Origin of the sequence: Paenibacillus sp. BR1-192 (genome assembly GCF_029542445.1) — a bacterium.
GTDB lineage: Bacteria > Bacillota > Bacilli > Paenibacillales > Paenibacillaceae > Paenibacillus_AQ > Paenibacillus_AQ lautus_A.
The window spans coordinates 2,190,686-2,248,356 of record NZ_CP120718.1; the positions used below are offsets into that span (position 1 = coordinate 2,190,686).

The window sequence follows — 57,671 nt, forward strand, 5'->3', positions numbered from 1 at the left end:
GGGAGACCTGACCGCCGAGGAATGCCTGCGCGAAGCGGAAGCGACCGTGGATCGGCTGGCGCCCATGCTGCAGGGTGAAATCCTGCTCAGCTCCAAGCGGTACGGCTATATTTCGCGAAAGCTTAAAAACATCGTGGGCAGAGCGTCGGTCATATTGGGAGAGCAGGCGAGGCGCGGCAAATTCGAGCCGATCGGCCTTGAGCTTGATTTCGGTCCCGGAAAGCCGCTGCCACCCCTGGCGTTTGAATTGCCGAACGGGACCAAGATGGAGATTGTCGGGCGCATAGACCGGGTCGACATGGCTCGAGGGGAGCATGGCATCATGCTTCGAGTCATCGATTATAAATCGAGCCAGAAGGATCTGCGGCTGCATGAGGTCTATTACGGCCTATCCCTGCAGATGCTGACCTATCTGGACGTGCTGCTGACGTTTGCGGAGGAATGGCTGGGCGAGCAGGCCCTGCCTGCGGGAACCTTGTACTTCCACGTGCATGATCCGGTATTGCAGTCCGCCAACGGCATGACGCCGGAGCAGGCGGCGGAGGAGCTGCTCAAGCGCTACAAAATGAAAGGCCTGCTCCTGGCAGACCGCGAAGCGGTGTCCCTCATGGATTCGTTCCTTGAAAAGGGGCACTCTGCCATCCTGCCCGTCGCCGTCAAAACGGACGGCAGCTTCTACAGCAGCGCGGCCGTGGCAACGCCTGACCAGTGGGAGACCTTGTTGTCCGCCGTGCGGGAGAACATGCTGAACATCGGCTCCCGCATCACAGGCGGCGATGTCGCGATTAAACCGTACCGTATACAGCAGGAGACCGCCTGCACGTTCTGTTCTTTCCGGCCCGTATGTCAGTTCGACGATGCGATTGAGGGCAGCGAATACCAGCTGCTGGGCAAACCGGGCAAAGATCAGGTGTGGGATATGCTTGGACATCCGAAGGGAGGAGAGAGCCGGTGAGAGAGATGATAGCAAAACCCGAGGGAAGCATGTGGAGCGACGACCAGTGGAAAGCCATTGCGCTGTCGGGCGACGATATGCTGGTTGCAGCTGCGGCAGGTTCGGGGAAAACCGCCGTGCTGGTTGAACGGATCATTCGCAAAATCCTGGACGATGCCGCAGGGTTCAGCGTAGATCGGCTGCTTGTGGCTACCTTTACGAAAGCCGCCGCTGCCGAAATGCGGGGACGGATCCGGGAAGCGCTGGACCGTGAGCTGGACCGGGATCCGGACAATGAGCATATCCGGCGTCAGCTCGCTTTGCTTGGCAGAGCGTCGATTACAACGCTGCACTCCTTCTGCATGGAAGTCATTCGGCGATATTATCAGTTAATACCGCTGGATCCGGGATTCCGCATCCTGAACGAACATGAGGCGGATTTAATGCGGCAGGATATGCTGGAGGAGTTGTTCGAAGAGAAATACGGAGAGGCGGAGGGGGACCGGGAAAGCCGGTTTCTGCGCTTGGCGGACTGGTTCAGCGGCGAGCGAACGGACGATGCGCTGTACCGTCTCGTGCAGCGTCTATACGATTTCTCCCGCAGCCATTCATGGCCGTCACACTGGCTTAGGGAGACAGCCGCCGGCTTTCAGGTGGCCGATACGGAAGCCCTTGGTAACACGCCATGGGTCCAGAGCATCTTGGCGGATGCACGCCTGGCTCTGAACGGAGCGGCAGGGCTGCTGCAGCAAGCCAAGGCCATTGCCATGCAGCCGGGAGGGCCAACACCGTATACGGACAATCTCGATGAGGACTTGCGGCTGGTGGCTTCCCTGCTGGAGGCCATCGATACTTCGCCGTGGGAATCGTTGTACGGCATTTTCCGCGAGGCGTCTTTCGGCAAACTCAAATCCGTTCGTAAGGATGAGGTGCTGCCGGAGCTGCAGGAGCAGGTCAAGGAACTGCGCGACAACGTGAAGAAAATCGTAAATGAGCTGAAAAATGCATTGTTCGGCCGTCCGGCATCGGAGTTTTTGCGGGAGCTTCACACGGCAGCGCCGCTGATGATGGAGCTGGCCGAGACGGTGATCGCGTTTGGTGAGCGATACCGGGAGGCCAAGGCGGCCAAAGGCATGGTCGACTTTAACGACCTTGAGCATTACTGCCTCCATATACTTCGCCATCCCGATTCCGTGCCGGGACATATGATGCCTTCCGATGCGGCGATGGAATACCGCGAGCAGTTTGATGAAGTGCTGCTGGACGAATATCAAGATACGAACAGCGTGCAGGAAGACATCGTACGATTGATTTCCCGGGAGATGCCGGGCAACCGGTTTATGGTCGGCGACGTGAAGCAGAGTATTTATCGGTTCCGTCTGGCGGAACCGGGACTGTTTCTCGATAAGTACAAGACGTTTTCTTCCGAGACAGGCACGTCCCAAACGGGCATCCGTATTGATCTGGCCCGTAATTTCCGCAGCCGGATGGAAGTGGTGGACGCCGTCAATTTGCTGTTCCGGCAGATCATGAACGAATCGGTAGCCGAGATTGCCTATGATGAACGGGCCGAGCTTGTATGCGGAGCTTCCTTTCCGGAACAGGAAACGAACGGAGGCGCGAATCCCTACATGCCCGAAATGCTGCTGATCGACCGTGCCGGAAAAGGTCCGGAGGAGCAGTCCGATGAATCGGCTTCCGAAGAGGACGGGATTCAGCTTGAGGCTGAGGCGCTCGAAATGGAAACCGCCCAGCTGGAAGCCCGCGCCATCGCACGCAAAATCCGCGAAATGACAGGCGAAAGCGGAAAGCCGCTCATGGTTTACGATAAAGGGTTGAAAACGATGCGGCCCGCAGGGTATGGAGACATGGTCATTTTGCTGCGCTCCGCCATGGTTTGGGCACCGTTAATTATTGAGGAGTTAAGGCAGGAGGGAATACCGGCATTCGGCGAGCAGAACAAGGGATACTTTCAGGCTACGGAAGTGGAGATCATCTTATCGCTGCTGCAGGTGATCGATAATCCGCGGCAGGACATTCCTTTGGCTTCGGTATTGCGCTCGCCCATTCTTGGATTATCCGAGGAAGAGATGGCACAGGTTCGCCTGTGCGCGAAAGGGACTTATTACGATGCGCTGAAGGCGGCGGTCTCGTTAAGCGTCGCGCCGCCGGTCATGGATCCGGCACGCCCTATGGGCTTCGTCGACGGAAAATGGACGCCGGGCGCAGGACTGGAAGGCCTGGCCGAAGCCGCCGCCGGTCATGAGCTCGTAGCAGGCAGCCATCTTTCGGATGCCCCGCTAACGGCGGAGGGCCATGCTATCGAAATATCGGCGGAGCTTGGCGCCAAACTTGGATTGTTTATGGATCGGCTGCAGCGCTGGCGGCAGGAAGCGCGTCAGGGAAGCCTGAGCGATCTGATCTGGGGGATTTACAGCGAAACCGGATATTTGGATTGGGTTGGCGGCTTGCCCGGCGGCAAGCAGCGTCAGGGCAATCTGACCGCCCTATATGACCGGGCCGTGAAGTATGAACAGGACACAGCCTCGAGAGGGCTCTTCCGTTTTCTGACCTTTATCTCGCGTCTCCGCGAGCGCGGCGGGGATCTTGGCACGGCCGGAGGCACGGAAAGCCAGGGCAACGCGGTGCGCCTGATGACCATTCACAAGAGCAAGGGCCTGGAGTTTCCGGTCGTGTTCGTGGCGGGATTGTCCAAAAATTTCAACCAGCAGGATTTGAACGCCCCCTTCCTGATGCATAAGGAGCTTGGCTTCGGACCGAAGTTCGTGGATGAAGGCATGCGCGTAAGCTACCCGACGCTGCCAAACCTGGCGATTCGGCGCAGATCGCAGCTGGAGCTGCTGGCCGAGGAGATGCGGGTGCTCTACGTTGCGCTTACAAGGCCGAAAGAGAAGATGATCCTGGTCGGCACGGTGAAGGATTTGCCGAAAAAGGTGTCCGCTTGGGCACAGGCCGATTTTAACCCGGAGCAGCTTCTGCCGGATTACGTCCTTGCCCGGGGACGGAGCTACCTGGATTGGATCGGTCCGGCCGTGATACGGCATCCGTCTGCGGGTCCGCTCCGCGGACAGGCGGGATTGCCGGAAGAGACGAGCTCGCGCGCGTTAGCGGCAGACCGATCGCAATGGATATTCTCGATTGAAACGCCGGAATCCCTGGCGCAGGGCATGACCGGCATGAGCGATGACGTTCAGGCGGACAGCGAAAATCGGATGACGAAGCTGAATGCCCTGCGCAGGCTCGAGCCTGTCCCGGAATCTGCGATTGCCGAAGCGGAAAAAGGGGGGACGGATGTTCAGCGGGCTTCCATCGATCAGCGGTTGTCGTGGAATTATCGTTATGAAGCGGTCAGTCAAATATCGGCCAAAACGTCCGTAACGGAGATGAAAAAGCTGCTTGCCCTACAGGACAGCCCCTCCTTGGATTTGCTGGAGGAACGGGCCGTGAAACGCCAGAGCAGGGAACGTATAGACGCAAGCACTTCCTTCACGCTGAGCCTGCGGCGGCCGAAATTTATGGAGTCCACGAAGCTGACGCCCGCCGAGCGGGGAACCGTCTATCATACCATCATGCAGCATCTGCCGCTTCAACGGCTAGAACCGACAGCGGAGATCGAAGAAACCATCCGTTACCTGGTGGAAAAGGAGATCATCACCGGTGAGCAGGCTTCCGCGGTGGAAGCAACGGAGATCAGCAGCCTTTTTGCTTGCGACCTTGGAAAGCGGGTGCTGTCAGCAGAGGATGTCTGGCGCGAGATGCCGTTTTCCTATGCGCTCCCAGCGGCAGAAGCTTATCAGGGTCTGGCTTTTCTGGACCCGATTTCGGAACACACGGCTCAGGGCTTGCCCGCGATGGAGCTGCTTCGGGACGAAACGGTGCTGATCCAAGGGGTTGTGGACTGCATGTTCAGGCATAACGGCCATCTTGTGCTGCTTGATTATAAGACCGACCGGGTGCTGGAGCATCGCGGCGGCCTGGCGGCCTTGGCTGACCAGTATCGTTTTCAGCTGGACCTGTATGCAAAGGCTTTGGAGGATATTTTAGGCGAGCCTGTGCATGAGAAATGGCTGTACTTTTTTGATGGGGGACATGCCGTACAGGTATAACCTTTCGGTAAGTTATGTTTTGTTAGACGTTTGAAGCGGGAGAGGAGATTATCGATGCGTATTTTGCATACCGGGGACTGGCATCTGGGGCGCACGCTCGAAGGCCGAAGCCGGCTGGCCGAGCAGGAGCGCTTTCTGGATGAGCTGGTTAAGCTGGCGGACGATCAGCAGGCGGACCTGATCCTCATGGCGGGGGATGTTTATGATTCCGTCAATCCGCCTGCGTCAGCCGAGCAGTTGTTCTACGAAGCGGCCGCCAGACTTACGGAGGGAGGCCGCCCCATGGTGGTCATTGCAGGCAACCATGATCAGCCGGAACGGGTTGCATCGGTTACGCCGCTTGTTGCAGCCAGAGGCATCACGCTGATAGGGACACCTATCGCCGATGCGGTAACGGTTGCCGCAGCCCGTACCGGAGAAACGGCCAAGATCGCAGCTCTGCCCTACCCGTCAGAGGCCAGGCTCAACGAGCTGTTATCGGTCGACGGGGATGAGGATCAGCTTCGCCGCGCCTACAGCGAGAGAGTCGGAAAACTGATGAGGATGATGGCAAGGGAATTTTCTCCGCAGACGGTCAATCTGGCGATGAGCCATATCTATGTTCTTGGCGGCGTCGAGAGCGATTCCGAGCGTCCGATTCAAGTCGGGGGAGCGTACACGGTTGATCCGTCGGCACTCGCTGTCGGCGCTGCCTATACGGCGCTGGGTCACCTGCATCGTTCCCAGGCTGTGAAAGGGGAGGGGATGATCCGCTACAGCGGATCCCCGCTGGCCTACAGCTTCTCGGAAGCGGGACAGGCGAAATCGGTGACCATGGTTGACGTATCGCCGGGAGGAGCTCCCGTGATTGAGGAGCTGTTTCTCAGCAGCGGCCGCCCGCTTGTCCGATGGAAGGCCAAAGGCGGCTTGGATGAAGTCTACCGCTGGCTGGATGAGGGGCGCGATCCCGAGGCTTTCATTGATCTGGAGGTATCCTTAACGGAGGCCATGGGGCTTGCCGATATTCAGCGGCTGCGCAAGAGCAGGGACGGCATCGTCCACATTCGTCCGGTATACCCGGAGATGGAAGCGTTGGAGCTGGAGAGCGAGCGCTCAAGGCTGCCGCTGCCGGACCTGTTCCGAAAGTTCTACCAACGGCAAACCGGGGGAGCTGAGCCTGAGGATCACCTGGTCGATTTGTTTCTGGAGCTGGTTGAGGAAGAGGAGTCTGAGTCTGACGGCACGGAGGTGAAGTCTTAGAATGAAGCCGATTTTGTTGAAGTTATCCGGACTGCAGAGCTACCGAAGCACGCAGGAGATTGATTTCGAAACGTTGTGCGAAACCGGGCTCTTCGGTATTTTCGGACCGACGGGCAGCGGGAAATCCACGCTGCTGGATGCGATTACCTTAGCCATGTACGGAAAAGTGGAGCGCGCGGTTAACGGAACCCAGGGCATCATGAACCACTCGGAGGACGGTCTGTCCGTCTCCTTTACGTTTGAGTTGTCTTCCGCGGCCGGGCTGGAGCGATACCGGGTAGAGCGCAGGTTCAAACGGGTAAACGAGCTTTCCATCAGCAATACGGTGAGCCGTTTCATTCGCGTTACCCCCGAAGGGGATCAGGTGGTGGCGGATAAATTGGCCGAGGTCACCCGCTGCGTCGAAGAGAAAATCGGGCTCAAAATGGACGATTTTACCCGGGCGGTCGTGCTTCCACAGGGAAAGTTCGCCGAATTCCTTTCCCTGAAGGGGAGCGAACGCCGGCAGATGCTGCAGCGGCTGTTCCATTTGGAACGGTACGGGGATCAGCTTGCGATCAAGCTCAGCCGCCGTGTTAAGGATACGGAGGGTTCTCTGAAATCGGTCGAAGCGGAACAGCAGGGTCTTGGAAGTGCAGGCAAGGATGCTTTGGCGGAAGCGACTGCGGTGCTGGAACATGCCAAGAAACACGCGGCGTTATCCCGCAATCAACTCCAAGCCGCCATGGAAGCCCATGAAGCTATGGGAAAAATTCGCGAGCTGGATATGGAAAAGCGGCGGCTGCAGGGGAAGCTGGACGAGCTTGCCCCGCATGAGGAAGAGATGCAGCGGTTGGAACGCCGCCTTGAGCTGACAGGGGCTGCGGCCGCCGTTCTCCCCGCGCTCGAGGCATGGCGCGAATCCGGCAAGGCATGGGATCAGCGGCGGCGGATTGCCGAAGGGCTCCTGGCGCAAGCCGCGTCCGCCCAGCAGGCGGCCGAGCAGGCGGTGAAGGCGGATGAAGCCGCCCAGGATGCGCTTCGGGCCGAGGAACCGAAGCTGGTGCTTCGGGAGCAGCAGCTGGAGCAGGCCGTTATATTGCAGCGGGAACGCGATGCATTACGGGAAGAACTGGCCAAGCTGGATGCGCAGCGAACGAAAGCGCGCCAAGAGCGCGAAGGGGTAACGGCACTGCTGCATAAGGAGCAGGAGCTGCTCGAACGAGGCCGCAGGCGGCAGGAGGAGCTGCAGGGCAAGCTGAAAGGGCTGGAGACCCGCTCAGGGGAGCGCCAGGCGCTTCATTTGGCGATGCAGAAGGTTCAAGCGCTTGAGGCTGTCCGAAGGCAGAAGCACAAGTCCGAGCTCGAACTGAAATCGCAGGAGGGCAAGCTGAAGGAGCTCGAGGCCAGATTGGGTACCATGCAGAAGCAGGAGCAGGAGCTGCAGCGCGACTACATACAGCTCTCCATGCAGGCTGACAGCTTGCAGCGTGACGCAGCCGAAGCATCGGCAATTGCCGATCGGATCGCCGCCGCCGCAGTCGAGGTAAGCCAGGCGATGAGCCGATCGCTTCGGGACAGACAGCTTCATGCGCTGTCCCTTTCGCTGGCCGCCGAGCTCCGGGCAGGCGAGCCATGTCCCGTGTGCGGAAGTCAGCATCATCCGCAACCGGCCGTTTCGGCAGGACAGCCTGAAGAGACTTTGGATGAGGGCATGGACCGGCTGACGCGGATCACGCATCAAATCCAGGAAGCCAGACTGACCCTGCGGGGGCAGCATAACGGAGCGGAGTCGCTGGCGAGTCAATCGCGTTCGCAGATCGGCACTTTCGCAGACGGCGAATTGATTGACGCGATTTCCTTCAGGCAGAGCGGATCGATGGAAGCCGCGGTATCCGCCATGCCTGTCGCTGAAGGACCGTACGACGCGGAAAAGCTTGCTTCGGATACAGCCTGGCTCATAGAAGCGGCTGATGCTCAAGCTGCTGCCATCGGACAATGCCGAGCGGAAGTTTCCAAGGTGCAGCAGAGTCTCCTGGCATGTCGGCAGGAGCTGATGAAACAGAGCGCCGCGCTGGAGAATGGACAAGCGGCAGAGCACCAGATGCGGGATCAGTTAGCCGGGTTGGAAACCGAAGCTGCGGACATTTTGGCTTCCTGGCAGGAAAGCAAGCCGGAATTTCCTTTGGAAGAGGCAGCTGCCCGTTTTCAGCTCATGCAGGAGAAGGACGCGGAATCCGAATCGATTAAGGAAGGGCTCGAGCGCAGCGTTCCATTCATCGAAGAGAAAAAGGAGGCCGTCCTCCGCTTGGAGCAGCAGCTGCTTGAGCTCGAAAAGCTGCAGATTCAATGGGATGCGCAACGGGAAGGAAAGGCGGATGGCCTGAAGGATAAAGAAGAGCGGCTTCAGGCTTGGATCGGAGACCGGTCGGCCGAGGAAATGCTGGGCGAGTGCAGGACCAGGATGAAGCTGCTGAAGGAGTCCGCGGAACAAGCCAGGAGTGAATGCAGGAAGGCAGAGGAGGCGGCTCGGCATGCAGCCAAGGAAGCGGCGCTTGCGGAACAGGCGGAAAGAGCCGCGCAGGAGCAGCACGTGGCTGCCAAGCTTGCCTGGGAGAACCAGCTGGCCGCCTCTCCGTTCGCTACGGAGCATGCCGTCATGGAAGCCTGCTTGACCCCGGAAGAAAGCGAACGATGTGCCCAGCTCGTAAAAGCGCATCGGGACGGGCAGCGGGAATGGACGCTGAGGCTTCGCGACGTCGAGCTGAAGCTTGGCACCCGCCCGTTCCAAGAAGAGGACTGGGAACGGTGTACAGCCGAGCTTCAGGCGGCCCGTGCAACCGACGAGGAAGCGCTGCAGGCGAGAGCCCGGGCGGAGCGGGATTTGGAAGACCTGAACCAGCGTCACGTCCGGTTCATGGAATTGGAAGAGCGGCGCCTAAACCTCCAGCGAGAGAGCGAACGCTTGTCCAAATTGCAGTCCTGCTTGCGCGGCAACGCGTTTGTTGAATATATTGCGGAAGAACAGCTGATGCAGGTGAGCCAGTCGGCCTCCCAGCGTCTTCGCTATTTGACCAAGCAGCGCTACTCGCTTGAGGTGGATTCCGGCGGAGGCTTTGTCATTCGTGACGATGCCAACGGCGGCGTCCGGCGTCCGGTATCCACTTTATCCGGCGGCGAGACGTTCCTCACCTCATTGGCCTTGGCTTTGGCGCTCTCCGCCCAAATCCAGCTGCGCGGGCAATATCCGCTGCAATTCTTTTTCCTCGACGAAGGGTTCGGCACGCTGGATCCGGAGCTGCTGGAGACGGTCATCACCGCGCTTGAGCGCCTCCATACCGATAAGCTAACCGTCGGCATCATCAGCCATGTGCCCGAGCTTCGGGCCCGCCTGCCGCGCAAGCTGGTGGTGCAGCCGGCGGAACAGGCGGGAGCGGGATCCCGGATTGCAATCGAATCGATGTAGCCGCAAAACATAAGGCGGTGTGATTTAAATCACGGAAACAGCAACAAGGCGCTGTTATAGTACAGATAAGCCGACATATAGAAGAAGCACCGGGCTGGCGCTTGATCATGAGAGATTCCTTTCTTTTCCCTTGCTCTCGTGATGAAGCGCCTCCTTACTGGACAGCTGCGTTCCAGGGGTGCTTCTCTTTTTTTTATATGGATCATCTTCCATTGATTGGACGCACTGCCCGTTTTCTTATATGATAAAAGCATGTAAACGTATGAAAGGGGTAACCGCGAATGGATTGTGTTTTTTGTAAAATCGTAGAAGGTGAGCTTCCTTCCACGAAGATACTCGAGAATGATAAGGTGCTCGTATTTCAAAACATCAACCCGGAAGCGCCGGTTCATGTCTTGATCATTCCGAAGAAGCATATCGCTTCCATGAACGATATTGGGGATGAGGACCTGCTGTTGATTGGCGAGATGCACAAAGCGGCTAAAGAGGCCGCGGCCAAGCTGGGCATTGCGGAGAGCGGTTATCGGTTAATCAACAACTGTGGTCGCGATGGGGAACAAACGGTGTTCCACGTGCACTATCACCTGATGGGCGGCCGCCGCTTAGGCGCATTAACCGGCATTTCCCCGGCTCATACATAATTTCTTGCATAGGAAGAAATATATCAGCCTCGCAGCGCATGGCCGCCGCGGGGGTGTTTCCATTGCACGGACTATCGTAAATTAAACGCCCAAGGTTGACACCCTATTTCGGTTTGCCCTATAATGAAGTTTGATGAACCGTGTTAATGCTCTTGGACGGTCTGGTCGGAGGGAGGGAAAACTGGTGTCTGAAACTAAAGTTCGCAAAAACGAGACAATTGATGCTGCACTTCGTCGCTTCAAGCGTTCCATTGCTAAAGATGGCGTATTGGCTGAAGTGAAGAAACGCAAGCATTATGAAAAGCCAAGCGTAAAGCGCAAGAAAAAGTCCGAGGCTGCTCGTAAGAGAAAGTTTTAGGAGGATCTGAACTAGCATGAATCTTAGCGAACGATTGAACGAAGATATGAAGCAAGCGATGAAGAGTAAGGACAAGTTCAAACTCTCAACGATTCGAATGGTTCGTTCGACGATAAAAAATCTTGAAATAGATTTGAAACGAAGTTTGGATGACAACGAAGTGCTTGATATTTTTAGTCGTGAAATCAAACAGCGCAAAGATGCCCTCCAAGAATTTGAAAAAGCGGGACGCGACGATCTTGCCGCCGATGCAAAAGCAGAAATTGAGCTCCTTAGCGCCTACCTCCCGGAACAGCTTACTGAAGAAGAAATTAAAGTCATTGTACAGCAGACCATCCAGGAAACCGGTGCTTCTTCAAAAGCCGAGATGGGTAAAGTAATGAGCGCTCTCATGCCGAAAGTTAAAGGGCGTGCAGACGGAAAGCTTGTCAATCAAGTTGTTCAACAATTTCTGTAACAACATAAGTGAAACACCCCTTGTTTTCTCAAGGGGTGTTTTTTCTTTGTCGTGAAGGAGCAGGGCTTGGAGAAGCCGAGCGCCTTGATCGATGGTTTTTTCCATGGATGGGCATACTTTTTGAAACGAAATCGTTTCTGATTCGTAATAACTACCATATGGGTGCAAGTAGATACATATGCTTATGCAAGAGGCAGGCCGCTGAACCTGTTTTGTCGAAATGAAGGTAGAGGTGGCCGAATTAAGTCGAAAAGGAGGGGAAAAGATGAGTAGAAAGTTGTGGATGCGCAGATTCCTGACATTAACGGCAGCGGTCGTGATGATGCTGATATCGATCGGAATGTATGCAGCACCTATGAAATCGGCGATGGCGGCTAACATCGGGTCGGTGTACGTCATTCCGGTGAAGCAGCCGATCGAACGCGGCTTAACCAGCTTTATGGAACGCGGATTCAAGGAAGCCAAAGAGATGGCGGCAGGACTGATCGTCCTGGAAATCGATACGCCGGGCGGTCTTGTCGACCAAGCGGGTGAAATTGCTACCTTGATGAAGGACAGCGAGATTCCGATCGTGGCTTACATTACGGGCGATGCGGCATCGGCCGGCAGTTACATCGCACTCAATGCAGACAAGATTGCCATGTCCGAGGGCAGCATGATCGGCGCGGCTTATATGGTGGATGCCAGAGGCAATCGGATCGAAGATGCCAAGCTGGTTTCCTGGTGGAAGAGCAAGATGGCAGGAGCTGCCGAGGCGGGTGGTCGAAACAAAGAAATCGCGATGGGCATGGCAGATATCAATCTGAAGGTCGATATGCCTGAAATCGGTTTGACAAAGCAGCCCGGAGAGATTATATCCTTGACGCATGATGAAGCGCTGAAGACAGGTTACGCAGACACGATTGCGAACAGCACCGAAGAGGTCATCACATGGATGGACTACTCCACGCAGGACGTATTCCGGATGGAGCCGACGTTCTCGGAGAAGCTGGCTACATTTCTTACGCATCCCGGGGTTATGACACTGCTGTTGTTCATCGGTATCGCCGGTGTGATTATCGAAGTCATCGTTCCAGGCTTTGGCGTGCCGGGGATTCTTGGCGTGGTTGCATTCGTGCTCTATTTCTTCGGCAACCAGGTGGCCGGATTTGCCGGTTGGGAGACCTGGCTGCTGTTTGTGATCGGTATCGTGATGCTGGCGATGGAGCTGTTTGTGCCAAGCTTCGGGATACTGGGCATCATAGGCTCAGCCAGCTTGATTGCCGGCGTCGTCATGGCGGCCTATAGCACCTCTCATGTTGCTCTGTCCCTTGGGGTTGCAGCGGCATCGGCCCTGGTGGCCATCATTGTGGTTGCCCTCGTATTCAAGGAACGGGGAGTATGGCGAAAGTTCATACTCAGCGACAGCTTATCGAAGGAACAAGGGTATATTCCGAATGAAGACCGGGATGTACTGATCGGCCTGGTCGGAACTTCGATTACGCCGCTTCGGCCGGCTGGAACGATGGAACTTGAGGGACGGCGCCTTGATGTGGTTACCCTTGGCGGATTCATCGATTCCGGCCGACCGGTCCGCGTCATCAAGACGGACGGTACCCGAATTGTGGTAGAGGAAGAAAAAGGGTGAACCTCTGCGCGGAATTGTGTAGTATTAAAAGAGCCCGTGTTTAAACGTTCTGCGTGATGAAGGCAAATATTCAATATTGGAGGGTAAACGAATAATGGAATTGGATGGTTCTTTGGTACCGATTCTTCTAATCGGGGTTGTCGCGATTATCCTGCTTAGCGTGTTTTTCAGTTTCTTCCCGTTAATGCTCTGGATCTCGGCGCTCGCTTCCGGCGTGCGCATCGGGATTATTACATTGGTGGCCATGCGCCTGCGGCGCGTAACGCCAAGCCGGATCGTGAATCCGCTCATCAAGGCCACAAAGGCAGGACTTGGTCTTAATATCAACCAGCTGGAGAGTCACTATCTCGCCGGAGGTAACGTAGACCGGGTGGTCAACGCCTTGATTGCAGCCCAGCGCGCGAACATACCGCTTGAGTTTGAAAGAGCTGCGGCGATTGATCTTGCCGGGCGCGATGTTCTGCAGGCGGTTCAAATGAGCGTTAACCCGCGCGTGATCGAGACGCCGGTCGTGGCAGCCGTGGCGAGAGACGGTATTGAAGTGAAGGTTAAAGCCCGCGTGACCGTGCGCGCCAACATCGACCGTTTGGTCGGGGGCGCAGGGGAAGAAACGATCATCGCCCGTGTCGGCGAAGGTATCGTAACCACGGTCGGTTCAAGTAATTCCCATAAAGACGTGCTGGAGAATCCGGATTCGATCTCAAGAACCGTGCTTTCCAAAGGTTTGGATGCTGGGACTGCGTTTGAAATCCTGTCCATCGATATCGCGGACGTCGACGTAGGCAAAAACATCGGTGCTTACCTGCAGACCGAACAGGCGGAAGCCGACAAGCGCATTGCCCAAGCGAAGGCGGAAGAGCGCCGTGCCATGGCGGTAGCGCAAGAGCAGGAGATGAAGGCCCGCGTCGTGGAAATGAGAGCGCGCGTGGTGGAATCGGAATCCCAAGTTCCGCTGGCGATGGCCGAAGCGCTTCGCAGCGGCCAGCTGGGCGTGATGGATTATATGAACCTGAAGAATATCGAAGCCGATACGCAAATGAGAGGTTCCTTCGGTAAGATGGGTGAGAACAATGACAACTCCGGAGACAACAAAACCAAGTAACCACGATGAGGTGAGCCTATAGTGAGCTGGTTAATCGAAAATTTTTACATTGTAGCTGTTATAGGCTTCTTCATCATCTCCGCCCTCGGAAAGCGCGGCAAGAACGCTGAGGACGGGAAAAACCCCCGTATGCCATCCTTCGGCGGCGAAGGGGACCGTCCTGCAAGACCGGGACAGCAGCGGCCACAGCGGCCTGAAGCAAGACGGGTACAGACCGCTCCGCAAGTCTCCCGTCCGGCACCTGTTCAGGAAAGCCCCCGGATCGACAGGATCGATGAGGAAGAAGCGGATACCGGAAACGGATATTCTCTTGAGCATCAAGAGATTGACCGAATGAAACGAAGGCTTGAAATGAGTTCGAGCCACGACAGTATGGATCATCGAATCGAGATGATGCAGAGGGATCTGGACCGGATCCACTCCCATCTGAATCGGATGACACTCGATATACCGGAAACCGTTGTCGAAATTCACGACGAGGATCAGGAACAGGGCAAGAATGGCCGATCGGTTCTTGCTGAACAGGCTCGAAACGGCATTGTGTGGGCTGAGATATTGGGTCCCCCGCGCGCCAAACGCTCCATGAATCCTCGTCGGTAAACGGCGGCGCGTCTGAGGTGTTCAGTGCCATAGGTTAGGGTAAGTTTTAAGAAATTAGCTGCGATTCATAGATTCTTAGATTCATAGAAGCGGGAGACCGCCTCGTCAGATTTTTGACGGGGCGGTCTTTTTACTTTTCATCTCATAAAACGGCTACCTGGGGCATAAGGTGTACAGTACAGGAAGGGGGAAAGTCTCCATATGTCCCGCATCAGCCGCAAGCTGCAGAAATGGACCCAAGAAATGCTTGATTTGCCACAGGACCTGTTATTTGATTTACCGCGGTTGACCCTGATTGGCAATAAAGAGCTGCATATCGAAAACCATCGCGGAGTCCGGCATTTTTCCGAGGAACGACTTGTGTTGTCATTAACGCAGGGTTCTTTGGAGATTTCCGGGACCGGGCTTGCGATTCAGGCCATTCAAAGCCATGAAGTGACCATCATTGGCACCATTCATAATATTCAATACATAGGATTGGGGGAGAAACCGTGAAGATTCCGACGATGATCCATCTTCGAGGATATTTGAAGCTCGCCGTTCGCGGTGAGCATGTGGAAGCATTCATCAATTCATTGGCGGAGGCCGGGACCCCGGTTTGGGATGTAACACCGACAGGGGCGCATTCAGCAGAGTTTAAGCTGCTGCTGAAAGATTTCAAAGGGCTCCGTCCGCTGTTAAAACGGACAGGCTGCCGTACGCGCATCAAGGAGCGTTTTGGTTATCCTTTTCAAGCACGACGTTTGTTGAAACGCAAAGCGTTTGTTATCGGCGTCGTTGCGTTTTTTATGATCCTGCTGACGCTTTCGTCCATGGTATGGAACGTGGAGGTCGAGGGGAATGAAACGATTGCGTCGGAAGATGTGCTGGATGCGGCCAAACAGGAGGGCATTTATCCGTTTCAATGGATATTTAAGCTGCAATCGATGGACAAGCTGTCCGGGAATTTGACCGTCCGTCTTCCGGGAACCTCTTGGGTAGGGGTGGAACGCAACGGGACGCGCATACGCATTCAGATCGTCGAGGCAGCCGTGCCGGAGAAACCGCCGCTCCAGAGCCCAAGGCATCTGATCAGTACCCAGGACGCGGTAATTACTCACATGTACGCAGAGAAGGGGGTTCCTAAAGTAGGGATCAACAGCCGGGTGAAGAAGGGCGACATTCTGATCTCCGGGGTTCTTGGGGATGAGGAGAACTCGGAAAGAGTCGTAGCCAAGGGGGAAGTGAGAGGCCTGGTATGGCATGAATACGATATCGAAATTCCGTTGGTAAAAACGCATAAGGTCTATACGGGCGAAGGAAAGAAGCGCTCCTATATCGTGTTCGGGGATCGTGCCGTTCAGTTGTGGGGCTACGGGGAAATCCCGTATTCGCAGCAGGAGACCCTGACCTTCTATGATCCGCTGACTTGGAGGACGCGCGTGCTGCCGCTCGGCTGGATGACGGAAAAAATCATGGAGGTCACCGAGGTCCAGCGGACCATTACCGAGGATGAAGCCAAAAAAGAGGGAATCGAGGGGGCACGCCGCGATATTTTGGCGAAATATGGGACCGATTCAAGATTCGTAAGCCAAAAAATTTTGCATGATAAGAAAGAGAATGGTAAAGTTTATATGAAAGTGCTTTTTGAGGTGGAAGAGACCATCGCGAAAGAACTTCCCATAGTATACGATCAAGGAGAATGAGGCTATTTGTCACAGCAAACGACCAGCATTCAAATTTTACTTCAAAGCGCGTCAGAAGGTCTGTCCTTATTCGGACCACAAGATACATTTCTAAAATTAATCGAAAAAGAGATTCCTGCAACGATCGATTCACGGGAAGCCGTCATCACGATTCGGGGACAACATCGAAATGTGGAGAGTCTTCAGCAGCTGTTTGAAGTGCTGCTCCAGCTTGTGCGCAACGGCTACATTTTGACCGAGCGTGATATTCTTTATGCTGTAGAACTTGCCAAGGATCTGAGAGCCGATCAGCTGCTGGATCTGTACAAGGGCGAGATTACGACAACTTTCAAAGGTAAGCCTATTCGAGTAAAAACCATCGGTCAGAAGCACTATGTGACCACCATCAAGAAGCGGGACATCGTATTCGGCATCGGTCCTGCCGGAACAGGGAAGACCTATTTGGCCGTCGTTCTTGCCGTAGCCGCGCTCAAGGAAGGATCCGTCAAAAGAATCATTCTGACAAGGCCCGCGGTGGAGGCCGGAGAGAGCCTGGGCTTCCTGCCCGGAGACCTGCAAGAGAAGGTTGACCCTTATCTGAGACCTTTGTACGATGCCTTATACGACGTCATGGGCCCGGATCAAACGGCCAAGGCGCTGGAGCGCGGGTTGATCGAAATCGCGCCGCTCGCGTACATGCGCGGACGGACGCTGGACGACTCGTTTATTATTTTGGATGAAGCACAGAACACCACGCCGGAACAGATGAAGATGTTTCTGACACGGCTCGGATTCGGTTCGAAGATGGTCATTACAGGGGACGTGACCCAGATTGACCTGCCGCGGGGGAAAAAATCAGGACTTATCGAAGCTAAAACGATATTAAGCGGAATTGAGGAAGTCGGATTCGTCTATTTCGCCGAACAGGATGTTGTACGTCATTCCTTAGTACAAAAAATCATCGTCGCTTATGATAAAGCAGCAGAAAACCAAGATTAAAGGGGATTGTCGCAATGGCCTCCAAAGAACCATCGACGGACAAGTCCATATGGAGTAAAAACAGCGGATGGAAATATAGCGTGGCAACACGCTATATTCTGTTTCTGCTGCTTGCTTTGCTCTTTTATATCAGTCTAGCATCCAAGCTTTTGCCGGAACGCTATGACATCCAGGTCAATACGAAAAGCGAAAAGAATATCGTGGCGCCCGTTCAAATCGAGGACAGCAAGGCGACGCTGAAAGCACAGGAGGCGGCGGCGGAGAATGTCCAGCCGATTTACCCTCTCGTCCCGCTGCGGAACGACGTTCTGGTTACGCAGATCCTTGACCGTATTGAACGTTTGAACCAGGACGTGGATATCAGCTCCGCCGAAAAGGTGGAGATTTATCGCAAAGAAATTCCGCGGATGGCCAGAGAATTCGTGCAAAATTTCGTGTCGGCCAACAGCACGAATGAAGCCTACTCCAAAGAGCTGCTTCAGGAAATGCAGCGGGTCATTGAAGAACAAACCTATCGGATTCCCGAGGAAACGTTCATTAAGATACCGCGGTTGAATTCGGAAGATATTATTCAGATGAAGCCCGTAGCCCGCGAGATCGTCTCCAGGCTGATGCTGAACGAGATCGTGGATGCCGACACGGCCCGCACCCGCGTGGCGGAACGAGTGAACACCAGCTCGTTGAATGATCGGACCGCCAGGGAAGTCGTTCAGGAACTGGCGAGTTTAACGATTACGGCCAACAAGTTCTATGACGAGGTCGCCACAAAGAATGCGAAGGTTGAAGCTCGCGAGAATACCCCGCCCGTCTTTATCAAACAAGGGGACATCCTTGTGGCAAAGGGTCAGCTCATCACGCCGGAGCTGTACGAGCTGCTCGGCAAGAACGGGCTGCTGAAGGACGACATCAACTATTGGCCGGAGCTTGGCGTTTTGCTCCTGTCCGTTTTGCTGTCCCTCGGCATACTGATGTTCATCCGGCAGTCGGAGCCGGGCAAATTCAAATACAACAACTCGCAGCTGCTGATGTTGGTCCTGGTGTACGTCATTACGCTGATCACCATGCATTTGACCGCATTTCTGCAGAGCGATTCCCAGATGTACGTGGGGTATTTGGCGCCTGTCGCGATCGGCGCGATTCTGGTTACCCTGCTGCTGGAGACCTCGCTTGCCTATTTCAGCGTCATTATCTTCAGCATCATGGCAAGCGTCATATTGAACGTTCAAGGGGAACTGTTCGACTTCAAGTTCGGGTTATTCGCAGCCGTGACTTCCTGCGTGGCGATCTTCTCGATCCACCGCGCGAGCCAGCGGTCGACGATGCTGAAGGGCGGCATCATGGCTTCTCTCTTCGGCGCCTTGATCGTGTTCATTATGCTGCTGCTCAATAACGACACGTGGACTACGACGGAAACGCTGTATTCGATCGGCTTTGCCATCGCGGGCGGACTGTTAACGGCGATCCTGGTTATCGGGCTCATGCCGTTCTTTGAAGTCACCTTCGGCATCCTCTCGGCGCTGAAGCTGGTTGAATTGTCGAATCCGAACCATCCGCTGCTTCGCAAACTGCTGACAGAGACGCCGGGCACATACCATCACAGCGTCATGGTCGGTAACTTATCCGAGGCAGCTGCGGAAGCGATTGGCGCCAACGGACTGCTGTGCCGCGTCGGTTCTTATTATCACGATATCGGAAAAACCAAGCGCCCGATCTATTTCATCGAGAATCAGAACAATATGGAGAATCCGCATGATTCCATAGAACCGAAGCTGAGCAAATCCATTATCGTAGCGCATGCAAGGGATGGCGTGGAGATGCTCAAGGAGTACAAGCTGCCCAAGCCGATAAGGGATATTGCGGAGCAGCATCATGGCACCACGTTTTTACACTATTTCTATCATAAGGCGGTTCGCCAGGCGGAAGAGCAGGGCGTCGAGCCGGATTTCACGGAGGATGATTTCCGCTATCCGGGGCCGAAGGCCCAATCCAAGGAGTCTGCGATTGTCGGCATCGCCGACAGCGTGGAAGCGGCCGTCCGATCATTGCGTAAACCAACGGTCGAACAGGTCGAATCGATGATCGAGAAGATTATCAAGGGGCGTCTGGATGACCATCAGTTTAATGATTGCGATTTAACGATGAAGGAACTGGACATCATCGCCAAGACGTTAAAGGAGACGGTGATGGGGATTTTCCATTCCCGGATCGAATATCCGGAGGATGTGAAGCGTCCCAAACTGTCCGCGCCGAACGGCGAAGCCTCGACCGCATCGGAGACGTCCGCAACGAGTGAGGAACAGAGAAGGAGCGTATAAGAATGAGCCTGCAGCTGGCATGGAATAATGAACAAGAGGATTTTCAGATTGGCGAGGAATTGATCGCCCTGCTTGAAGCGATTCTGCAGAAGGCCGGAGAGGCTGAAGGCGTAACCGATGGCGAGGTTGATCTGACCTTTGTCGATGATGAAGGGATCCATGAATTGAACCGGGAGTACCGGGGAATCGATCGCCCGACCGACGTGCTCTCCTTTGCAATGAATGAAATAACGAACGATGAGCTCGAGATCATTTATGAGCTGGAAGAGGGAGAAGAGCTGGAGAGCGTGCCGGATGTACTGGGCGATATCATTATTTCGGTCCCCCGTGCGAAGCTGCAAAGCGAAGAATACGGTCACTCCCTGGAGCGTGAGCTGGGTTTTCTGTTTGTTCACGGATTTCTTCACTTGCTCGGATATGACCATCAGGATGAGGCAAGCGAAGCCGAAATGATGGGCAAACAGGAAGCCGTACTTGCCGAAGTAGGATTGACAAGATAGTGAAGCCGCACAGACAATCGTTATACCGGGCTTTTAGGTGCGCTATACGAGGCATCTTGACGGCTGTACAAACGGAACGCAATATGAAAATCCACATTGCTGCTGCCTTGATCGTGTTCATCGCAGCAGCTTTGCTGCAATTGGATCGAATCCGCTGGTTATTTTTGCTATTGGCGGTTTCCGTTGTATTCATCGCGGAGCTGGTCAATACTGCGGTGGAGGCCATCATCGATTTGATCTCGCCAGATGAACATGAGTTAGCCCGGGTGGCTAAGGATACGGCAGCCGGTGCAGCGTTCGTTGCAGCGGCGTTTGCCGTCGTGATCGGCATTCTGGTCTTCTATGAACCGGTATGGGAATGGATACATTCTTTAACAAACTGAACGATATAGGAGGAACTAGATATGGATGCAGGTTTGTTGATGCAAGAAGCGATTAAAGCGCGAACGCGGGCGTACATACCTTATTCGAAATTCGGCGTGGGAGCGGCCCTGCTGGATTCTCGCGGACAGGTGCATTTGGGCTGCAACGTGGAGAATGCCGCCTACGGACCGACCAACTGCGCGGAGCGCACGGCATTGTTCCGGGCGATTGCCGACGGTCATGAAGCGGGGAGCTTCCAAGCGATCGCCATCGTTGCGGATACGGACGGCCCGTGCACGCCGTGCGGCGTATGCCGGCAAGTGCTGGTGGAGCTGTGCAAGCCGGATATGAAGGTCATTATGGGTAACATGAAGGGCGACATCAAGGAGACGACCGTCAGCGAACTGCTGCCGGGGGCGTTCGGTCCATGGGATTTAAACAAGCAGTAAGACTCCAAATCATATAGTATGGAATCAATGAAGTACACAACACGTAGATACGGAACCGTAACGGAGGCAGGGTATGCAAAAAAAACAATTTAAATCCGGTTTTGTGGCAATTATCGGCAGACCGAACGTAGGCAAATCGACGCTAATGAACCAAGTGATCGGCCAGAAAATCGCCATCATGTCGGACAAGCCGCAAACGACAAGAAACAAAATCCATGGCGTTTATACGACCAACGAATCCCAAGTGGTTTTTTTGGATACGCCGGGCATTCATAAGCGTCAGTCCAAGCTCGGAGATTATATGAACCAGACCGCTTTGAGCACGCTGGGTGAGGTTGAAGCGGCATTGTTCCTGGTTGACGCGTCCGAGGGCATCGGCGGGGGAGACCGGTATATCGCCGAGCAGCTGCAGAAGATCAAGACGCCGATCATCCTGGTGATGAACAAAATCGACAAGATTGAGCCGCCCGCTCTGCTGCCTCTGATCGAGCAATATCGGAAGCTGCATGATTTTGCAGAGATCGTCCCGATTTCCGCGAAGCTCGGCAGCAATGTGAACACGCTTCTCGAGCAAATCCAGAAGTATTTGCCGCCTGGCCCGCAGTACTATCCTGAGGACCAAGTGACGGACCATCCGGAGCAATTCGTATGCGCCGAGCTGATTCGCGAGAAAATTTTGCACATGACCAGGGAGGAAGTGCCTCATTCCATCGCAGTCACCATCGAGGACATGCGGGTAGAAGAGAACGGAACCGTCTATATTTCCGCCGTTATTTTCGTAGAGCGCGATTCCCAGAAGGGCATCATTATCGGCAAGCAGGGGGCGCTGCTTAAAGAAGTGGGCAGACAGGCCCGCCAGGATATTCAAAGGCTGCTGGGGTCCAAGATTTTCTTGGAGCTCTGGGTTAAAGTAAAAAAAGATTGGCGCAATCAAGAACGCGTTCTTCGCGATCTCGGATTTCACCGCGGGGAATAATGAAGCCGGCTCAAATTCGAGGGAAATCATACGCGGCTGCCGCCTGCCAACAATTGCATTTCATAAATCTGCTCTAGAGGCACATCCTAATTTTCGTAGATGATGCAGACGTCATTTCCGAAGAGAGGATGAATACGAATGCGAGATTTTTCGTGGAAGTATTTTGCGATGACTGGAGATGTCGATGCGTATTTGCTGTATAAGGAAGCCGAGGGTGAATCGGTCCTTGCAGCTGCATCCGTTGAAGACGAGGCGGCCCCGAATGAAGAAGACGAGTAATCATTGGTTGTTCCAGGAATGGTTGGGGGAAAGCGCATGCTATATCGGGCGGAAGGGATTGTCATCCGCAGCATGGACTACGGTGAAGGGAACAAAATCATTACACTTTGCACCAAAGAATCGGGCAAGGTAGGCGTGCTGGTCAGAGGAGCAAAGAAGGTGAAAAGCCGTCATGCTGCTCTGACGCAGCTGTTTACTTATGGAGAATATGTGTTCTTCCGAAATGGTACCGGGCTTGGCAACTTGAACGCCGGCGAGATTATGGAATCTCACCACGGGCTCAGGGAGGACCTTGTAAAAGCCGCCTATGCTTCTTATGCCTGCGAGCTCTTGGATCGGGTGCTGCAGGATGAGGAGACGGGCGCTTTTTGGTTTCATCAGCTCAAGGCCTGCCTGGAAGCCCTTCAGGAGGATAAGGATCCCCAAATTATCATCAATCTGTATGAGATGAAAATTTTGCAGGCGGCAGGGTACGGGCCGGAGCTGGATGTTTGCATTTCATGCAATCAATCGAGAAAAGACGAAGATATGCTGGTGAGCCCCCGCCTTGGCGGCGTGCTGTGCCGTTACTGCAAACATCTGGATCCGCCGGCGATGGCCATCTCGACCAGAACGCTGAAGCTGCTGCGCCTGTTTGGACGCCTGGACCTGAGGCGGCTGGGCAATGTAGACGTAAAGGACGAAACGAAGGCCGAGCTCAAAAAAGTCATGCGAGCGTTGATGGATATGCAGCTGGGGCTGCGTTTGAAATCGCAAAACTTTTTGGACCAAATGGACAAGTACAACATTTGACGTAAGGTATGGAATGAGGTATTATATTTGTCAGTTTATTAGTTTTTTGAATACTGGCATGCATTGAACGGGAAAGTAGTGAATAATCGATCCAATGATAGCGAGCCGGGGGCGGTGGAAGCCTGGCGGGAGATATTCATGAACAGGGCACCCGGGAGCATGGTGAAACGATAAAGTGGGTTTTGCTTATCGCTGGAGATCGTCAGATCACTCGGCGGCAAAAGCAAGGCCAAGTAGGGTGGAACCGCGGGAAGCTACAGCTCTCGTCCCTATGTCTGTACAACAGGCGTAGGACGAGAGCTTTTTGTTGTACAGAGAAATGTAAGCATGATGGATTGGATTCGAAAAAGAAAACAAAGGAGCTAAAATCATGAATTTCCAGCAGATGATTTTGACGCTGCAGCAATTTTGGGCGGAACAGAATTGCATCATCGTGCAGCCGTACGACACGGAAAAAGGCGCCGGTACGATGAACCCGATGACGTATTTGCGTTCGATCGGACCTGAGCCGTGGAACGTGGCTTATGTTGAGCCTTCCCGTCGCCCGGCCGACGGCCGCTATGGGGAGAACCCGAACCGTTTGTATCAGCATCACCAATTCCAGGTCATTCTCAAACCTTCGCCTGACAATATCCAGGAGCTGTATTTGGAGAGCCTGAAGCGTCTTGGCATCAATCCGCTTGATCATGACATCCGTTTTGTCGAGGACAACTGGGAAGCGCCAACGCTCGGTGCATGGGGCTTGGGCTGGGAAGTATGGCTCGATGGTATGGAGATCACGCAGTTTACGTATTTCCAGCAGGTTGGCGGCATTGACGCCAATCCGGTGGCTGTGGAGATTACCTACGGCATGGAGCGCCTTGCATCCTACATCCAGGATAAAGAGAACGTGTTCGATCTGGAGTGGGTAGACGGCATTACCTACGGAGACGTGTTCCATCAGCCGGAATTCGAGCATTCGAAGTATACCTTTGAGGTGTCCGACGTGAAGATGCTGTTTACGCTGTTTAACATGTACGAGGAAGAAGCGAATAAAGCGATGAACCAGCATCTGGTGTTCCCCGCTTATGATTATGTGCTGAAATGCTCGCATACGTTCAACCTTCTGGATGCCAGAGGCGCGATCAGCGTAACGGAGAGAACGGGATACATCATGCGCGTGCGCAACCTGGCTCGTCAGGTAGCTGCCACGTATTTGGAGGAGCGCGAGAAGCTGGGCTTCCCGCTGATTAAGAAAGGGGGCGCAGAGCATGTCTAAGGATTTATTGTTTGAAATCGGCCTGGAAGAAGTGCCGGCGAGATTTCTGCGCGCCGCGATGGAGCAGCTTCAGGACAAGTTGGTCAAATGGCTGGATGCTTCCAGAATCGCGCATGGCGAAGTCACGGCATTTGCCACCCCGCGCCGCTTGGCGGTATGGGTTCAGAACGTTGCGGATAAGCAAGAGGACGTCAGCGAGGAAGTGAAAGGGCCTTCCCGCAAGATCGCTCTCGATGACAGCGGGCAATGGAGTAAGGCGGCTCTTGGTTTTGCCAAAAGCCAGGGCGTTGATCCCGAGAGCTTTACGTTTAAGGAGCTCGGCGGAGTCGAGTATATTTACGTGACGAAGAATAGCGTCGGCGTGGATACGAAGTCCATCCTGTCCGAAGGACTGCTTGGAATACTGACTTCGATGACATTTCCGAAAAACATGCGCTGGGGAGCGCACGAATTCAAATTCGTCCGTCCGATTAAGTGGATGGTCGCGATGCTGGGCAGCGAGACGGTAGATCTGGAAATTACGGGCGTGAAGGCCGGTAACGTAACTCGCGGGCATCGTTTCCTTGGCGGAGAAGCCGTAATTCCGGAAGCATCTGCTTACCGGGACGTGCTTCGCGAACAGCATGTTATCGTCGATGTGAATGAGCGCCAGGAGATGATCGTTTCGCAGATCCAGGCGCTGGCCCAGGAGAAGGACTGGAATATCGCGATCAAGGATGACCTGCTTGAGGAGGTATTGTTCCTGGTTGAGACTCCAACCGTGCTGTACGGATCGTTCGACTCCTCATTCCTTCATATTCCGCAGGAAGTATTGATTACGTCCATGCGTGAGCATCAGCGGTATTTCCCGGTGCTGGATAAGCAGGGACAATTGCTTCCGTATTTCGTAACGGTTCGCAGCGGGGACAGCCGCTCCCTCGACGTGATTGCGAGAGGAAACGAGAAGGTGCTGCGGGCCCGGTTATCGGACGCGAAATTCTTCTATGAGGAAGACCAGAAGCTTCAGATCAAGGATGCCCTGTCGAAGCTGGAGAGCATCGTTTTCCATGAAGAGCTGGGGACGATCGGCGATAAAGTCCGCAGAATACGCCGGATATCGGACCAACTGTCCGCGAAGCTTAACGTTTCTGCTGACGCAGCCGATTCCGTGAGCCGTGCGGCCGATATTTGCAAATTCGATCTGGTGACGCAGATGGTCTATGAGTTCCCTGAATTGCAAGGGGTCATGGGAGAGGATTACGCAAGAAAAGCCGGTGAGAAGGAGCATGTGGCCAAAGCGGTGTTCGAGCATTACCAGCCTCGCTTTGCCGGCGATTCGGTGCCTTCCACGATGGTGGGTTCCATCGTGAGCATCGCGGATAAAATCGACACCATCGTGGGATGCTTCTCCATCGGCATTATTCCGACTGGCTCCCAGGATCCTTACGCACTCCGGCGTCAGGCTGCGGGCATCGTTCAGATCATCTTGGAGCACAAACTTCCGGTGACTTTATCCGACGTGTTCGGCGTGGCGCTCGAGGTTCACGAGAACATTCGCGTATTGAAGCGATCGACTGACGAAATCCGCAAAGACCTTAAGGAGTTCTTCGGGCTTCGCGTGAAGAAGCTGTTGTCCGAAGACCAGCGTTATGATGTGGTGGATGCGGTCATTACGGCCGGATTCGATCATGTGGTGTCCGTCGTATCCCGCGGCCATGCGCTGATGAATGCCGTGGAGAGCGTCCAGGATTTCAAAACGACGGTAGAGTCCTTCAACCGGGTCAGCAATTTGGCTGCCAAGGCGGGCAAGGCCGCCGTCAACGCCGAACTGTTCACGGAATCGGAAGAAAACAAGCTTTATGAAGCTTGGAACGCGATTCGCGCAGATTACCATGCCGCGCTGCAGGCAGCGGACGGCGAACGTTCATTGTCCTTGCTGAGTGGACTGAGGGAGCCGATTACCGGGTTCTTTGATTCGGTCATGGTGATGGCTGAAGACGAAGCGGTTCGGGCCAATCGCCTTGCGCTGCTCTCCGGCATCGACGGTGACTTGAAGCGGTATGCCGATTTCACGAAATTGGTGTGGTAGTAGTGACAGCATGATTTTGCAAATGGTATAATGTATTGTTCAGTGAAAGCGACAGCCCGCGGTTCAGCGCGGGATGGCGCTTTCGCTATGAACGGACGGATTCAAGCAAGGGCAAGGTCATTGTTTATTTGGGCAGCAGGATTTTAATCGGCCAAAGACGTATATAATAATATACAGCATAATAAGGACCCAAGATTAAGATAAGAGCCGGTGATGCGTATGAACGAAAGCTCCATTTCGATCGTGGTTGACGGGGATGCTTGTCCAGTCAAGAAGGAAATCGCAGAGACTGCTCGTACATTCCGTGTGCCGGTGCTGCTTGTTTCTTCCTACGATCATCTGCTGCAAGCCGAAGAAGGGGTTACGACGATCCAGGTGGACCGGAGTGATCAAAGTGCCGACCTCTACATCGCTAACCACATATCCAGGGGGGATATCGTGGTGACGCAGGATTATGGACTGGCTGCGCTTGCGCTTGCCAAATCATGCCACGTGATCTCCTTTCGCGGCCGTATTTTCCATAATACGGATATCGATTTCATGCTGGATTCCCGTCACCATCAGGCGAAGGCGAGGAAACAAGGAAGGTATGGCAAAGGGCCCAAGAAACTGCTTGACGAAGACCGGAGGTTTTTTCAACATAAACTGACAAAACTTTTGCGTGAATTGCAGGAGAATGTCCACCCGTAGCGAATACTATTTACGTGCCAAAAGAGATGAAGGTGGTTTGGATGAGTACCGGACAAGGCAATATTCCGGATGATGTCATTGAGGAAGTACTGGCCAAAAGCGATATTGTGGATACGGTCAGCAAATACGTGCATCTTACCAAACAGGGGAAATACCTGAAGGGCTTGTGCCCATTTCACTCAGAGAAGACTCCTTCCTTTACGGTTACACCGGAACGCCAAATCTTTTACTGCTATGGCTGCGGTAAGGGCGGAAACGCCATTAAGTTTAGAATGGAAATCGAAGGATTTTCTTTTCCCGAAGCCGTCAAGACAATGGCAGAAGAGAATGATATCTCGTTGCCGGAAGGTCAAGGAGTTCCCGTAATTCCTCGTAATCCGGAAAAAGAACGTTTGATTGAAGCGTATGAGCTTAGCGCCAAGCTGTACCATTTCCTGCTGAAGAATACGGAACATGGTACGGAAGCCATGAAGTATTTAAGAGCCCGCGGAATGAACGACAAGATGATTGATCAGTTTCAAATCGGTTATGCGCCGGATCGTTGGGACACGCTGGTTCAGTTCCTGACCAAACGCTCCTTTGACTTGAAAGAGATGGAAAGAGGCGGTTTATTATCCGCAAGACATGAACAAGAAGGCTATCTCGACCGTTTTCGCGGACGAATCATGTTTCCGATACATGACCGCAGCGGCAAGGTCATCGCGTTTGCTGGCAGAATACTGGGGGACGGTCAACCAAAGTACCTGAATTCCCCGGAGACACTTCTATTTAATAAGAGCCGCACATTGTACAACCTGCACCAGGCCAAAACATCCATACGCAAATTGCGTCAAATTCTGTTATTCGAAGGATACGGCGATGTCATTTCGTCATGGGAAGCAGGACTGCACAACGGTGTGGCAACGATGGGAACCTCTCTAACGGAAAACCAAGTGGCAATCATGAAATCGGTGGCTGAAGAAGTTGTTGTTGTCTATGATGGCGATAAAGCCGGCATGGCCGCCGCGTCAAAAGTCATTCCAATGCTGGAAGGCGTTGGTCTCAAGGTACGAATCGCTTTGGTGAACGAAGGAATGGACCCGGATGATTATATCCGCAAGTTCGGTCCCGAGCGTTTCAGGCATGTGGTAGAAACAGCCGTTTCAACAACAAAATTTAAACTTATATATCTGAAGAAAAACCATATACTGCTAGAAGAAGATGGTAAAATTGCGTACGCCAAAGAGGCACTGCCCATTATCGCCGTACTGGATTCCTCAACCGAACGGGAGGTTTATTTGAGGGAATTATCCTCCGAGCTTCATCTTTCCTACGAAAGTCTTAAGCAGGATTGCAATCTGCTTCGGCAATCGATGCAAAAAAAGATGGGCGATGGGGATAATAAGGAAAAAAGGTGGAATAATGGTAGGCATAAAAAAGGGCGCCAGCCCGCCCCGGCACTTCTGCCTGCTTACCATGCTGCAGAACGGCGGCTGCTGTCGCTGATGCTGCAGGATGCGGAGGCCGCGCGATACGTTGGCGATCGCCTGGGAGAAGCGTTTAATATTGAAGATCATGCGGCAATCGCTGCTTATCTATATGCTTTTTACGCACAGGGCAAATCCCCGGATATCAGCCGTTTCATGTCATCGCTCCAAGACGATCGTTTGGAAATGACGGTCAGCTCGATCATGATGATGGAAGCACCCGCCGAGTGGAACGTTCAAGTGCTCGATGATTGCATACGCGAGGTGCTGAAATTTCCGCAGCAGAGAGAGATCGACCAGAAAAAAGAAGAAATGATAAAAGCGGAGCGCTCAGGTGATTTTTTGCGAGCCGCGCAAATTGCAAGTGAGATTATCGCCCTAGAAAGACAATGAAGCCCCGCGCATTGCTGTTTCTAGGGAGGAGGGAGTCGAATGATGGCGAATGATCAGCATACTGAACTAGAAACGGAATTTACGCTGGATCAAGTCAAGGATCAGTTGATTGAACAGGGTAAAAAGAGATCCGTATTAAGCTATAAAGATATTATGGAGAAATTGTCGCCATTTGATCAGGACACGGAGCAGATGGAAGAGTTCTATGAGCAGCTGGCCGACCTGGGCATCGATGTGGTAAATGAAAATGACGAAGAGGGCCCTCACCGGCAATCGGGAGATTCCGAATCCCATGATAATGAGGATTTTGGATTTGACGACGATCTTTCACTGCCTCCGGGGATCAAGATTAACGACCCGGTTCGGATGTACCTGAAGGAAATTGGACGGGTTCCGCTGTTGTCCGCGGATGATGAGATCGAGCTTGCCAACCGGATTGAACAGGGAGATGAAGAAGCCAAGCGCCGTCTGGCCGAAGCCAACCTGCGTCTCGTCGTAAGTATTGCGAAGCGTTATGTGGGTCGTGGAATGCTGTTCCTGGATTTGATTCAGGAGGGCAACATGGGTTTGATCAAAGCCGTGGAGAAATTCGATTACAAAAAAGGCTTCAAATTCAGTACGTATGCGACTTGGTGGATTCGCCAAGCGATCACGCGCGCGATCGCGGACCAGGCCCGTACCATCCGTATTCCCGTGCATATGGTAGAGACCATCAACAAGCTGATTCGTGTATCCAGACAGCTTCTGCAGGAGCTTGGACGTGAGCCTTCGCCGGAGGAAATTGCTGCAGAGATGGAACTCAGCGTTGAGAAAGTCCGGGAGATCATGAAGATTGCCCAAGAACCGGTTTCGCTGGAAACGCCGATCGGCGAAGAGGACGATTCCCATCTTGGGGATTTCATCGAGGATCAGGAAGCACTCGCTCCTGCTGACGCGGCTGCGTACGAGCTTCTGAAGGAACAGCTCGAGGATGTGCTGGATACGCTGACAGAGCGCGAGGAGAATGTCCTTCGCCTTCGTTTCGGACTCGATGACGGCCGCACAAGAACGCTGGAAGAGGTCGGCAAAGTATTCGGCGTTACGCGTGAACGGATACGGCAGATCGAAGCCAAAGCGCTCCGTAAGCTTCGTCACCCGAGCCGCAGCAAACGGTTAAAGGATTTTCTCGAATAGCTTAATCCACGGACCTTCTGCAGTAACGCAGCAGGTCCTTTTTTTCGAATGTAAGCAGAGTGAATGAGGTTTCTTGGTTCTGGAATTTCTTCCTGCATTTGTTGTATTGGTCTTTATTTTAGCTCTTTTCCAGACCCATTGCAAATGACTTGGCACCCGGTTGGTTTGCCGGATTTGCGGGTTTGCAGTTTGGTATCGTGTCTGTTAGGGTAATGAATAGATCGTGGATTGAACGAAAATATGGAATGTAAGGGTGTCAGCATTGAAATTATCAAGAAGATTAACGAAAATTCTGGAGAAGATTCCTCGCGGCAGCAAACTTGCAGATATCGGTTCGGATCATGCCTTGCTGCCCGTGGCTGCCGTGGAGTGCGGAGCTGCGGTTCAAGCTGTCGCCGGTGAGGTAAACCCAGGCCCATACGATGCTGCCGTCAAGCAGGTCATCGAATCAGGGATGACCGATGTCATCAGCGTGCGAAAAGGGGACGGATTGAATGTGCTCTCGGCCGGTGAGGCGGACGTGATTACCATTGCCGGCATGGGCGGCAGCCTGATTGCAGCGATTCTGGATCGCGGGATCGAGAAGCTGGCCGGCGTTCGCAGGCTTGTTTTACAGCCGAACGTGGGAGAGGACATTTTGCGCAGATGGTTGCATTCCCATGGCTGGGTGCTGATCGAGGAATGGATCCTGGAGGAAGACGGAAAAATTTACGAGGTGCTGGTCGCCGAGCCTTCGGATACAACCGACCTGACGAATGAACAGGTATACAAGGAAAGGACGATCGGAGACGGTGTCCGGCTTTCTGCGGACTGGCTGTTCCGTATGGGGCCTTGGTTGACGCAATCCCCGAATCCGGTTTTCCACGATAAATGGACGTCGGAGATGGAGAAGATGGGGTATATACTTCAGTCGCTATCGCGTTCGGATCTGCCCACGGCAGCCGATAAGGCGAGCGAGATTCGATCGGATATCGAGTTTATTCAGGAGGTGCTGGCATGCTTGCCAAAGGACAAACCGTAATTCAATTCATGGAACAACTGGCCCCGAAGCACGTGGCCGAACCCGAGGACCGGATCGGGCTCCAGCTCGGAACTTTGCAAAAGGACATCCGCACGGTGCTGATTGCACTGGACGTGAATGACGAAGTGGTGGATGAAGCCATAGAGCTTGGGGCTGACCTGATTATCGCGCATCATGCGATTATCTACCGTCCGCTGAAGCAGCTGCAGACGGATACGCCGATGGGCAAGGTATACGAGAAGCTGATCAAACACGACATCGCGGTCTATGTAAGCCATACCAATCTGGACGTAACCGAGGGCGGCATGAACGATTGGATGGCGGAGGCGCTGGGCATCGAGGATACGTCGCCCATCCATGACATGCATAACGAGCAGCTGTCCAAGCTGGTGGTGTTTGTTCCGAAGAGCCACCATCAAGAGGTGCTGGATGCCGTGCTCGGAGCCGGCGCAGGCTGGATCGGAAATTACAGCCACTGCAGCTTCAATATCGAGGGCTTCGGCACCTTCGTTCCAAGAGAAGGCAGCACCCCTTTTCAAGGCAAGGAAGGAAAGATGGAACGGGCAGACGAGGTCCGGATCGAAACGATTGTTCCCCACACGATTAAGAACAAGGTCATCCAGGCTATGCTGAAGGCGCATCCTTATGAAGAGGTTGCCTACGATCTGTATAACATGGACCTGAAGGGAAGATCCCTCGGTCTTGGACGGGTCGGGAAGCTGAAGGAGCCCCTGACGCTGGCTGAGTTGGTCGACGTGGTAAAAGAGAAGCTGGAGGTCCCTCATGTTCGCGTAGTAGGAGAACTCGACCGTACCATACGCAAGGCAGCCGTTATAGGCGGCTCCGGAGGACGCTACATGATGAAGGCGCTGTTTCGGGGAGCAGACGTGCTGGTAACGGGGGATGTGGATTATCATACGGCACAGGATGCGCTGGCCGCAGGACTTACAATCATTGATCCGGGCCACAATGCCGAGAAGATCATGAAAGTCAAAGTTGCCGAGTGGATGGAGCAGAAGCTGCAGGAGCATAAGTACGAAACTCGGGTCGTGGCTTCCCGCATCAACACGGAGCCGTTTCAGTTTGTTTGATTTCGGAATGGGAAAATAATCAGCTGTTGTTAATGTTTAATGGTTGTGTACCGCATGGAATCACGATATAATATGTAATGTTGTCCGGAAAGTTTGACAGACAATCGCTGGCGGCCTCAAAGCCGCGAGAGGAAAGTCCGGGCTCCATAGGGCAGGGTGCTGGATAACGTCCAGTCAGCGCGAGTTGAAGGATAGTGCCACAGAAATGGACCGCCGATGGCCGCCTTAGGGCGGCACAGGCAAGGATGGAACCGAGGTGTAAGAGACCCCGAGGAACGCTGGTGACTTCGTTCCTGGTAAACCCCACCTGGAGCAAGACCTAATGGGACGCAGTCTCCTTCGAGGAGACAGCCTTAGCCCGAGGCGCGTCCGGGTTGGTCGCTTGAGCCGATTAGTAATGATCGGCCTAGATAGATGATTGTCGCTTATGGTGGCAGGGTAGTTCCCGCTATGACCACGAAGAGCACAGAACCCGGCTTACGGAAAACTTTCCCAACTGCACAACGATTTTATGAATATGCTATGGTACAAACGCGTATTTTCTTTTCACTCCTTGCGGGGGTGTACAGGAAATGCGCGTTTTTTCAAGTATCAGAAAGTATAACCTTCGAAGTCCTGATATCGCAAGAAACTTCCTCTAACCGTGGTCTGTCTTCTGAGAAAGTACGTCGATAGACGTTTTTCTTCTGGATTTGTGAAAATATTGGGAGATCATGTGCCCTGTACGGATAATCGTCCATACCAAATAGCCCTTGGGATAATAAGCTATAATCATCAACGGAAAGGAGATGCAAACACATGTCTTGTCATAACGATTATCCATGTCCTCCGGTGTCCCCGATTGTGTGCGATCCGATTGTAGTCGTGAGAGACCACTATGTACCGCAAATCGTACCGGTTATTCATCCTATAAAAGTGGTGGATAAGATTCACTGCGTGCCGGTAGAAAAACATCTGTACACGTACAGCGAAGAAGAAGTCGTAACCGAAAATGGAGGCTATGGTGGCGTTACGGTATCCGGCAAGCGTTCCAAGAAAGCTACAGTGCGTACCAGCCGTACCCGCCGGAAGAAATAAACGTGACGGCATTGTCTCGGATCATGAATAAAGCAGCCAACGCGAGAGGGCGGAAGCTGCTTTATTCTTTATCTTTTATCGTTTGAGCCGTTTAGTTTGCGGAGCTCTTGCTCCAGATTGCGAAGGGTATGGCCGGGCCACATTTGAAGAGGCACTTCAGGGGCGCCAACCGACTTCAAGGACTGGAAGATGTCGATCTGACCATGACCGTAATATTTATCCCTTCCCTTGTCGCCAAGATCCACCGCTTGATTGATCATGACATCCATGACCTCTTGATTGGTCAGGTCAGGATTAAGGGAACGGATGAGCCCTGCCATGGCGGCTGCATGGGGACTGGCCATGGAGGTCCCGGACAGAGCGGCATATTGATTTCCAGGGAAGGTGCTTGCGATATTGGTCCCTGGAGCGGCCACATCGATGTAATCGCCGTAGTTGGAATATTCCGCCCGCTTCTGATTGGAATCCGTTGCGGCGACAGCCAACACCTCCGGATAGGCGGCAGGATAGCCGGGGCGCTCCGTGTTGTCGTTGCCTGATGCGGCAACAAGCACAACGTCGCGATCATAGGCGTATTTAACGGCATCATGCAGGAACTGGGAGTCGGCATAGTTGCCAAGACTCATATTGATTACCTTGGCTCCGTGATCCGTGGCCCAAATAATGCCTTCCGCGACAGCATAGGTTGTTCCCGATCCGGATCCGTCGAGCGCTTTGACCGGCATGATTTTGTTGTACCAGCTAACGCCCGCAACGCCTTCGCCGTTGTTGACCAGGGCACCGATGATCCCGGCTACGTGCGTCCCGTGCCCCACATCATCCAGCGGCTGTTTGTCTTTCTCGACAAAGTTGTATCCTTCCACCAGTTGTCCGTCCAAATCGGAATGCTGAAGATCCACCCCTGTGTCAATTACGGCGATGATGACATCTTCGCTGCCTTTGGACAGATCCCAGCCCCGGTTTGTCTCGATGACGGGCAGATTCCATTGATATTCCGAAAACAGGAGATCATTCGGAATATTGACTTGGGCATTCGCCCCATCCGGGAAATCCGAGTTAACCCGGGATTGAGGGTTGCGATCATTGGTTAAATAAATGTAGTGAGGCTCCGTGTATTTGATTTTCCACTTCTGCTGGAAATAGGAGCGAAGCTTCTGGTAATCCATATCTTTGGAACGGAAAACATAGGCATAACCCAGTCTCCTTGGCGTTTCGCATGATATTTCCTTGGAGATATCCAACAGCTGCTGCTTTGACGGTTCATTTTGAAAGGACACCACGATTTCATTTTCGTAAAAATGACTGGCCTTTTCATTATCATGGCCGGTTTTGACGGTGATGTCGGAGAGGGTATCCGCATGGATGGACTCGACCCGGAATTTTCCTTCCTTCGGATACGGAATTAAGCGGAGATTCCGCTTCTGGTGATTGCTTACCTCTTGGAGCACGGCTTGATTGACCAGGGCGGCAGCGCCATATCTGCCATCCTTGGACGGTTCGGCCACAACAAAATAAGGCTGCCCCGCCGCGTTGAATTTGGGGGAATCATAAGGTTCCCCGCGTTTCAATTTCTGCTGCGCCAGTTGAAAATGGTGGGCGATCCGATTTTTGTCGGTTTTGCTCATTTTGGGAAGCTGGCCTTGAATGTCCGCCATCTTGTTTTCCTTGAGGTTATACCAGCGTACTTGCTGAAAATGCTTGTGCATCTTTTGCTCTTTCTGCGTATACGCCTTGACTTGCCCCGCGCTGCGCAAAGAATCATTGTTCAGCATTTTGCGGAGGTGTCCCCTGGCATCGAGACGGTTTAATTGATCCGTTGCCTGGATATCGCCCAGCATGGTAAAATGCTTGGCCTTGTTCTCCTGCTGGGGTTTTAAGGGCCGTGACGGTTCAGCCGTTGGAGCCGGCTGTTTCGAGCCGGGGATGAACAGCAAGATCAAAAGCGCGCCAATAACTGACGCTGCCCCTATAATGCTCCAAAAGGTACGAGATTTCACATATTTTCCTCCTCGCCGCATTTCAGGATGTAAGTAATCTTAGCGTGGGAAGAGTGCATCCTTTTTATGCGTGCAAGAAATCTTTAGTCAATAAGAGTGAATACGCCAAAAAAATGTACTAAAAATAACCTTGTAAGTGTATTCATGATAGGGATTTCGTTATCCCAAAATTTGTGTTAGGATAGTACATATTAGCATGACCGTCAGGCCGTTTTGGCCTGCAGGTCACGACCATTTAAGGGGGATCTATCGTAATGCCAGCAGACAATCTTCAGAAATTATGCTCAGAATCCAGAGAAAAGTTGAAATCTGCTATTTCGATTATGGAAACGTTTTTGAATGAACATGCTTTATCTCAATTGGTAACGGAACAGGACGAGGAAACCGTTCACTTTTACAAAGGATTCTTGTCGGATGTTCGCCATTTGCTCGTATTTTCTGAAGTTTCCTATGAGAAGCTAGGCGTTGTACAGCGTCGCCCTAATTTTGATATCGATTTTGCCGAGAAGGCTTTGTATAATTTGTATCATCGCTGCGTGAACAGCTTCTTCTATCCAAAAAATGAAAGTTATTCCGAAGATGGCCGTTACGCCTACACCGGACAGGATGCCATCCGTTTCCGGAAGAAGCCGGTACGTCCCGCACGTGACGTCATCATGAACATTACCAAGATTTATGAAGAGCTTCGCGACGATCTTGCTTATTACGAGAGCGATTATTTGACGGAGCGCCGGATGCAATCCGAGAGAAGCCACGCTTAGTATAATTATGGAAGACTCAAGAGATGCCAGCCGTTGGCATCTCTTTTTTGCGTTCCGCGCCTAAGGCACCAACTGACAATCGTTATCGTGCATACCGGCCCTAAACATAGGAAAAAATGTTGACGAGGTGATGCTAAAATGGCCAACGAAGCCAAACCATTAGTGAAGTGCAGTGTCAGCAATTGCCATTACTGGGGAGAACAAAATTTATGTCATGCCGAGATGATTATGATCGAGATTGACCGTCATGCGAATGTGAAACTTAACGAAGAGTATGGGGCAGAGCCTTACGTAGACGATCATCAGGATGTTGCTGACAAGTCTTCCGAGACCTGTTGTCTGACCTTCAAGCCGAAGGGCTGACGGGCACAAGCTCCGGATAAAGTCCGGGTGCCGGGCACTTTAGGATGATGGAAATGGAGGAAGCGAGCTATGGATAAAAAACATCGCAAAAATAAAATGAAGGTTGTTCAAGGCAAGCGAAACCGGGTAGACTTCCCGCGGAAGGATCACCGCGAGGAATATGCTGCCGAGGTGGCTCCGCCGATGGAAACCTCGGTACGGCATGCAGACGAGGATAAGACGGATCTCTCCACCGGCCGGGCGGTCGGATACGTAGGCCTGGTATTAGGGATTGCCTCCTTGTTCATGTGGTCGGTCATTCTCGGACCTATCGCGGCTGTCGTGGGTTATTACGCATACAGCAAAGGCAGCAGAACGACAGGTGCTTGGTCCATAGGACTCGGGATTCTGGCGACGCTCAGTTATTTTATCTTGATTCCTTTCAGCAGATAATGATTGATTTATTTATCATCGTTTAATATGGGCGGGTCAACCGGGAAGGGTTGGTCCGCCTATTTTTTTGTCGAATAGGTATAGCAGATTGTTCCAGTTCCGTGATAAAATAAGGACAAGTTTGAAATTTAACGGCAGAAAGTGAGTTAAACGATGCAAATAGATCCGATATCATGGAAGCAAATGACGGATGTATCACAGATGAATACGAATTCCACCGAATCGTCAGCCGGATTTGTCAATGTGCTGAGCAGCCTGCTTAACGAAGAATCCACTTCCAAACCGGTTGAACGTTCCATGACACAGCTGGCGCCCGGCGTCACCTTTAAGGACGGGCTGTTGTGGCAGCAGTTAGGCGTTGTGAATGAATCCTTTTCGTCGAGCACCTCGATAGAAGCAGAGATCAACGACACCGGGGCAACAAAGCCTACGACCTTTGAGGATTTAATCACGGCGGCAGGGGAACGCTATGGCGTGCCGGTATCGTTGATCAAAGCGGTCATCGACGCGGAATCCTCGTTTAATCCTCATGCGGTCTCGTCTGCAGGTGCCAAGGGACTGATGCAGCTCATGGACGGTACGGCGAGAGGACTCGGGGTAAGCAACCCTTTTGATCCGGCTCAGAACATCGAGGGCGGCACCAAATATTTGTCCAATCTGATCCAACGGTTTGGCGGAGAGATAGCCATGGTGCTTGCTGCCTATAATGCAGGACCGACACGCGTCGCGGGTTTGGGTGTATCCAGCGATGAAGAGCTGATGTCCGTGGCTCATGAATTGCCCAAGGAAACCCAGGCATACATTAGCAAAGTCATGAACGCCCAGTCGAAATACGCATTGTAGTCCGATCGGGGCGAATAGTAATCTGATAGAGGATCAAACGATAAGCGCCGCTTTGTCCAAGGCAAGATGGAGTGCGGCTTTACCGTTTGGTCTTTTTGTGTAAATATAAAGGTCTGGAATCATAAGCTATGCAATCTGCGATGCGTAAGATGGAAAGGGGAAATTACCTTGATATATTGGGATCACGCTGCAACGACCCCTCCTTTTGATGAAGTGGTGGACACGATGGCGGAAGTCATGAAGCTTCATTATGCCAACCCGTCAGCCCTTCACCGTTCAGGCGAAGCGGCCGCCAAATTGCAGAAAAGGGCAAGAGAGGTGTGCGCAGCCGCGCTGGACGTTAAGCCTGATGAGATCGTATTTACGTCCGGGGCAACCGAGGGCAATAACATGGCGATAAAAGGGGCTGCGATGCAGTACAGCAGCCGGGGCAAACATATCATCACGACGGGAACCGAGCATCCGTCCGTATATGAATGCTGCAGACAGCTGGAAACGCTGGGCTGGGAAGTGACGTACCTTCCCGTGGATGCCGAAGGCATGGTGGATCTGGCTGCCTTGAGCGAAGCGGTCCGTAAAGATACGGTGCTGGTCAGCATCATGCATGTGAATAATGAAACGGGGGCCGTACAGCCGCTGGCGGAAGTGGGGCGTATCGTGAAGGAGCGGAACCCACGCACGATGCTGCATGTCGATGGCGTACAGGGATTCGGCAAGCTCCCGGTCTCGCTATCCGGGTGGCAGGCCGATTTGTACAGCTTGTCCGCACATAAGTTCAACGGTCCAAGGGGAATGGGGGTGCTGTACATCAGGCAAGGCGTGCAGCTCTTTCCCCTGATATCCGGCGGATCCCAGGAGAGCGGGCATCGGGCGGGCACGGAGAATGTTGCCGGAGCGGTAGCGATGTCGAAGGCCATGCGATTGTCCAGGGAAAATCAGCCTGAGCTTTATGCCAGGATGACGGAGATCAGGGAGCTGCTGTTTCAGGGCATCCGCAAAATTCCGGGCTTGGTGTTAAACAGCAGCGAGCAGAGCGCACCGCACATCATTCATTTTTCGTATCCGGGATTAAAACCCGAGGTGATGGTCCATGCTCTGGAAGAGATGGGCATGCTCGTATCGACCAAATCGGCTTGTTCGTCCAAATTCAGCGAACCCAGCCGGGTGCTGTTGGCGATGGGAAAAGACAGGGAGGCAGCTTCCTCCGGAATTCGTATCAGTCTTGGCAAGGAGCATCAGCTAGGCGATGCAGCGCGGCTGGTCGAGGTATTGGCCAAAGTTTGCGGGAACCTGCGTCCCGTCATAGAAAGAGAGGGTAATCGGAGATGACTTACAATAAACTGCTGCTTCGCTTTGGCGAGTTTACCCTGAAAGGCAAAAACCGCAACCGGTTCGAGAGATCGGTGCTGAATCATATTCGAAGCGTGCTCAGACCGTATCCGGGCGCGAAAATCATCAAGGAATACGGCCGCCTGTACGTCGAGCTTAACGGAGAGTCTCCCGAGGCGCTGATTCAAGTGCTGAAGAAGGTATTTGGCCTGGTTTCCATCAGTCCGGTTCGCGTTTGTTCTTCGGAACCTGAACGCATTATCGAAACAGCGGTTGAATTTGTGGGACAGAAGGAACTGGAAGGCACGGTAACCTTCAAGGTCAATGCCAGAAGAGTATGGAAGCAATTCCCTCATTCCTCGCAAGAGATGAATCATTTGGTCGGATCGCCATTGCTGCGGACCTATCCCCAGCTTAAAGTGAAAGTGAAGCAGCCCGATATGGAGCTGCGCGTGGAAATTCGGGAGAACGAGACGTATTTGTACTATGAAGTGATTCCCGGCGCCGGCGGTTACCCCCTTGGTACGAACGGGAAGGCGATGCTGCTCCTCTCCGGAGGAATCGACAGTCCTGTAGCGGGCTGGTCAGCGATGCGCAGGGGACTTGAAATTGAGTGCGTCCACTTCTACAGCTTCCCCTACACCAGCCAGCTTGCGAAGGAAAAGGTCATGGAGTTAACGAGGCTGTTATCGGGCTATACAGGAAAAATCAAGCTTCACCTGGTGCCGTTTACCGATGTGCAGACCTCCTTTGTCGGCATCGGCCAGGATAATCTGATCATTACTTTTATGCGCAGAGCCATGTTACGGATTGCTTCCTCGCTTGCTGAGCGGGAAGGGGCACTGGCGATCGTGACCGGGGATAGCCTGGGACAAGTGGCCAGCCAAACGCTGCCGAGCATGAATGTGATCGGAAGAGCTACCGAGCTGCCGCTGCTCCGGCCGCTCGTCATGATGGATAAGAACGACATCATCAACATTGCAATGGACATCGGCACATTTGACACGTCGATTCTGCCGTATGAGGATTGCTGCACGTTGTTTGTTCCTAAATCGCCGACCACCAATCCGAATCTGAAGATTATCGAGAAGGTGGAGGCTTCGCTTACCGAGCTGCCTGCCTTGATTCAAGCGGCGGTTGAAGGCACGGAGACCGTGATCATCACGCCGGACAGTAAGATCGGCGAGCTTGGCGAGAAGCGTGAGGAGCCCGTAGTCAACGAAGACTGGTTCTAAATCGGGTATGAAGCTGCGGCCGCCATGGCGCCGCCGACAGAGCGTCTTATGCTATTCGATTAGATAAAAACCATAAAAACGCCCCGAGGCTTACGAAAGCCTCGGGGCGTTTTTTATGGTATGTTGAGACCGTTAGGACAGGGTGGACGACTGACGGCGAGCGGCTGATTTTTTTTCAGATGTCCTGCCGTCAGCACGCCGACGATGATGGCGGCAATGAACAGATACTTTATAATCTGGTGCCCTTCAAAGTACCCCATAAAATGCTTCTCCTCGGTAATCATGGAGGATGCCGTATATGCAAGCACCGCTGAACCTACATAGATAATCCATGGGAAGCGGTTGATCAGCTTGATGAACAGGGTGCTGCCCCATACCACGATGGGAACGCTGATGAGCAGGCCCAGGGTTACAAGGATCATGTTATGTTTGGCCGCGCCGGCAACGGCAATGACGTTGTCCAGGCCCATGGCGGCATCGGCTACGATGATGGTGCGGATGGCCGCGCCCAGGTTGCTGCCAGCCTTGATATTGCCGTGATCATTATTGTCGTCGGTCAACAGCTTGTAAGCAATGCCGATCAGGAGCACGCCTCCCACAAGCAGCAGCCAAGGGATGTTGAGCAGCCAGACGACAAGGATGGTGGCTATGATGCGGAGAATTACAGCACCTGCCGTACCGTAGATAATGGCTTTTTTCTGGGTTTCCTTCGGAAGATTGCGTGCCGCCAGGCCGATCACGATGGCGTTGTCCCCGGCCAATATCAAATCCAAAAACACAATGTTGATTAATGCAAGAAAAAATTCAGCGGCTGTGGTTTCCATGAATGTCACTCCTCTTAAAATACGTTCCACCATTAAACAAAGTGGATTTATTATAGGCCTATTTTTCCCGATGTGCAAGCATAGCCTGGACAAAAACCACATATGTGTAGAGTGGGGGTGTTGTTCTGGTGGAGACGATTTTTTTGTTGGGACAAATATTAGTGATCAATCTTGTACTCAGCGGCGACAATGCCTTGGTCATTGCTATGGCCAGCAAGGATCTTCCGGAAATACACCGCAAACGGGCCGTTTGGATCGGGACGGCGGGGGCCGTACTTTTGCGCTGCATTCTGACTTTTGTGGCCGTTCTGCTGTTGAAAATTCCGTTTCTGCAGGCTGGCGGCGCATTGCTGCTCATCTGGATCGCGGTCAAACTGATGATGCAAAAGGAACATGATCCAGCGAGCATGGCCAGGGCTTCCACGATATGGGGCGCGGTCAATACGATTCTGATCGCCGATTTTGTCATGAGCCTGGACAATGTCTTGGCAATCGCGGGGCTTGCCAATGGCGATCTCTCCCTGATTGTCATCGGGATTATATTAAGCATTCCAATTGTTGTATGGGGAAGCGGGATGATCTCCAGGCTGCTTCAAAAGTTTCCCGTACTGCTCTATATAGGTGCCGGTATTTTAGCTTTTACAGCAGGCGAAATGCTCATACAGGATTCTCGCGTCGGCCTGCTGCTGGCTTATTGGATGCCCTATGCGCACAGCTTGCTGCCGATTATCGTGGCGGGTTTCGTTGTTCTCATCGGCGGATTGCAGACGGTAAGACGGACCGGCGCGTAAACGGGGACATTACTGCAGGCTGCGGTGTTGGACATACTCATGCGGAAGCCGTAAACCGGATAAATGGACGACTGTCTCTCGCAGTCGTCCATTTCTTGTGATGCTAGGCCGATGCCTCGTGGGCCGGGCGGGGTAATTTTTAAGCGGAACAAGCTCGGGATATGGTTTTTTTGTCGGTTTGGGCTAAAATTAACGTAACTGCTTCTGTTAGAAACCGCTGTTTATGGTGATACATATATTGAAGAGAGGGTGATCAAATGTCCTCCAGAAAAGATTTGGCATTGGGTATTTTCATCGTTGTCGCTGGAGTCGTTATTTTGCTCGGCAAGCTTGGCGTGTTCGGATTTCTGGGCAGAACGTTATGGCCGCTCGTCCTGCTGCTGCCGGGTATTTTTTTGCATATCCTGTTTTTTGGTCGCCGGGCTTCTGCCGCCGTACTGATACCGGGCGGCATTCTGACGGTATACGGGCTTCTGTTCCTCATATGCAATATCGGCGGCTGGGGACTAATGGCCTCATTATGGCCTGTTCTCATTCTCGGTGTGGCCGTAGGCCTGTTTGAGTATTATCTGTACGAGAGCCCGCGTCCCGGCGCTGCACTGCCGATTGCGCTTGGTCTGACGGCGCTTTCCGTTGTGATATTCATCTTCACCTGGCTTCAGACAGGAGCGTTCTACATTATTGCGCTGATCTTGATCGCGGCGGGCGCTTGGATGATCTTCGGCCGCAATCGTTCGAGACGCAATAATAAATGGAGCCGAGGCTGGTAATCGGGAAGAGGTAAAAGTTGCTGGAAGTTTTCTGAAAAGACTTGATTTTCCCGCTCGTTTACCTATATTATAGGATGTATGTTGAAGCGTCGGCATGTCGTCCGGCGCTTTCTTTGTGGCTCATTCGAATAGAAGGGATTTGAGATATATTTATGCAATCAAGAGATCAGATTCGCAACATTGCCATTATTGCTCACGTTGACCATGGCAAAACAACACTTGTAGACCAACTGCTGCAGCAGTCCGGTATTTTCCGGGAGCATGAGACGCTGCAGGAGCGCGCGATGGACTCCAATGATTTGGAGCGCGAACGCGGTATTACCATCCTAGCCAAAAATACGGCTATTACGTATAAAGATTTCTTGATCAACATCGTGGATACGCCTGGACACGCCGATTTCGGCGGTGAAGTCGAACGTATCATGAAAATGGTCGACGGCGTTCTGCTCGTTGTTGACGCATACGAAGGCTGCATGCCTCAGACCAAGTTCGTTCTGGGCAAAGCGCTTGCCCATAACTTGACGCCGATCGTCGTTGTAAACAAGATCGACCGTCCGGCTGCTCGCCCAGCTGAAGTGATCGATGAAGTGCTTGACCTGTTCATTGAGCTTGGAGCGAACGACGACCAGTTGGATTTCCCCGTAGTATATGCATCTGCCCTAAACGGTACTTCTAGCATGGATCCGGAGAAGCAAGACGATAACATGCTTGCTCTTTACGAAACCATTATCGACCATATCCCTTCCCCTACCGAGAAAGTGGACGAGCCTCTGCAGTTCCTCGTTACCTTGATGGATTACAATGAATATCTGGGCCGTATCGCCGTCGGCCGCGTGAATCGCGGTGTCATTAAGCAAGGCCAACCGGTTGCCGTTATGCTTAGAGACGGTTCCACCAAGAATGCCCGTATCGAGAAGCTGTTCGGTTTCCAGGGACTGAAGCGGATCGAGGTTGCCGAAGCAGGCGCTGGCGACATCGTGGCGATCGCAGGCATCAAAGACATCAACATCGGAGAAACCATTGCGGATCCGCAGCATCCGGAAGCCCTCCCGGTTCTCAAAATTGACGAGCCTACCCTGCAAATGACGTTCCTGGTGAACAACAGTCCTTTTGCCGGACGCGAAGGCAAATGGGTGACATCCCGCAAGCTTCGTGACCGTCTCTTCAAAGAACTGGAAACGGACGTCAGCTTGCGAGTGGATGAGACGGACAGCCCGGATGCCTATATCGTTTCGGGACGCGGCGAGCTTCACCTCAGTATCCTGATTGAGAATATGCGTCGTGAAGGCTATGAGCTTCAAGTATCCAAGCCTGAAGTTATCGTAAGGGAAATCGATGGCGTCAAAATGGAACCGATCGAACGCCTCCTCATTGACGTGCCGGAAGAGAGCATGGGCGCTGTTATGGAAAGCCTTGGAACACGCAAGGCCGAAATGGTGAACATGGTGAACAACGGAAACGGTCAAGTCCGTCTGGAATTCCTGATTCCGGCTCGCGGGCTTATCGGCTACCGCACCCATTTCTTGACGCTGACACGCGGCTACGGCATTATGAACCACGCGTTCGACAGCTATGGCCCGCTGGTTGGAGGCCAAGTGGGCGGACGCCATCAAGGCGTGCTGGTTTCCACGGAAAACGGATCTTCGACGTTCTACGGCATGATGTCGGTTGAAGACCGCGGAACCCTGTTCCTGGAACCGGGGACCGAGATTTATGAAGGCATGATCGTCGGGGAGCATACCCGCGACAACGATATCGTCGTCAATATTTGTAAAGAGAAGCAATTGACCAACGTTCGTTCGGCAACGAAGGACGATACGGTGAAATTGAAAACACCGGTCATCTTCTCGCTTGAGCAAGCTCTGGAATACTTGAACGACGACGAGTATTGCGAGATTACGCCGAAATCCGTTCGTCTCCGCAAGAAGATTTTGAACAAGAGTGAGCGCGAACGCGCAGAAAAACATCGTAAAATGGCGCAAGCAAATCTATAATAGATAGAGATCTACTTGCCCAAAAGGAGTGAACCTATCATGCAGGAATGGTTTGCCGCGCACCCGCTCGTTTCGTATATCGTCATTTTTGTGCTGATCACCTACGTTTACAACAAGGTATTCCGAGTGAAGCAGAAGCTTCCTCTGTTGAAGGAGATTCTCCTGTATATCTTGATGGCCCTGGGTTCGGCGATACTGCTTGTGTTTCAGATCGATAAGCTGCCGATTATCCAATGCTTGTTGGTCGCCGTGGCGTTGATGCTGATGGTGCGTATTCGATACTTTGTTGAAGATCGTCAGAAGAAGAAGGCTCAAGCCGAGCCGAAGTCATAAGGTTTGTAGAAATTTAGCATTTCAGGCAACAACCCTACGGCAACTTTTTGTCAGTCCCCATCGTTTATAAGAGAGAGAAGTCAACCATGGTCCGGTAAATGCTTCGCAATTTGAAGCGTTTATCGGACATTCATCTAATTTGAATGAAATCAGGTGTTATGATATGAATCCTACTCATACCAGTCTCCCTCCAAGAGCCAAAAGTGGGGGGAAGGGCAAGAAACAGCCAGTTCCTAAAAAGAAAAAAAGCCCATGGAAATCATTTTTTAAATTTATTCTGATCGTACTGCTAATCGCGGTTTTGGCTGCAGCAGGTTATGCCGGGTACCTGTTCATCAAGGGGAATCAGGTCATCGAGAAAAGCGGGATCGACAAGCCGGTAGCTCCGGGCCATTCCGCGAAAGAAAAACCGATTACCGTGCTGCTCTTGGGAACCGATCATCGTCCGGAAACAGGGACGTACCTGACGGACGTGGTGATGGTCGCCTCCATGCATCCGGAAACCAATACGTCGACGCTGGTATCCCTGCCGCGGGATACGCTGATTGAACTTGAAGGATACAAGGCGACGAAGCTGAACGCCTACTACCCAAGATTTAAAGCAGCTTATAAAGCAGCCGAGAAAAAGGAGCCGGGCAGCGGCATTCCGGCAGAAGAAGAAATGAAAGTCATGATGAGCAAGTATCTTGGCGTTAATATCGATTATGTAACGGTCATCGATTTTCAGGGTTTCCGCGACGTTGTGGATACCTTCGGCGGGGTGGATGTTAACGTACAATACAACATGTGCCACCGGGATTCCGTGGATGGAACCGACATCAACCTGACGGTGGGTCCACAAAAGCTGGACGGCAAGAAGGCGCTAGACTATGTGCGTTACCGCAAATCAATGAACTGTAATCCTAAGACCAAGGAATCCAACGACTTTGATCGCAATGCCCGCCAAAGCGAAGTGTTGCATTCCTTGCTCGACAAGATGAAATCGTTCGGCGGCGTTACGAAAGTCGGCAATGCGCTGGATGCCGTCAGCGACAACATGACCACCGATTTCGAGCAGGAGCAAATCCGGAACTTGCTCGCGACTTATTATGATATTGGCAAAGAAGACGTTAAATTCATGCCGATTACCGGTGAGTGGAGAAGTCCTAACGTTTACATTAACGCAAATGAACTCAATGCAGCCAAACAAGCGCTGCAAGATGAGCTTGCAGGGAAACACAACGCCGGCGATCAGGGAACAGAAGCGGATTCTGCAACGGCTCCGTGACAATTGAAGGCAAGTTTTATCGTATGTTATAATACAATGTATCAGATGGAGATCATTGTACAGGAGGCCGAAGGAATGTCCTACCTCATGATGCATACGACACACCCATTGATCCATAGTCGGCAGACGGGTTGCCCTGCCCCTGCATTGGTGCGGGCGGATTCCATTAGGGAACGGGGATCCTTCGGATGTCGTCCTTCTGATTCCATGTCGCTCATGACGGGTTCTTTCGACATGGGTGTCCATGTTGCACCGAATAAGCAGTCATACTCCAAATATGTTAACGGTCATGTCCCTAGCGAAGCAGTTATGCCTGCTAGTGGCGTTGTTATGACCTTAAAAAAAGCCCAGTGAGCATCACTGGGCTTTTTTTGTATGAAATTTGGAGACTTGTGGCGGACAAACTCGGGTCATGACGGGATATGTCCGCGCGTAAGACCGAATTCATCCTCAAGTTTATTTCCCGTTTTGTGGATGGGCCGGTGCATGACCGCGATGATTTGGTTTTACCGTTTTAGCACCGTTTTGCTGCACATTTCCGTTTTGCTGCCCATTCCCGTTTCGCTGTGCATTCCCGTCTCGCGGCGTTACGTCTTTCGGCAATTGAGGGATGATACGGCCAACGATGTCTGCAAGTTCACTGGCAAGTCCGGAAACAGGATGTCCCTCCTGAATGTGCCGACCAAGCTCGGCAATCCGGTTGGCTACGTCCAAATCGGCGGTAACCAGCGCATTGGCGCCTGCCGGATCGGTTTGAAGGGCTTCCGCGACCGTGTATTTAATGGTTCCAACTTCTGCACGATCTAAATTTCCATCTACATTCAGCCCGACGACAGCCGTATTGCCCATGACAACACAGTTCGCGTTTTTAACGCCAGGCACGCTCTCAGCCAGCGATTTCAGGTGATTTGCGGTTGTAGCGTCAACTCGTCCGTTGTTATCATTTACGTTACCGACACGCCCCGTATTGGGGTTATCCGGTGTCCAACCGTCTACATTGTTGGTGGTATAACCTCTGTTCCCGTTCATGTTGCGAACACTGTTAGCAGTGGTTCCATCGGTTTGATTACGAGGAGAGGGTGATGCATTGTTATTGGCGGTCCCGCAGCCTGCGAGCAACAACACCGCCAGCATGATGGATAGAGCAGCTCTCATGGATTGATCTGTCCTTTCGTAATAGAATTCGCTAAATTACTCCAGTCGCTACGCTTATTATGTCCGGGACGGAAAGGTTTATGTGTGTACCTGATGAAGAAGCAGTGGAGGGATAAGATGAAAAAAATATTTGTACTGGATACGAACGTACTGCTGCATGATCCTCAATCGATCTATGCATTCGAGGAGCATGAAGTCATCATTCCTGCGGTGGTTCTTGAAGAGATTGATTCCAAGAAGCGAAATGCCGATGAAATCGGCCGCAATGCCCGTATGGTCTCCCGATTGCTTGATGGGCTTAGAGAACAAGGGCATCTTCACGACGGAGTTCTTCTGGAGAACGGCGGGACGTTGAAGGTTGAGCTAAATCATCGCAGCTTCGTCAAGGTACAGGAGTTATTTAGCGAAGCATCGAACGACAATCGTATTTTGGCTGTCGCGTTAAATTATAAATTGGAGGAGGAGCCGAAGGAGGACGGAAGACCCGTTGTTCTTGTCAGCAAGGATGTCCTCGTTCGAATAAAAGCGGATGTGCTTGGGCTAACGACACAGGATTATCTATCTGACCGCACGGCGGATCCAAGCGAATTATATCCGGGATTCTCAACGATCAAGGTGCATCCTTCCGTGATCGATGAATTCTACAGCTATCGTTATTTGCCGATTAAACCACTTCAACTCTCTTATCCGCTTTATCCGCACGAATTCGTTATTCTGAAGGACGAGATGGGATCCGGCAAGTCTGCCCTTCTTCATGTGAATGAAGATGCAACCCGACTAGAGCCGCTTCATCTAAGCAACGAGCCCGTATGGGGCATCAGTGCCCGGAATGCTCAACAGCGCATGGCGATTGAGCTTCTCCTGAATGACGACATTCCGCTGGTTACCATTACGGGAAAAGCCGGAACGGGAAAAACCTTGCTGGCATTGGCAGCAGGACTATCCAAGGTGGAGGATGAGCACAAATACAAAAAACTGCTCATTGCGCGTCCGGTCGTTCCGATGGGGAAAGATATCGGATATTTGCCGGGAGAAAAGGAAGAGAAGCTGAGACCGTGGATGCAGCCGATCTATGACAACCTGGAGTATTTGTTCGACACCAAGAAATCCGGCGATATCGATAAAATATTGATGGGTCTGGGAAGCATCCAGGTAGAAGCACTGACTTACATCCGCGGTCGCTCCATTCCAGGTCAGTTCATCATCGTGGATGAGGCTCAGAACTTATCCCGCCATGAGGTCAAGACGATTGTTTCCCGGGCTGGAGAAGGGAGCAAGGTGATACTGATGGGGGACCCCGAACAGATTGACCATCCCTACCTGGATGCCGTTAGCAATGGGCTGACCTATGTGGTTGAACGATTTAAGCAGGAAGGTTTAAGCGGACATATTACGCTGACTAAAGGGGAGCGTTCCAAGCTGGCACAGCTGGCGGCCGATTTGCTGTAGCCTTATATTTCCCGAGAAATGATCTGACAAGGTAACTTGTACGAGAGGGACTGTCCGGAATTCATAGGACAGTCCTTTTAGCGATCGGGTCCTATTAGTAAAATATGGACTGGTAAATTATAAAAAAAGATAGGACAAGAGCACTATAAGTTTGGTAAAATAAGGGCATGCGACTATGGGAGGAGTGAAGAGGGGATATGAAGCGGAAGAAATATTGGTTCTTATTCGCCATTTTATTATTATCCTTATCCAGTTTATCTCCCAGCTTTGACTTCACTCATCATACGAGACGGGAACCGCCCGGGGATGAACCGATTCCTCCGCAGCAGAGGCCGGAGGTGCCAGAGAGCGACCTGGGCCCCATCAAGGTCGGCGTCCAATTGAATCCGGACGAGCTGAGGCACCTGAAAGCGCTCAACGAACGCTTTATGGAAGAGACCGGAGCCGAGATCGAAATCACGCCTCTGGAAACAGCCGGTACGGAGAAAGAATCGTTTTTGCTTCATATGTCCCTTGGCGAAGGACCGGACATTATATTAACGGATTCCCATTACATTAAAGCGCTTGCAATGACGGGATATCTTCTGCCCGTCGATGCATCACAGACAACGGTGACCGGCGAGGATACCCTGAATGGTCTTCTGCCGCAGCTGCAATGGAACGGGTATCAATGGGGAATGCCTTTTGATATAGATCCCTATATCGTGACCTGGCAGACCGAAGGGAAGGACGGCGCCTCATTTAACATGCCGGAGAGCCGTCAGGCTTGGAAGGAATATATGGAGCTTCATAAGACGAGCCCTGTCCTCTCATTTGATCCGAAGGATCCTTACGCATTCGGCGCGGCGGTGCATTTGCTTGAAGGCGATCCTTCCAAGCCGGATCAAGAGGTACTTGAAATGTTAATCCGCAATCACCTTCGAACGCTGGAATCGTCCCACGGCGCAGCAGATACGATAGAAACGGGGCAGGAACCTTCCTCTGGCATAGAGGAGGCTTCCGTGGCCGTTGAGCCGTATTCGAGCTTCGCGGACCGAGAGGTAAGCGGATTGTCTTCCGCATTGGCCATGGGAAAGAGTCATTTGAATACGCCGGTTGTGCGAGCGAGAAGTTTTGCGGTAGCCGCACAGACGGAGTCGTCTGCGCTTGCCATGAAATGGATTACGTATATGACAAGCAAAGAGATGCAGCAGGAATGGAGCAAAACGTCAGGAACACTCCCCGTTGTATCCGAAATGTATGTCACGGGCACGAACCTGAGGGATCGGGGCATTTGGCAAAAAGCAGCGGTTCCCGCCCAGGTGCTGCTCTCTCGAAATGAGCCGGCCGCTTTGGATTTTGGCGATTCGGAAGGTTTCCAGACTTATAGCGAATCGGCATATCGATTGCTGCATGGCGAAATAACGGTTGAAGAATATATGAAATTGTACACGCCTGCTCAACCATAACAAGAAAAAAGCTGCCCTCGCGGGCAGCTTTTTCTATAGATCCAGCTCCATTTTGACCACTAATCGTTGATCGTCGCTTGCGACCTCCGTCGCTTTCAAGAAAGAAACCAGCTGCTTGGGATAAAAGTTCATGTCGAATTCTTCCTGCAGCGCTCTGCGCGTTGTGTCGGGCAATTCCAGCCTGTTGAACACAAGTTTGTCGACTTCAAACATAATGGCATTCTCCGGTTCGTTAATGACGGTGTATTTCCCTTCAATCAGCAGCGACAAATTTCCGCTTTCGCCGGAAGCTATTACTTTTCCATCGTCAAAATGAAACGCAAAGCTATTAAAGATTTCGTCTTCGGATCTTAAAAACGTGTTGAGATCATCTTCATGGATGTCGATGGTGTATACCTTGCCGTTGGTCTTCAGTATGTTCTTGCTGCCTTGGACGAACGACGGCAGATTTTCCATGGCGTTAGCCAGGGCCTGGAAATGACGCTTCACCTCGTACAGCCCTACATTCTCCCAATAGAGGGTAAACTCCTCGATCAGCCTCTTCATGGCATCCGGATTGCCGCTGGCTGTGAGTGCTCCATCTACCTGCTGCTCAAGCGCAAGCACCCGTTCGCGCTGCTTCACCAGGCTGTCCTTTACTTCGGCGAGCTGGGACGCATTCCGTGCTGCTTCAGCCTGAGCGGAAGCAAGTGAGCGGTACTGATTGTTATACACGGTAAGCGTATCCCGGTCGTTCTGAATAATAATATCGTAAAAGTCCATGACGCGGAAAAAGCCGGCTAAGTCTTTTGCAGACAGCAGCATGAAAAATAAGTTATCCCGCTCACCCATGTAATATGACCGAAGGACGGCGGCCGCCCGAGCTCGCCGGTCTTCAATGCGCAAGCCCATATCCTGGATTTGGGTTTGCAGCTCATTCTGAAGAGTCTGCAATTCCTCCATGCGTTTGGTTATCCGTTCGATTTCATGATCGATTTCCACGATGGAGAGGCTGTCCTCCAGAAGCTTGCGCGCCTCTTCCGAGTCAGGCATGACGGGGCTGACATCCTGCTGGGAATAAACCGCAGCGGGAGCGCCGATGAAGCAGAAGAACAGGGTTAAACACAGCAAGACCGGGAGGAGTGGGTATTTTACTCGTACTTTCAAACGGGAGTCCTCCTTGCATGGTTGTTAGTCGAAAGGATACCAACCATGGTCTGTCCCTTCATTTTAACCAATATATGACGCGTACGACTCAATTATCAACCTTTAGGCACTAAAAAAGCGATCCGGCAGCTAAAGCACCTGATCGCTCTTTTAAGTACTTGTTCTCTAATCGCAAGGAAAATCCACCAGCGCAGCCTCAGGTTGTCCAGGTTGACCGCCGGCGGATCTCGTTTATCGCTTGCATGGTTTACATATTAGAGTGGTTTGCCCATAATGAAGACCGTCCAGTAGCTAAAGCCTGTGAAGGTCACGATCATATAAGCCCAGAAGAGAAGAATATAGGTTCTCTCCGTGAATTTCAAATATCCCAGGATCACGAAAAATGCGGTCTGCAGGAAGAAAAGCAGTGCCATTTCAATATGATCTCCGGCAAAGGCCATCAACCCGATGGTCAGGGTGAAAAAGCCAAGGACTCGAAACATCCGTGCCACGATTATATCCTCCTCTCGTATGTACGCACATAATGCTGCTATGAACATTATAGCGTTATGGGAAAAACGTGTAAACGCCTAACTCAAGAAAACCCTTTATTTTTTATTATTAACCAGAAGCAGGACATTGAATTCGGGAACAATTTGGGTGAAACGCCCCTTTTCCCTCCGTAAGAGTATGATCTGTAATCAAAATGGAAATACATTTTAGTATCAAATAGATTCTATGAACTCTATGAGAGGCATAGAAATGAACTAAGCAGTTTTTATACCCTATTCAGCAGCCGATTTACGGTATTGAAGACGGTTATTTTAGGATGTCGTTAGGAGGGTTTTATGGTATGTCAGCAGTGAGACAGGATGCATGGAGCGCAGAGGACGACCTAATACTGGCGGAGGTAACCCTGCGTCATATTCGTGAGGGCAGCACCCAATTGGCTGCCTTTGAGGAAGTCGGAGAAAGAATAGGCCGGACATCGGCGGCTTGCGGATTTCGTTGGAACAGCTGTGTTCGCAAGAAATATGAGGATGCTATCAGCTTGGCGAAATCTCAGCGTCAAAAGAGAAGTTATTATAAAAAACAGCCTTCCGCCAGCGGACCACAAGTTGCAGGATTGGCAGCTCCGGAAATGGAGCACGATGTTTATAAAAATGATGGCGCAAGCGAAGAGACGCTGTCCATCGATGCGGTGATCCGTTTCCTTCGTCAGTGGAAGGGCGGGCTGCAGGAAAGTTCACGCCAGTACAAACTGCTTGAGAAGAATTTGCGTGAAAAAGAGGATGAGCTTGCAAGGCTCCGCAGCGAGAATCAACGGTTGTTGAAGGAAGTAAGCGAAGTGAAAACCGATTACCATGTGGTCAATGACGATTATAAGGCACTGATTCAGATTATGGATCGGGCACGGAGGCTGGCTTTTTTGAATGAAGAGGACGAGGAACTGAAGACCCGCTTCAAAATGGATGCCAACGGTAATCTGGAACGAATCGAATAGGTAAAGGTTATCCTGATCCGCCGTAACCCGCACTAGTGCATTTCATGCGCTTTGGCGGGTTATTTGTGCGTATTGAAGATTATTCTGATATATACTAAGACTAGCACATCATGTTTAAAGACAGTAATGGGGGATGATCATGAATATACATATCATCGGGGCCGGCTCTTTGGGCCTGTTGTATGCCGGCAAACTTGCGGCTTCAGGCTGCGGCGTCACGGTATGGTGCCGCAGCGAGGAGCAGGCGAGCAAACTCCGGGCATCCGGCATCACGATCGAGGAGATGGAGGGGAAGCCTCAGACCGTTGCCCCCCATGCTTTTTCGGTCCGTGCATGGGATGCCTTTGCCGAGTCGGGAGCGGCAGCGGATGCGGATTATCTCTTTCTCATGTTGAAGCAGCAAGGGATCGAAGAGATGGCTAAGGAAGTGCTGGCACCATTCGGACACCATCGCCGCAATCTCATATGTTTTCAGAACGGTACAGGCCATTTGGAACGGCTTCGGGAGCTGCTGCCCATGTGGAAGCTCTATGCAGCGATTACCACGGAAGGGGCCAAGCGTACAAGCAGTTCTTCGGTTCTGCACGCCGGCCACGGAACGACGACAATCGGCAAAATGATGCCTGCTGCGAGCTTTATAGGGGCAACATCCCGCGAAGATCATGAAATTGAGCTGGTTAAAGAGCTGAATAGAGCAGGATTTGAAGCTTTATTGTCGAATGAGATGGATGAGATGATCTATCGTAAACTGCTGATGAACGCGGTCATTAACCCTTTGACTGCATTGTGGCGGATTCCTAACGGAGCGCTGTTATCCTCCCCTGAACGGGTCGGGCTTATGAAGCAGCTGTATCATGAAGGAATCCTTGTATATGAAGCTGCCGGAATTCCGTATGGAAACAAGCTGTGGGAATGGATTGTAAGCGTCTGCCAATCCACTTCGGGTAACACGTCCTCCATGCTAAAGGACGTGATGGACGGCCGAACGACGGAAGTTGCCTGGATTAACGGAAGCATCGTCCAGCTTGGACACAAATATGGCGTTTCAGTGCCAAAACACGAGCTGATCACGCAGCTCATCGAGGGGATGAATCTATAGGGGGTCTTAGCATGGGGTTTTTGCAGGGTCTGTTTAACACATTGAGTCTTTTTCCGTTCATTCCGTTTCTGATCGTGTATATCATAGTGCTCCAAAGAAATAAGAATCGAAAACAAGCGCTGGAGCTGGCCATGGATATCACCACCTTTTTTATGCTGTTCTCGGTTTCCGCCTTGTTTAATACTACGTTCCAAACCAAATTCGGATTTTATCTGATACTCCTGATGCTGCTGATCGCGGCGGGGCTGATCGGGAGTGCGCAAAACCGCTGGAAAGGCAAGGTAAACGGAAAAAGGCTGCTGCGGGCCGTGTGGAGGCTCGGCTTTGTGACAATGAGTTTTGGTTACATAGTTTTTACATTTTTTGGTCTACTCTCCTACATAATTAAGATGATGTAAGTACAATCTAATAACTAGTATTATATGAGAAATCTGTTTGATCATTGGATCAGGCAGATTTTTCAATTTATTGATTTCTGGATTTTTTTGACCACTGGTTGTATAATCGATAAGCATATACCTAAAATCTATGAGGGGGATACCGCAAGATGAAGAAACACAAGAAACTCCTGCTTCTCATGACGCTGATTCTTGCCTTCAGTTCAGTGTTGGCAGCATGCGGAGCTGACAAGAATGATCAAAGTGCCAACAACGGGGAAGCGGGCAACAAGCCGAAAGAACAAGTCTTTCGTATGAACCTTGCTTCTGACCCTCCAACATTGGATCCGGGATTGTCTCAGGACAATACATCGAATACGGTAATCAATGCTGTGTTTGAAGGTCTGGTTCGTAAAGGTGCAGACGGTACCGAAGAGCCAGGCGTAGCCAAAGAATGGAAAATTTCTGAAGATGGCCTCAAATATGTCTTCACGCTTCGCGAGGATGCCAAATGGAGCAACGGCGATTCTGTAACGGCTAAAGATTTCGAATATGCATGGAAACGCGTACTTGATCCGAACTTTACGCCGGCATCGCCTTATGCATATCAGCTGTATTACGTGAAAAACGCTGAAGCGTACAACCTTGGCGAAATTAAAGACGCAAATGAAGTTGGCGTAAAAGCAACCGATGATTACACGCTGGAAGTAACGCTGGAGAACCCGACGCCATACTTCCTCAGCTTGATGTCATTCCAAACCTACTTCCCGGTTCACAGCTCCGTTGAAGGTAATGCTTCTTGGGCAACGAAACCGGATACGTTGATCGGCAATGGTCCGTTCAAAGTTTCACAAATGACGAAGGGTCAAAAGATCGAGCTTGTTAAGAACGACCAATATTGGGACAAGGCTTCCATCAAACTTGAAAAAGTTCAAATGAGCATCGTCAACAGCTCTGCGACTGAGCTTTCAAGCTATCGTAACGATGAACTGGATTATGCAGGACATCCAACGGGCAACATCCCGACCGATCAACTTACGGCGATCAAGAAGGAACTGGGCGATGAATTGATGATCAAAGGCATTTCATCGACTTATTTCTATATCTTTAACACAACGGAAGAACCATTTGACAATGTAAACATCCGTAAAGCCTTCTCGATGGCGATTGACCGTCAGGCAATCGTAGAGAAAATTACGCAGGGCGGACAACTTCCTGCACACGGGTTTGTTCCTCCGGGTATCAAAGGTGAGTCCGATGAGTACCGTAAAGAGGTGCCGGATACTTACTTCGAAGAAAATCTTGAAGAAGCTAAGAAACTGCTCGAGCAAGGTATGAAGGAAAAAGGCTATACCACGTTGCCTGAAGTTACTCTGATCCATAACTCCGATGACAACCACAAGAAAATAGCGCTTGCCATCGCGGATATGTGGAAGAACAACCTCGGCGTTACTGTTAAGGTTCAAAACCAAGAGTGGGGCGTATTCCTGAAGAACCGTACGGACCTCAACTATCAAGTTGCACGTTCCGGCTGGGGAGCAGACTATAACGACCCGATGACTTATATCGACATGTGGACATCCAATGGCGGAAACAACGACACTGGATTCAAGAACGAAGAATATGACAAACTTGTGAAGGATGCCTATGCGACTAGCGATAACGCCAAGCGTATGGAGCTGATGTCCCAAGCAGAGAAAATTCTCGTTCAGGACAATCAAGTTGTGATGCCGATCTACTACTATTCCAGTGTATCCCTGGTTAAACCATGGGTGAAGAACCTTCATCTGGATTATAAAGGTGATATCGATTTCACACGTGCATATATCGAGTAGTCTTTTATAAGCATTTATGAAAGGTTGCGGTTCGGGATATATATGTGGGGCATTTTTAAACCTCATATATATCCCGATTTTTTTTGTATGAACGCAAGGTTTCCAAATCTTGTGTCCGTTGGTGAAAGTTAAGGGATGCTCAATCCGCCCTGGAATTATACAATTATAGGGACGGCTTGGTTTAGAACAACTGATCAGGAGGCTAGCGAAATGCTGAGGTATGTGGCGAGTAAGTTTTTTTATATGCTTGTATCGTTGTTCATACTGATCTCAGCCACTTTTTTTCTTATGAAAGCCATACCGGGCGATCCGTTTATGGGAGAGAAAAAGCCATCGCCTGAAATTCTGGCGAGGCTGATGGAGCAGTATGATTTGGATAAACCGGTATTTCAGCAGTATACGAAATACTTGGGCAATATCATCCAGGGTGACTTTGGCTTGTCCATGAAGAAACAGGGACAATCCGTAACAGATATTATTGTAGACACGTTCGGCCCGTCACTGCGTCTGGGTCTTATCGCGATTGTGGTATCCGTCATCGTGGGCGTCCTGCTGGGGATGCTTGCGGCTTTGTATCACCGCAAGCTGATTGACAACATCGCCATGATTATCTCGGTTCTGGGCATCGCGGTACCGAGTTTTGTACTCGCGTCCTTGTTGCAATTCGTTCTCGCGGAGAAAGCAGGCATATTCAACGTCATGGGCTTTGAGGGACCGCTGGACTACGTGCTTCCGGTCATGGCGCTGTCTGCACAACCGATTGCATTTATCGCTCGTTTGACAAGATCCAGCATGCTGGAAGTTTTGCATTCGGATTATATCAAGACGGCGAAGGCCAAAGGCCTTAACTGGTTCGCGATTATGTTCCGTCATGTGATCCGTAACGGTATTTTGCCGGTCGTGACTTATGTCGGTCCAATGACAGCGAACATTATCACGGGTTCGGTCGTCATTGAACAGATTTTCGGTATCGGCGGCATAGGCAAGCAGTTTGTTGAAAGTATCACGAACCGTGATTATACCGTCATCATGGGAATTACGATTTTCTACGGCATCCTGCTGATGCTGGCTCGTTTTGTCACGGACATCGTGTATGTATTTGTGGATCCACGCATTAAATTGACCGGCGGGAAGGAGAGGTAGACATGGAGAAAGAACAGCGTATGCCTCATCCTGCGGCACTAAACTTGAAGCCTGAAGATTTTCAGAAGATTGGTCCTGATGAGAAGCGATCCGAGGTAATACAGCGTGAAAGCTTATCTTCCTGGAGAGATTCCTGGGAGAGATTGCGCAAGAACAAGCTGGCAATGACAGGCTTGATTATTATGATCCTGATTGTCATCATGGCCATCATCGGCCCGATGATCTCTAAATATGATTATGAAACGAATGATTTGATGAATACGAATATGCCGCCTTCATCAGAACATTGGTTTGGAACCGACGATCTGGGCCGCGACGTCTTTGTTCGTACCTGGATGGGAGCTCGGATATCCTTGACCGTTGGTCTTGCAGCAGCTGCGATTGACTTGATGATTGGCGTAATATATGGCGGCATCATGGGTTATTTCGGTGGCCGCGTCGATGAGTTCATGAATAAGTTTGCGGAAATTTTGTATTCCATTCCGTACCTGCT

General features: G+C 52.0%; 52 protein-coding genes and 1 other RNA gene (2 of these 53 running past the window's edge). 48 read left to right on the top strand and 5 right to left on the bottom strand.

Annotated features, from left to right (window positions below; genetic code table 11):
• From addB to P0X86_RS09545, 29 genes are all read left to right on the top strand, one after another.
• On the top strand, positions 1–955 hold the final stretch of the coding sequence (gene addB, locus P0X86_RS09405) for a helicase-exonuclease AddAB subunit AddB (protein ID WP_277748364.1). Its footprint begins 2,576 nt before the window's first position; the window shows 955 of its 3,531 coding nt (coding positions 2,577–3,531); the start codon falls outside the window, past its left edge; the stop codon is at positions 953–955.
• A 5-nt stretch (positions 956–960) separates the two neighbouring features.
• On the top strand, positions 961–5,061 hold the full coding sequence (gene addA / locus P0X86_RS09410) for a helicase-exonuclease AddAB subunit AddA (protein WP_277749020.1): 4,101 nt from the start codon (positions 961–963) through the stop codon (positions 5,059–5,061).
• Between the two features lie 54 nt (positions 5,062–5,115).
• Positions 5,116–6,300: an exonuclease SbcCD subunit D gene (locus P0X86_RS09415; protein WP_277748365.1), complete on the top strand. Its 1,185-nt coding sequence runs from the start codon at positions 5,116–5,118 to the stop codon at positions 6,298–6,300.
• A gap of 1 nt (position 6,301) precedes the next feature.
• Entirely contained in the window at positions 6,302–9,745 is a 3,444-nt protein-coding gene (locus tag P0X86_RS09420) for an AAA family ATPase (RefSeq protein WP_277748366.1), read from the top strand.
• A 281-nt stretch (positions 9,746–10,026) separates the two neighbouring features.
• A complete protein-coding gene (locus tag P0X86_RS09425) occupies positions 10,027–10,386 on the top strand; it encodes a histidine triad nucleotide-binding protein (RefSeq protein WP_015734194.1) in 360 nt (119 codons plus the stop codon).
• 184 nt (positions 10,387–10,570) lie between these two features.
• Positions 10,571–10,744, top strand: a complete 174-nt coding sequence (rpsU, locus tag P0X86_RS09430) for a 30S ribosomal protein S21 (protein WP_005547957.1) — start codon at positions 10,571–10,573, stop codon at positions 10,742–10,744.
• Between the two features lie 16 nt (positions 10,745–10,760).
• Positions 10,761–11,201: a GatB/YqeY domain-containing protein gene (locus P0X86_RS09435; RefSeq protein ID WP_006209020.1), complete on the top strand. Its 441-nt coding sequence runs from the start codon at positions 10,761–10,763 to the stop codon at positions 11,199–11,201.
• Between the two features lie 265 nt (positions 11,202–11,466).
• The gene (locus tag P0X86_RS09440; protein WP_277748367.1) at positions 11,467–12,828 is read left to right on the top strand and encodes an NfeD family protein; all 1,362 of its coding nucleotides are present in this window, start codon (positions 11,467–11,469) and stop codon (positions 12,826–12,828) included.
• A 94-nt stretch (positions 12,829–12,922) separates the two neighbouring features.
• Positions 12,923–13,930: a flotillin-like protein FloA gene (gene floA, locus P0X86_RS09445; RefSeq protein WP_036666067.1), complete on the top strand. Its 1,008-nt coding sequence runs from the start codon at positions 12,923–12,925 to the stop codon at positions 13,928–13,930.
• A 21-nt stretch (positions 13,931–13,951) separates the two neighbouring features.
• Entirely contained in the window at positions 13,952–14,530 is a 579-nt protein-coding gene (locus P0X86_RS09450) for a single stranded DNA-binding domain-containing protein (RefSeq protein ID WP_036666065.1), read from the top strand.
• Between the two features lie 201 nt (positions 14,531–14,731).
• Complete coding sequence (gene yqfC / locus P0X86_RS09455; RefSeq protein ID WP_009590797.1) at positions 14,732–15,025, top strand: sporulation protein YqfC; 294 nt, start codon at positions 14,732–14,734, stop codon at positions 15,023–15,025.
• Positions 15,022–16,215, top strand: coding sequence for a sporulation protein YqfD (yqfD, locus tag P0X86_RS09460; RefSeq protein ID WP_192569233.1), 1,194 nt, complete (start codon positions 15,022–15,024; stop codon positions 16,213–16,215). The genes yqfC and yqfD overlap by 4 nt, the downstream gene beginning before the upstream one ends.
• Before the next feature lie 6 nt (positions 16,216–16,221).
• Entirely contained in the window at positions 16,222–17,193 is a 972-nt protein-coding gene (locus P0X86_RS09465) for a PhoH family protein (protein ID WP_009590792.1), read from the top strand.
• A gap of 14 nt (positions 17,194–17,207) precedes the next feature.
• Positions 17,208–19,508 carry an HD family phosphohydrolase gene (locus P0X86_RS09470; RefSeq protein ID WP_096773044.1) on the top strand — a complete coding sequence of 767 codons (2,301 nt, stop codon included), beginning with the start codon at positions 17,208–17,210 and terminating at the stop codon, positions 19,506–19,508.
• Positions 19,509–19,510: 2 nt separating this feature from the next.
• Positions 19,511–20,008, top strand: a complete 498-nt coding sequence (gene ybeY, locus P0X86_RS09475; RefSeq protein ID WP_015734199.1) for an rRNA maturation RNase YbeY — start codon at positions 19,511–19,513, stop codon at positions 20,006–20,008.
• Positions 20,008–20,391 (top strand): diacylglycerol kinase family protein, encoded by a 384-nt coding sequence (locus P0X86_RS09480; protein WP_213577419.1) that lies wholly within the window; start codon positions 20,008–20,010, stop codon positions 20,389–20,391. Before ybeY ends, P0X86_RS09480 begins: the two co-directional genes overlap by 1 nt.
• 21 nt (positions 20,392–20,412) lie before the next feature.
• A complete protein-coding gene (cdd, locus tag P0X86_RS09485; protein ID WP_009590810.1) occupies positions 20,413–20,820 on the top strand; it encodes a cytidine deaminase in 408 nt (135 codons plus the stop codon).
• A 73-nt stretch (positions 20,821–20,893) separates the two neighbouring features.
• Entirely contained in the window at positions 20,894–21,796 is a 903-nt protein-coding gene (gene era, locus P0X86_RS09490) for a GTPase Era (RefSeq protein ID WP_096773047.1), read from the top strand.
• Between the two features lie 138 nt (positions 21,797–21,934).
• A complete protein-coding gene (locus P0X86_RS09495) occupies positions 21,935–22,075 on the top strand; it encodes a YqzL family protein (RefSeq protein ID WP_009590824.1) in 141 nt (46 codons plus the stop codon).
• A 36-nt stretch (positions 22,076–22,111) separates the two neighbouring features.
• Complete coding sequence (gene recO / locus P0X86_RS09500) at positions 22,112–22,867, top strand: DNA repair protein RecO (RefSeq protein WP_015734203.1); 756 nt, start codon at positions 22,112–22,114, stop codon at positions 22,865–22,867.
• 370 nt (positions 22,868–23,237) lie between these two features.
• On the top strand, positions 23,238–24,125 hold the full coding sequence (glyQ, locus tag P0X86_RS09505) for a glycine--tRNA ligase subunit alpha (protein WP_015734204.1): 888 nt from the start codon (positions 23,238–23,240) through the stop codon (positions 24,123–24,125).
• Entirely contained in the window at positions 24,118–26,193 is a 2,076-nt protein-coding gene (glyS, locus tag P0X86_RS09510) for a glycine--tRNA ligase subunit beta (protein ID WP_096773048.1), read from the top strand. The genes glyQ and glyS overlap by 8 nt, the downstream gene beginning before the upstream one ends.
• A gap of 213 nt (positions 26,194–26,406) precedes the next feature.
• A complete protein-coding gene (locus P0X86_RS09515) occupies positions 26,407–26,883 on the top strand; it encodes a YaiI/YqxD family protein (protein ID WP_096773049.1) in 477 nt (158 codons plus the stop codon).
• Between the two features lie 41 nt (positions 26,884–26,924).
• Complete coding sequence (dnaG, locus tag P0X86_RS09520) at positions 26,925–28,742, top strand: DNA primase (protein ID WP_015734206.1); 1,818 nt, start codon at positions 26,925–26,927, stop codon at positions 28,740–28,742.
• Between the two features lie 42 nt (positions 28,743–28,784).
• Positions 28,785–29,915 (top strand): RNA polymerase sigma factor RpoD, encoded by a 1,131-nt coding sequence (gene rpoD / locus P0X86_RS09525; RefSeq protein ID WP_036666181.1) that lies wholly within the window; start codon positions 28,785–28,787, stop codon positions 29,913–29,915.
• A gap of 262 nt (positions 29,916–30,177) precedes the next feature.
• Positions 30,178–30,936, top strand: coding sequence for a tRNA (adenine(22)-N(1))-methyltransferase (locus P0X86_RS09530; protein WP_192569231.1), 759 nt, complete (start codon positions 30,178–30,180; stop codon positions 30,934–30,936).
• Complete coding sequence (locus tag P0X86_RS09535) at positions 30,912–32,027, top strand: Nif3-like dinuclear metal center hexameric protein (protein WP_036666052.1); 1,116 nt, start codon at positions 30,912–30,914, stop codon at positions 32,025–32,027. Before P0X86_RS09530 ends, P0X86_RS09535 begins: the two co-directional genes overlap by 25 nt.
• Positions 32,028–32,115: 88 nt before the next feature.
• Positions 32,116–32,522: RNase P RNA component class A (gene rnpB, locus P0X86_RS09540), an RNA gene on the top strand.
• Positions 32,523–32,825: 303 nt separating this feature from the next.
• Positions 32,826–33,104, top strand: coding sequence for a hypothetical protein (locus P0X86_RS09545; protein WP_015734209.1), 279 nt, complete (start codon positions 32,826–32,828; stop codon positions 33,102–33,104).
• Positions 33,105–33,172: 68 nt separating this feature from the next.
• Here the strand turns inward: P0X86_RS09545 and P0X86_RS09550 are convergent, their stop codons facing one another.
• Entirely contained in the window at positions 33,173–35,101 is a 1,929-nt protein-coding gene (locus tag P0X86_RS09550; RefSeq protein WP_277748368.1) for a S8 family peptidase, read from the bottom strand.
• Positions 35,102–35,355: 254 nt separating this feature from the next.
• On the opposite strand from P0X86_RS09550, the gene P0X86_RS09555 reads away from it, so the two are divergent.
• From P0X86_RS09555 to thiI, 6 genes are all read left to right on the top strand, one after another.
• Positions 35,356–35,862, top strand: a complete 507-nt coding sequence (locus P0X86_RS09555; RefSeq protein ID WP_009592128.1) for a YpuI family protein — start codon at positions 35,356–35,358, stop codon at positions 35,860–35,862.
• Between the two features lie 138 nt (positions 35,863–36,000).
• A complete protein-coding gene (locus tag P0X86_RS09560; RefSeq protein WP_006209042.1) occupies positions 36,001–36,225 on the top strand; it encodes a DUF1540 domain-containing protein in 225 nt (74 codons plus the stop codon).
• Between the two features lie 69 nt (positions 36,226–36,294).
• Complete coding sequence (locus P0X86_RS09565; protein WP_009592139.1) at positions 36,295–36,657, top strand: hypothetical protein; 363 nt, start codon at positions 36,295–36,297, stop codon at positions 36,655–36,657.
• 153 nt (positions 36,658–36,810) lie between these two features.
• The gene (locus P0X86_RS09570) at positions 36,811–37,500 is read left to right on the top strand and encodes a lytic transglycosylase domain-containing protein (protein ID WP_277748369.1); all 690 of its coding nucleotides are present in this window, start codon (positions 36,811–36,813) and stop codon (positions 37,498–37,500) included.
• 168 nt (positions 37,501–37,668) lie between these two features.
• Complete coding sequence (locus P0X86_RS09575; RefSeq protein WP_277748370.1) at positions 37,669–38,829, top strand: cysteine desulfurase family protein; 1,161 nt, start codon at positions 37,669–37,671, stop codon at positions 38,827–38,829.
• Positions 38,826–40,064 carry a tRNA uracil 4-sulfurtransferase ThiI gene (gene thiI / locus P0X86_RS09580; protein WP_277748371.1) on the top strand — a complete coding sequence of 413 codons (1,239 nt, stop codon included), beginning with the start codon at positions 38,826–38,828 and terminating at the stop codon, positions 40,062–40,064. Before P0X86_RS09575 ends, thiI begins: the two co-directional genes overlap by 4 nt.
• A gap of 113 nt (positions 40,065–40,177) precedes the next feature.
• Here thiI and P0X86_RS09585 read toward each other — a convergent pair whose 3' ends face one another.
• On the bottom strand, positions 40,178–40,888 hold the full coding sequence (locus P0X86_RS09585; RefSeq protein ID WP_277748372.1) for a TerC family protein: 711 nt from the start codon (positions 40,886–40,888) through the stop codon (positions 40,178–40,180).
• A gap of 128 nt (positions 40,889–41,016) precedes the next feature.
• Between P0X86_RS09585 and P0X86_RS09590 the strand changes: the two genes are divergently transcribed.
• The 5 genes from P0X86_RS09590 to P0X86_RS09610 all read left to right on the top strand — a co-directional run bounded on the left by P0X86_RS09590 (position 41,017) and on the right by P0X86_RS09610 (position 46,043).
• Entirely contained in the window at positions 41,017–41,679 is a 663-nt protein-coding gene (locus P0X86_RS09590; RefSeq protein WP_036666043.1) for a TerC family protein, read from the top strand.
• Positions 41,680–41,936: 257 nt separating this feature from the next.
• Positions 41,937–42,449 carry a hypothetical protein gene (locus P0X86_RS09595; RefSeq protein ID WP_090911800.1) on the top strand — a complete coding sequence of 171 codons (513 nt, stop codon included), beginning with the start codon at positions 41,937–41,939 and terminating at the stop codon, positions 42,447–42,449.
• 152 nt (positions 42,450–42,601) lie between these two features.
• Positions 42,602–44,443, top strand: coding sequence for a translational GTPase TypA (gene typA / locus P0X86_RS09600; RefSeq protein ID WP_009592389.1), 1,842 nt, complete (start codon positions 42,602–42,604; stop codon positions 44,441–44,443).
• A gap of 39 nt (positions 44,444–44,482) precedes the next feature.
• Positions 44,483–44,776 (top strand): YlaH-like family protein, encoded by a 294-nt coding sequence (locus P0X86_RS09605; RefSeq protein WP_009592386.1) that lies wholly within the window; start codon positions 44,483–44,485, stop codon positions 44,774–44,776.
• A 163-nt stretch (positions 44,777–44,939) separates the two neighbouring features.
• Positions 44,940–46,043, top strand: coding sequence for an LCP family protein (locus P0X86_RS09610; protein WP_277748373.1), 1,104 nt, complete (start codon positions 44,940–44,942; stop codon positions 46,041–46,043).
• A 456-nt stretch (positions 46,044–46,499) separates the two neighbouring features.
• Here the strand turns inward: P0X86_RS09610 and P0X86_RS09615 are convergent, their stop codons facing one another.
• On the bottom strand, positions 46,500–47,198 hold the full coding sequence (locus P0X86_RS09615) for a YhcN/YlaJ family sporulation lipoprotein (RefSeq protein WP_277748374.1): 699 nt from the start codon (positions 47,196–47,198) through the stop codon (positions 46,500–46,502).
• 117 nt (positions 47,199–47,315) lie between these two features.
• Between P0X86_RS09615 and P0X86_RS09620 the strand changes: the two genes are divergently transcribed.
• Together P0X86_RS09620 and P0X86_RS09625 are read left to right on the top strand one after the other, a co-directional pair.
• Positions 47,316–48,647: a PhoH family protein gene (locus P0X86_RS09620; protein ID WP_096773061.1), complete on the top strand. Its 1,332-nt coding sequence runs from the start codon at positions 47,316–47,318 to the stop codon at positions 48,645–48,647.
• A 197-nt stretch (positions 48,648–48,844) separates the two neighbouring features.
• Positions 48,845–50,095, top strand: a complete 1,251-nt coding sequence (locus P0X86_RS09625; RefSeq protein ID WP_277748375.1) for an extracellular solute-binding protein — start codon at positions 48,845–48,847, stop codon at positions 50,093–50,095.
• A gap of 33 nt (positions 50,096–50,128) precedes the next feature.
• Here the strand turns inward: P0X86_RS09625 and P0X86_RS09630 are convergent, their stop codons facing one another.
• Both P0X86_RS09630 and P0X86_RS09635 read right to left on the bottom strand, forming a co-directional pair.
• Entirely contained in the window at positions 50,129–51,241 is a 1,113-nt protein-coding gene (locus P0X86_RS09630; RefSeq protein ID WP_277748376.1) for a coiled-coil domain-containing protein, read from the bottom strand.
• A 254-nt stretch (positions 51,242–51,495) separates the two neighbouring features.
• Complete coding sequence (locus tag P0X86_RS09635; protein WP_006209059.1) at positions 51,496–51,732, bottom strand: DUF2626 domain-containing protein; 237 nt, start codon at positions 51,730–51,732, stop codon at positions 51,496–51,498.
• 341 nt (positions 51,733–52,073) lie between these two features.
• On the opposite strand from P0X86_RS09635, the gene P0X86_RS09640 reads away from it, so the two are divergent.
• From P0X86_RS09640 to P0X86_RS09665, 6 genes are all read left to right on the top strand, one after another.
• Complete coding sequence (locus P0X86_RS09640; RefSeq protein ID WP_090913118.1) at positions 52,074–52,724, top strand: RsfA family transcriptional regulator; 651 nt, start codon at positions 52,074–52,076, stop codon at positions 52,722–52,724.
• A 139-nt stretch (positions 52,725–52,863) separates the two neighbouring features.
• Positions 52,864–53,823, top strand: coding sequence for a ketopantoate reductase family protein (locus tag P0X86_RS09645; protein ID WP_277748377.1), 960 nt, complete (start codon positions 52,864–52,866; stop codon positions 53,821–53,823).
• Positions 53,824–53,834: 11 nt separating this feature from the next.
• A complete protein-coding gene (locus P0X86_RS09650; protein WP_145035309.1) occupies positions 53,835–54,221 on the top strand; it encodes a DUF3397 domain-containing protein in 387 nt (128 codons plus the stop codon).
• Between the two features lie 149 nt (positions 54,222–54,370).
• Positions 54,371–56,035, top strand: coding sequence for a peptide ABC transporter substrate-binding protein (locus P0X86_RS09655; protein WP_096773065.1), 1,665 nt, complete (start codon positions 54,371–54,373; stop codon positions 56,033–56,035).
• Positions 56,036–56,245: 210 nt separating this feature from the next.
• On the top strand, positions 56,246–57,178 hold the full coding sequence (locus P0X86_RS09660) for an ABC transporter permease (protein WP_009590847.1): 933 nt from the start codon (positions 56,246–56,248) through the stop codon (positions 57,176–57,178).
• A gap of 2 nt (positions 57,179–57,180) precedes the next feature.
• A protein-coding gene (locus P0X86_RS09665; protein ID WP_277748378.1) for an ABC transporter permease crosses the window boundary here: on the top strand, positions 57,181–57,671 show its 5' portion. The gene runs 460 nt beyond the window's last position; 491 of the gene's 951 nt are visible here — the first part of the coding sequence; the start codon lies at positions 57,181–57,183; its stop codon lies off the right edge, out of view.

Coding starts and splice junctions, on each gene's coding strand:
- addA (WP_277749020.1), top strand. CDS start 961: ATGATAGCAAAACCCGAGGGAAGCATGTGGAGCGACGACCAGTGGAAA.
- P0X86_RS09415 (WP_277748365.1), top strand. CDS start 5,116: ATGCGTATTTTGCATACCGGGGACTGGCATCTGGGGCGCACGCTCGAA.
- P0X86_RS09420 (WP_277748366.1), top strand. CDS start 6,302: ATGAAGCCGATTTTGTTGAAGTTATCCGGACTGCAGAGCTACCGAAGC.
- P0X86_RS09425 (WP_015734194.1), top strand. CDS start 10,027: ATGGATTGTGTTTTTTGTAAAATCGTAGAAGGTGAGCTTCCTTCCACG.
- P0X86_RS09435 (WP_006209020.1), top strand. CDS start 10,761: ATGAATCTTAGCGAACGATTGAACGAAGATATGAAGCAAGCGATGAAG.
- P0X86_RS09440 (WP_277748367.1), top strand. CDS start 11,467: ATGAGTAGAAAGTTGTGGATGCGCAGATTCCTGACATTAACGGCAGCG.
- floA (WP_036666067.1), top strand. CDS start 12,923: ATGGAATTGGATGGTTCTTTGGTACCGATTCTTCTAATCGGGGTTGTC.
- yqfC (WP_009590797.1), top strand. CDS start 14,732: ATGTCCCGCATCAGCCGCAAGCTGCAGAAATGGACCCAAGAAATGCTT.
- P0X86_RS09470 (WP_096773044.1), top strand. CDS start 17,208: ATGGCCTCCAAAGAACCATCGACGGACAAGTCCATATGGAGTAAAAAC.
- ybeY (WP_015734199.1), top strand. CDS start 19,511: ATGAGCCTGCAGCTGGCATGGAATAATGAACAAGAGGATTTTCAGATT.
- cdd (WP_009590810.1), top strand. CDS start 20,413: ATGGATGCAGGTTTGTTGATGCAAGAAGCGATTAAAGCGCGAACGCGG.
- era (WP_096773047.1), top strand. CDS start 20,894: ATGCAAAAAAAACAATTTAAATCCGGTTTTGTGGCAATTATCGGCAGA.
- P0X86_RS09495 (WP_009590824.1), top strand. CDS start 21,935: ATGCGAGATTTTTCGTGGAAGTATTTTGCGATGACTGGAGATGTCGAT.
- recO (WP_015734203.1), top strand. CDS start 22,112: ATGCTATATCGGGCGGAAGGGATTGTCATCCGCAGCATGGACTACGGT.
- glyQ (WP_015734204.1), top strand. CDS start 23,238: ATGAATTTCCAGCAGATGATTTTGACGCTGCAGCAATTTTGGGCGGAA.
- glyS (WP_096773048.1), top strand. CDS start 24,118: ATGTCTAAGGATTTATTGTTTGAAATCGGCCTGGAAGAAGTGCCGGCG.
- P0X86_RS09515 (WP_096773049.1), top strand. CDS start 26,407: ATGCGTATGAACGAAAGCTCCATTTCGATCGTGGTTGACGGGGATGCT.
- dnaG (WP_015734206.1), top strand. CDS start 26,925: ATGAGTACCGGACAAGGCAATATTCCGGATGATGTCATTGAGGAAGTA.
- rpoD (WP_036666181.1), top strand. CDS start 28,785: ATGGCGAATGATCAGCATACTGAACTAGAAACGGAATTTACGCTGGAT.
- P0X86_RS09535 (WP_036666052.1), top strand. CDS start 30,912: ATGCTTGCCAAAGGACAAACCGTAATTCAATTCATGGAACAACTGGCC.
- P0X86_RS09545 (WP_015734209.1), top strand. CDS start 32,826: ATGTCTTGTCATAACGATTATCCATGTCCTCCGGTGTCCCCGATTGTG.
- P0X86_RS09555 (WP_009592128.1), top strand. CDS start 35,356: ATGCCAGCAGACAATCTTCAGAAATTATGCTCAGAATCCAGAGAAAAG.
- P0X86_RS09560 (WP_006209042.1), top strand. CDS start 36,001: ATGGCCAACGAAGCCAAACCATTAGTGAAGTGCAGTGTCAGCAATTGC.
- P0X86_RS09565 (WP_009592139.1), top strand. CDS start 36,295: ATGGATAAAAAACATCGCAAAAATAAAATGAAGGTTGTTCAAGGCAAG.
- P0X86_RS09570 (WP_277748369.1), top strand. CDS start 36,811: ATGCAAATAGATCCGATATCATGGAAGCAAATGACGGATGTATCACAG.
- thiI (WP_277748371.1), top strand. CDS start 38,826: ATGACTTACAATAAACTGCTGCTTCGCTTTGGCGAGTTTACCCTGAAA.
- P0X86_RS09585 (WP_277748372.1), bottom strand. CDS start 40,888: ATGGAAACCACAGCCGCTGAATTTTTTCTTGCATTAATCAACATTGTG.
- P0X86_RS09595 (WP_090911800.1), top strand. CDS start 41,937: ATGTCCTCCAGAAAAGATTTGGCATTGGGTATTTTCATCGTTGTCGCT.
- typA (WP_009592389.1), top strand. CDS start 42,602: ATGCAATCAAGAGATCAGATTCGCAACATTGCCATTATTGCTCACGTT.
- P0X86_RS09605 (WP_009592386.1), top strand. CDS start 44,483: ATGCAGGAATGGTTTGCCGCGCACCCGCTCGTTTCGTATATCGTCATT.
- P0X86_RS09610 (WP_277748373.1), top strand. CDS start 44,940: ATGAATCCTACTCATACCAGTCTCCCTCCAAGAGCCAAAAGTGGGGGG.
- P0X86_RS09615 (WP_277748374.1), bottom strand. CDS start 47,198: ATGAGAGCTGCTCTATCCATCATGCTGGCGGTGTTGTTGCTCGCAGGC.
- P0X86_RS09620 (WP_096773061.1), top strand. CDS start 47,316: ATGAAAAAAATATTTGTACTGGATACGAACGTACTGCTGCATGATCCT.
- P0X86_RS09625 (WP_277748375.1), top strand. CDS start 48,845: ATGAAGCGGAAGAAATATTGGTTCTTATTCGCCATTTTATTATTATCC.
- P0X86_RS09640 (WP_090913118.1), top strand. CDS start 52,074: ATGTCAGCAGTGAGACAGGATGCATGGAGCGCAGAGGACGACCTAATA.
- P0X86_RS09645 (WP_277748377.1), top strand. CDS start 52,864: ATGAATATACATATCATCGGGGCCGGCTCTTTGGGCCTGTTGTATGCC.
- P0X86_RS09650 (WP_145035309.1), top strand. CDS start 53,835: ATGGGGTTTTTGCAGGGTCTGTTTAACACATTGAGTCTTTTTCCGTTC.
- P0X86_RS09655 (WP_096773065.1), top strand. CDS start 54,371: ATGAAGAAACACAAGAAACTCCTGCTTCTCATGACGCTGATTCTTGCC.
- P0X86_RS09660 (WP_009590847.1), top strand. CDS start 56,246: ATGCTGAGGTATGTGGCGAGTAAGTTTTTTTATATGCTTGTATCGTTG.